Annotated in this window: 42 protein-coding genes; 31 read left to right on the forward strand and 11 right to left on the reverse strand. The window is 49.0% G+C overall.

Annotated elements, in window-relative coordinates; translation table 11 throughout:
- The first annotated feature begins 304 nt into the window (after window positions 1-304).
- The 8 genes from T499_RS0100290 (at window position 305) to T499_RS0100325 (ending at window position 6748) form a co-directional block, all read left to right on the forward strand.
- Window positions 305-988, forward strand: a complete 684-nt coding sequence (locus T499_RS0100290) for a putative polyvalent protein kinase domain-containing protein (protein WP_052173229.1) — start codon at window positions 305-307, stop codon at window positions 986-988.
- Window positions 989-1258: 270 nt separating this feature from the next.
- A complete protein-coding gene (locus T499_RS0100295) occupies window positions 1259-2164 on the forward strand; it encodes a hypothetical protein (RefSeq protein ID WP_157054450.1) in 906 nt (301 codons plus the stop codon).
- A 9-nt stretch (window positions 2165-2173) separates the two neighbouring features.
- Complete coding sequence (locus tag T499_RS0100300) at window positions 2174-2686, forward strand: hypothetical protein (protein WP_033149306.1); 513 nt, start codon at window positions 2174-2176, stop codon at window positions 2684-2686.
- A 182-nt stretch (window positions 2687-2868) separates the two neighbouring features.
- Window positions 2869-3153 (forward strand): hypothetical protein, encoded by a 285-nt coding sequence (locus tag T499_RS0100305; RefSeq protein ID WP_033149307.1) that lies wholly within the window; start codon window positions 2869-2871, stop codon window positions 3151-3153.
- A gap of 87 nt (window positions 3154-3240) precedes the next feature.
- Entirely contained in the window at window positions 3241-3630 is a 390-nt protein-coding gene (locus tag T499_RS0100310; protein ID WP_157054451.1) for a hypothetical protein, read from the forward strand.
- Window positions 3627-5882 (forward strand): DUF3987 domain-containing protein, encoded by a 2256-nt coding sequence (locus T499_RS0100315; protein WP_033149309.1) that lies wholly within the window; start codon window positions 3627-3629, stop codon window positions 5880-5882. The genes T499_RS0100310 and T499_RS0100315 overlap by 4 nt, the downstream gene beginning before the upstream one ends.
- A gap of 34 nt (window positions 5883-5916) precedes the next feature.
- On the forward strand, window positions 5917-6324 hold the full coding sequence (locus T499_RS0100320; RefSeq protein WP_033149310.1) for a hypothetical protein: 408 nt from the start codon (window positions 5917-5919) through the stop codon (window positions 6322-6324).
- Window positions 6296-6748, forward strand: coding sequence for a YcbK family protein (locus T499_RS0100325; protein ID WP_052173232.1), 453 nt, complete (start codon window positions 6296-6298; stop codon window positions 6746-6748). The genes T499_RS0100320 and T499_RS0100325 overlap by 29 nt, the downstream gene beginning before the upstream one ends.
- Window positions 6749-6750: 2 nt before the next feature.
- Here the strand turns inward: T499_RS0100325 and T499_RS0100330 are convergent, their stop codons facing one another.
- From T499_RS0100330 to T499_RS0100355, 6 genes are read right to left on the reverse strand one after another with little or no spacing between them, the layout of a single operon-like run.
- Window positions 6751-7563: a hypothetical protein gene (locus tag T499_RS0100330; RefSeq protein ID WP_033149311.1), complete on the reverse strand. Its 813-nt coding sequence runs from the start codon at window positions 7561-7563 to the stop codon at window positions 6751-6753.
- Entirely contained in the window at window positions 7487-9517 is a 2031-nt protein-coding gene (locus T499_RS0100335) for a YgiQ family radical SAM protein (RefSeq protein ID WP_033149312.1), read from the reverse strand. Before T499_RS0100335 ends, T499_RS0100330 begins: the two co-directional genes overlap by 77 nt.
- A gap of 26 nt (window positions 9518-9543) precedes the next feature.
- The gene (locus T499_RS0100340; RefSeq protein ID WP_013064219.1) at window positions 9544-9888 is read right to left on the reverse strand and encodes a hypothetical protein; all 345 of its coding nucleotides are present in this window, start codon (window positions 9886-9888) and stop codon (window positions 9544-9546) included.
- Window positions 9889-9904: 16 nt separating this feature from the next.
- Window positions 9905-12853, reverse strand: a complete 2949-nt coding sequence (locus tag T499_RS0100345; RefSeq protein WP_033149313.1) for a golvesin C-terminal-like domain-containing protein — start codon at window positions 12851-12853, stop codon at window positions 9905-9907.
- Window positions 12850-13422 carry a 1-acyl-sn-glycerol-3-phosphate acyltransferase gene (locus tag T499_RS0100350; RefSeq protein ID WP_033149314.1) on the reverse strand — a complete coding sequence of 191 codons (573 nt, stop codon included), beginning with the start codon at window positions 13420-13422 and terminating at the stop codon, window positions 12850-12852. Before T499_RS0100350 ends, T499_RS0100345 begins: the two co-directional genes overlap by 4 nt.
- Before the next feature lie 12 nt (window positions 13423-13434).
- Window positions 13435-13701, reverse strand: coding sequence for a hypothetical protein (locus tag T499_RS0100355; protein WP_013064756.1), 267 nt, complete (start codon window positions 13699-13701; stop codon window positions 13435-13437).
- A 208-nt stretch (window positions 13702-13909) separates the two neighbouring features.
- On the opposite strand from T499_RS0100355, the gene T499_RS0100360 reads away from it, so the two are divergent.
- On the forward strand, window positions 13910-15547 hold the full coding sequence (locus tag T499_RS0100360; protein ID WP_033149315.1) for a diphosphate--fructose-6-phosphate 1-phosphotransferase: 1638 nt from the start codon (window positions 13910-13912) through the stop codon (window positions 15545-15547).
- Window positions 15548-15639: 92 nt separating this feature from the next.
- On the forward strand, window positions 15640-16536 hold the full coding sequence (locus T499_RS0100365; RefSeq protein ID WP_033149316.1) for a glycoside hydrolase family 25 protein: 897 nt from the start codon (window positions 15640-15642) through the stop codon (window positions 16534-16536).
- A gap of 12 nt (window positions 16537-16548) precedes the next feature.
- Here the strand turns inward: T499_RS0100365 and T499_RS0100370 are convergent, their stop codons facing one another.
- Window positions 16549-17289 carry an RNA methyltransferase gene (locus tag T499_RS0100370; RefSeq protein ID WP_033149317.1) on the reverse strand — a complete coding sequence of 247 codons (741 nt, stop codon included), beginning with the start codon at window positions 17287-17289 and terminating at the stop codon, window positions 16549-16551.
- A gap of 132 nt (window positions 17290-17421) precedes the next feature.
- On the opposite strand from T499_RS0100370, the gene T499_RS0100375 reads away from it, so the two are divergent.
- The 7 genes from T499_RS0100375 to T499_RS0100405 all read left to right on the forward strand — a co-directional run bounded on the left by T499_RS0100375 (window position 17422) and on the right by T499_RS0100405 (window position 26373).
- A complete protein-coding gene (locus tag T499_RS0100375; RefSeq protein ID WP_052173234.1) occupies window positions 17422-19611 on the forward strand; it encodes a translocation and assembly module lipoprotein TamL in 2190 nt (729 codons plus the stop codon).
- A gap of 96 nt (window positions 19612-19707) precedes the next feature.
- Complete coding sequence (locus tag T499_RS0100380; protein WP_033149318.1) at window positions 19708-20514, forward strand: MBL fold metallo-hydrolase; 807 nt, start codon at window positions 19708-19710, stop codon at window positions 20512-20514.
- A gap of 12 nt (window positions 20515-20526) precedes the next feature.
- Window positions 20527-21030 carry a DMP19 family protein gene (locus T499_RS0100385; protein WP_033149319.1) on the forward strand — a complete coding sequence of 168 codons (504 nt, stop codon included), beginning with the start codon at window positions 20527-20529 and terminating at the stop codon, window positions 21028-21030.
- A gap of 9 nt (window positions 21031-21039) precedes the next feature.
- Entirely contained in the window at window positions 21040-21522 is a 483-nt protein-coding gene (gene smpB, locus T499_RS0100390) for an SsrA-binding protein SmpB (protein WP_013063647.1), read from the forward strand.
- An 81-nt stretch (window positions 21523-21603) separates the two neighbouring features.
- Window positions 21604-24258, forward strand: a complete 2655-nt coding sequence (metH, locus tag T499_RS0100395) for a methionine synthase (RefSeq protein ID WP_369793339.1) — start codon at window positions 21604-21606, stop codon at window positions 24256-24258.
- On the forward strand, window positions 24248-25732 hold the full coding sequence (locus tag T499_RS0100400; RefSeq protein WP_033149320.1) for a glycoside hydrolase family 10-like protein: 1485 nt from the start codon (window positions 24248-24250) through the stop codon (window positions 25730-25732). Before metH ends, T499_RS0100400 begins: the two co-directional genes overlap by 11 nt.
- A 5-nt stretch (window positions 25733-25737) precedes the next feature.
- The gene (locus tag T499_RS0100405) at window positions 25738-26373 is read left to right on the forward strand and encodes a hypothetical protein (RefSeq protein WP_139208846.1); all 636 of its coding nucleotides are present in this window, start codon (window positions 25738-25740) and stop codon (window positions 26371-26373) included.
- Here T499_RS0100405 and T499_RS0100410 read toward each other — a convergent pair.
- Window positions 26370-26810 (reverse strand): hypothetical protein, encoded by a 441-nt coding sequence (locus T499_RS0100410; RefSeq protein ID WP_033149322.1) that lies wholly within the window; start codon window positions 26808-26810, stop codon window positions 26370-26372. The two genes, T499_RS0100405 and T499_RS0100410, sit on opposite strands and share 4 nt — an antisense overlap.
- A 154-nt stretch (window positions 26811-26964) precedes the next feature.
- On the opposite strand from T499_RS0100410, the gene T499_RS0100415 reads away from it, so the two are divergent.
- From T499_RS0100415 to T499_RS0100455, 9 genes are all read left to right on the forward strand, one after another.
- Window positions 26965-27378, forward strand: a complete 414-nt coding sequence (locus tag T499_RS0100415) for a SoxR reducing system RseC family protein (RefSeq protein WP_033149323.1) — start codon at window positions 26965-26967, stop codon at window positions 27376-27378.
- Window positions 27379-27403: 25 nt separating this feature from the next.
- Window positions 27404-28285, forward strand: a complete 882-nt coding sequence (locus T499_RS0100420; RefSeq protein ID WP_013063846.1) for a Fe-S cluster domain-containing protein — start codon at window positions 27404-27406, stop codon at window positions 28283-28285.
- On the forward strand, window positions 28282-29652 hold the full coding sequence (rsxC, locus tag T499_RS0100425; protein WP_033149324.1) for an electron transport complex subunit RsxC: 1371 nt from the start codon (window positions 28282-28284) through the stop codon (window positions 29650-29652). The genes T499_RS0100420 and rsxC overlap by 4 nt, the downstream gene beginning before the upstream one ends.
- A gap of 29 nt (window positions 29653-29681) precedes the next feature.
- Window positions 29682-30674, forward strand: coding sequence for an RnfABCDGE type electron transport complex subunit D (locus T499_RS0100430; RefSeq protein ID WP_033149325.1), 993 nt, complete (start codon window positions 29682-29684; stop codon window positions 30672-30674).
- Window positions 30675-30700: 26 nt separating this feature from the next.
- The gene (locus T499_RS0100435; RefSeq protein ID WP_033149326.1) at window positions 30701-31321 is read left to right on the forward strand and encodes an RnfABCDGE type electron transport complex subunit G; all 621 of its coding nucleotides are present in this window, start codon (window positions 30701-30703) and stop codon (window positions 31319-31321) included.
- A 3-nt stretch (window positions 31322-31324) separates the two neighbouring features.
- On the forward strand, window positions 31325-31906 hold the full coding sequence (gene rsxE, locus T499_RS0100440) for an electron transport complex subunit RsxE (protein ID WP_033149327.1): 582 nt from the start codon (window positions 31325-31327) through the stop codon (window positions 31904-31906).
- Window positions 31907-31944: 38 nt separating this feature from the next.
- Window positions 31945-32547, forward strand: a complete 603-nt coding sequence (rsxA, locus tag T499_RS0100445; protein WP_033149328.1) for an electron transport complex subunit RsxA — start codon at window positions 31945-31947, stop codon at window positions 32545-32547.
- An 89-nt stretch (window positions 32548-32636) separates the two neighbouring features.
- Window positions 32637-33335: a DUF2027 domain-containing protein gene (locus T499_RS0100450; RefSeq protein ID WP_013065031.1), complete on the forward strand. Its 699-nt coding sequence runs from the start codon at window positions 32637-32639 to the stop codon at window positions 33333-33335.
- Window positions 33332-35263 (forward strand): NAD(+) synthase, encoded by a 1932-nt coding sequence (locus T499_RS0100455; RefSeq protein WP_033149329.1) that lies wholly within the window; start codon window positions 33332-33334, stop codon window positions 35261-35263. Before T499_RS0100450 ends, T499_RS0100455 begins: the two co-directional genes overlap by 4 nt.
- A gap of 12 nt (window positions 35264-35275) precedes the next feature.
- On the opposite strand, the gene T499_RS0100460 is transcribed toward T499_RS0100455, so the two are convergent.
- Entirely contained in the window at window positions 35276-37816 is a 2541-nt protein-coding gene (locus T499_RS0100460) for an ATP-dependent Clp protease ATP-binding subunit (RefSeq protein ID WP_033149330.1), read from the reverse strand.
- A 243-nt stretch (window positions 37817-38059) separates the two neighbouring features.
- Here T499_RS0100460 and gyrA point away from each other — a divergent pair, with 243 nt between their 5' ends.
- The 3 genes from gyrA (at window position 38060) to T499_RS13975 (ending at window position 42399) form a co-directional block, all read left to right on the forward strand.
- Window positions 38060-40600: a DNA gyrase subunit A gene (gene gyrA, locus T499_RS0100465; RefSeq protein ID WP_033149331.1), complete on the forward strand. Its 2541-nt coding sequence runs from the start codon at window positions 38060-38062 to the stop codon at window positions 40598-40600.
- 69 nt (window positions 40601-40669) lie between these two features.
- Complete coding sequence (locus tag T499_RS0100470) at window positions 40670-41884, forward strand: tetratricopeptide repeat protein (RefSeq protein WP_033149332.1); 1215 nt, start codon at window positions 40670-40672, stop codon at window positions 41882-41884.
- A gap of 65 nt (window positions 41885-41949) precedes the next feature.
- On the forward strand, window positions 41950-42399 hold the full coding sequence (locus T499_RS13975; RefSeq protein ID WP_052173238.1) for a hypothetical protein: 450 nt from the start codon (window positions 41950-41952) through the stop codon (window positions 42397-42399).
- A gap of 138 nt (window positions 42400-42537) precedes the next feature.
- Here the strand turns inward: T499_RS13975 and T499_RS14540 are convergent, their stop codons facing one another.
- Entirely contained in the window at window positions 42538-42639 is a 102-nt protein-coding gene (locus T499_RS14540; RefSeq protein WP_013065470.1) for a smalltalk protein, read from the reverse strand.
- A 77-nt stretch (window positions 42640-42716) separates the two neighbouring features.
- Window positions 42717-43283 (reverse strand): HU family DNA-binding protein, encoded by a 567-nt coding sequence (locus T499_RS13980; protein ID WP_052173240.1) that lies wholly within the window; start codon window positions 43281-43283, stop codon window positions 42717-42719.
- Between the two features lie 682 nt (window positions 43284-43965).
- Between T499_RS13980 and T499_RS15040 the strand changes: the two genes are divergently transcribed.
- Both T499_RS15040 and T499_RS0100495 read left to right on the forward strand, forming a co-directional pair.
- Complete coding sequence (locus tag T499_RS15040; RefSeq protein WP_033149334.1) at window positions 43966-44226, forward strand: HTH domain-containing protein; 261 nt, start codon at window positions 43966-43968, stop codon at window positions 44224-44226.
- Between the two features lie 733 nt (window positions 44227-44959).
- On the forward strand, window positions 44960-47334 hold a 2375-nt coding region (locus tag T499_RS0100495; protein ID WP_033149335.1), incomplete at its 3' end, for an SNF2-related protein.

Here is a 47334-nt window from a genome sequence, read left to right on the forward strand (position 1 = left end):
TCCCCAACTTTTTTTCATTTTTCTCGAAAAAAATTTTCTGTGCAGTCAATAGTCATTAATGTCAATAGTCAATAAGCCTCGAACAACCCTGTATTTTAAATAAAAGAATATATATAATATATTATATATATTCTTTTAATACTTACCCACATTTCCACTACTCTTAATGACTAATGACTAATGACTACTAATGACTGAAATATAGCTCGCAGGATATTGAGGTTTTTTCTAAAGAAAAACCCGAAAAAAATTGGATGCTATCCAAAAAAGATGTATATTTGCAGCGATAAATTTTAAATGATAAATGAATGGAGATTGTTCTGAACGATTATCACAAGAAAATGAACGCTATCAAGATAGCGAAGGTTGCATATTGGAAAGCGCATCCGCTTTCGCGTGCGGAGTCCTTAAAGAGATTGAGGAACTTGCGGGAACAACGTCTTGCAAATCTCTCCAACTGGTAAGGCTCAAGAAATGGGCCCAAGAGCAAGGCTGCTGGTATAATGATCGCAGCCTTTTTGGCGATTATTTTGATCGTGGCTCAGAGAACGAAACTTATTTGTCACCAGATCTTAATGATATTATAAAACTTAACGACTTCCGTTATTCTGACGATAATCTCACTTCTTTCTTTGAACGTATCAAGGCTCATAATACTTACTTCCCTGATTGTGCATATCGTATGATTGGCTTTGCAGAGAATATCCAAGGAAAGATTTGTGCGGTCCTTGTTCAACCATTTATCTCTGATGCACGATTAGCTACAAAAGAAGAAATTTACGATGAGTTTATTCGCCTTGGCTTTAGTCCGGAAGATAATGGTGAATACTTTACTAACGGTAGGCATGATATATTTGATGCCGTTGATGGTAATGTACTCGTTGACGATGAGGGACATCTGTATTTTATTGATACTATCATATACAAATCGGGTACAGGCGGTGTAGAGGCATACAACAGTCTTTCGCCCAGAGCAAAATCGAAATAACAATCAATATAGCTTTACCTAGCAGGTAATGATGGTTAATGAGTAGAAACATTAGCCATCATTTAAAAAACCTTAAACTCGCAAATTTTAAATAATCACCATACTTGAAACACACATTTTTTATTTATCTTTGCCATCGTTTTTGGGCTAACTTACCCTATACCAACTTCAACTATGAGTATTATACAACTAAATATAGTAGGTATTCCTTACCGTAAAGATCTTTATGGGCATGTCGGCGAGTTTCTTGCTGAGGCGCCTGGGCATGCTATGACTCTCAGACCTGAAAGCGCTAACGACAGCGACAAGGTTGCCGTTCGTGCTTACGACTGGCTGGGGCGACACGTAGGATATGTATCAAGTCCAGAGCTACCGAGAGCATGGGGAGCGCTACGATGCAGCGAACAAAACAAATTAAGAGGTATGATAGTTGGTTCTAATATCGAGCACCCGTGTGTAGCGTTCGAGTGTGTGGTGTTAGATTATAAAGGCCCTGTAACCGACTTGTATCCGCAAAAAATATTTCTGGATTGGAAATATACTGGTCCTGTACTCGATATTCCAGAAGAGTTTGATAACCTGGTTTATATGCGCGATGAAATAATAGACCGACTAACCGAACGTGATGAATGGGATGATGAAGCACAGGCGCACTTTATCTCGCTAGTAAAACGTTTTTCCGCTTATCTGAAATACGATATTTCGGGCGAAATGAGCGACTATCGAAAACACCTGATAGAGATGCTTACTGATATCGGTGACTGCGAGTTTCAGGAGGTCATCGACGAACTTACAATGTCAGCTGGACGTACAGGTCGCGAGACAACGTGTGGTAGTGTGCTGGAATTTTGGAAAGAGCAGATGCAGTCGGCCGATACACGAAAACATCTGATGGTGCACCAACGAAAGTATAATGCCAAGACGGTAGAAAAGGAACTGGAAGAGTTTCCCGAAAACTTGTACTTTGAATGGAAGGCTAACCCCGAACGCTTTGTTTCAAAACTATATTATCGGCATATTCCTCGCGAGGTTATATGGCGATTTGTTTCAGGCATAGCATTTGTAGAAATGACAAATGCTATCGCCAAGAAAGCCGAAGATGAAAAGGCTATACACGAAAAGCGTAATGTGATATTAACAGGCGATAATGCTAGTTATATAGAAAATAAAGAATAATAAGATACAATGGCAAGAAGAATAATAATGACGGGTGATGAGGCGCAGTATATAGAGCGTCGTGGTGCGAATGCACAGCCCGATGACGACCGCGAGATACGTATGGAGGGGCGGCACGCCCGCTACGAGGAGTGCTCGGTAGCGCAGGTAGCTCACTTCCCTGTTAATAACGATGAGGCTGTGGGTAAGCAATGGTTTGAGTTCCTGATTAGGAATGGTTTTATTGCACCTGATACAGAAATGAGTTGTTGGCAATATCTGATGGGCTTCTCAACCAATCAGCCAACTGACATTAAACCGATAGAGTGGATGAAAACAGTTGAGACGGCACGACTGATGCTGGTAAAGGTGAATAACGAGGTGCTTGCGAAGAAACAGATGACCATAGCACACATGAACGAACTGGCAGCACAATGCTTTACCAAACAGGGGCAATCGCTTAAATTGGCCAAACCACGAAAAGAGTTATCTGCCGATGCTGATGCAATAGAGAATTTTATTCCGACCATTTCCGACCTTTAACCGAAACACCTGTAAATACTAGGTTTTCGACATATTTCTCCCGACTGTTTCCGACTGCGAAATGGTCGGGAGATACCTTTATTTTTCTGCTTTTCAATGCCAAAAAGTGCTTAATTTTGCACTCGTAAACCTGAGGCTTCTCGGTGATTTACAAGTGTTAATTTGATTTATTGATACACATTATGGAAACAAAAATCTTAAAAGTGGTGCGCCAGGGCGAGGCCTTTGGTGTACAGTCGTCGAAAACAGAAAACGGTACCATCCAGAAGTGCAACATTGTGCTGCGCGAGATTGGTGGCGGGAAGTTCGAAAACGAGTATGTGTGCGCCATGCTTGGCAATCTGGCGGCGTGCAGGTTCTACGAAGGTGATGTGGTGGCAGCCACACTTCGTTTCTCTACACATGAGTATCAGGGGCAGGTGTTTCAAGAGATACTTGCGACCGATATCGTAGTTATTAAACATTAATTTTCTGAGTTGAGGGTGAGGAGGATATTCTCGAGTAAATGGCCAAGGAATCCGAAACTTCTTCTCGCTTAAACACTTAGAAAAAATATGAAAACAAGAAAAAGCAGAATTTTAGGAGAACAGGTAATGGTTGAAGGTCTGATGACCTTTGGCAAGTTGGAAACAGGACTGCGCACGCTTGATTTTGAGTGTTGCGAGGATGTGGCGGCCGAGGCTTTTAAGGGTAAGTTCGTGGTGCAGGGCATGCGTGATGGTAACGTGTATATGAGCGAGTTGCCTAAGCGACCAAAGAACAAGCCGCTGTTTCGTGAGGATAACTGCTCGTTGTCGCACGGTCGTAACGGTTGCTACTATTTTGTATTCTCGCTGGATGAGGATGAGGTAGGGCAGTTACCCCAGAAACTAACTGAACAGACAAACGCCATAGCCAGCAAGATGATTAGGAAGTTGCTTTTGGAAGGAGGTGAGCTGGGATGAGTTGCCACTTAGTATATTACAAGGATGGGGCGAAGATGATGCGCCCCGTCCTTTCGAGAGAGGAGTATCTGGCTTTGCGAAATGGTGGCGAGCAGCGGCAACTGGTGCAGCGTATCCGCAATGGCGAGGAGGCGCTGAAACACAAGTTGCAGCAGATGAACTACAGCTGTCTGCCTAACGATGATGGCAGCCTGAAAGGCAGCGCCCGCATGAGCACCACTGTAGGTATGGATATCGACCACCTATCGGCCGATGAGATGCCAGCTATCCGCGAGCGCATCCTGAGTAAGAAAGATGAGCTGGGCTTGTTGATGCTCGAAGAGAGTGCCCGTGGCGGTGGCTACCATCTGGTGTTTGCGCGAAAGCCCGAACTGAGCCAGGAAGAGAACCTGAAATGGGCGAGCAATCTGATATCTGTGGCCTACGATAGTGGTGCCAAGGATATCACTCGTGTTTTCTTTACCACCAGCGAGGAACAACTTATCTACCTGGATGATGCCATCTTCGAACTCGAAGAAGTTTTAGGCACGGATGACACGGCCTTTTTAAAAAAGGACGCGGCTGTTGCCTGCCAAAATAAATTCAAGGGCATAGCGTATAAGGATATTATTGCGGAGTTTTGGCGGCGAACGGGTGGGGTTCCTAACACAGGCGAACGCAACAAGCGACTGCACCAACTGGCTGCTAACCTGCGTTCTATTTGCGACGACAGCGAGGAGTGGCTACTGGCGCTGATGCCCAACTTGGGATTACCCGATCACGAAATGCGCTCTATCATCCACTCGGCTTGTAAGGAACCTACCAAGGGTTCGCGACTGATGGACCAGATAGTGGCAGCCCTCGCCACATCTACCTATGATACCATCGATACCGACGACCAGCAATTGTCAATTATCAATTCTCAATTGTCAATTAAGAAGTTGCCTCAGGGTGTTAAGGATTCGGTGGCGGCAGTAGGTCCCGAATTGGCCATGCCAATCATTACGGCGGTGTGTCCATGCATAGGTGCGCTGGCCACAGGGGTAAAGCTTGATGTACACGGGCGTGTGCGCGGACTTAATCTGATATCGTACATTGTTGGTGAGTTTGCCAGCCGCAAGGGCGATATCGACCCGGTGGTGGATGCCTGGATGAGCGAAGTTTCGGCTATGGACGAGATGTATCAGCAGCAGGAGGACGAGTATCGACGAAAGAAACGAGCCTCTAAAAACAAGAAGGAACAGCCCGAAGAGATAGGACTGCCCGTGCGATATATCGCCTTGAACAACACGGTGGCTAACCTGGCCGAGCGCTTGGCAAACGTTGAAGGTAAACATGCATTTTCGTTTACACCCGAGGCTGATACCGTGGCACAGAAATGGCGTTCGGCTATGAGCGATTTCTCGGTACTGCTGCGTCAGAGTTACGATGGCAGTAGGTACGATCGTGAGGCCAAGAGTGCCGAGGCGGTGAATGTGCATATTAAGCACCTGCTGTGGAATGTGGTGATGTGCGGCACACCTGATGCGCTGTACCGTGTAGTAACCAATTATACTGATGGATTCCAGAGTCGTATCGCCCTGTCGCAAACGCCCGATAATACCTATGCCAAGTTGGAGGATAAGCCCTATGTACTGACCGACCGACAGACCGAACGCATACAGCAGGTGGCACATCTGTTACCGCTGATGGCAGGCGAAGTGGTGCTGCAAAAACTGGAAGCAAGGGGTAGGGCATGGCTTGAAAAAATACGACTCGAAGCCATGATGAACGACGACCGTGTAAAGGCTCGTGAACGATTCCGTACCTGTGTTACTGCCCAGCGAATGGTGTGCTGCTTGATGCTGTGTAAGGTGTGCGAGCAGCTGATACAGAAACACGGACTGAATGGTGCCGAAACCCAGCTGAAGCAGAAACCCTACTTATGGAAGGAGATGCTGCAGAAAACACAGACGCCGGCTATGCTGGATATGTACGACGTGATAGCCGACCAGCTGTTGGATAGTGCGTTGTATTATTTTCGCGATCGCATAGAAAATGCCTATCGCAGCAGGGATTATGCTGCCGGTAACAGTAGGAGTCGTCGTTCTAAGAACGATACCATCTACGATCGCCTGGATGTGCAGTTCAGTTTCGATCAAGCCATGCAGTTCAGCGTAGCCATCAAGGGTGCCGATGTTACCCGCAACAGCGTGCAGCAGATGCTGAAAAACTGGCGCAAGCAGGGGTTGGTATCGCTGACCGATGATGGCGGGTATCGCAAGGTGAGTTAGTCATTATAGTCAATAGTCATTAGTCATTAAGAACATGGACATTCAGAATAATCAAGCATGCTTTGTGCAGCTCTGGCGTCAGCTGGAGCGCACAAGGCGCGTGCTTTCAAGCTGTTATAAGCGGTTCAGTGTGCGTAACGTACTTAAGTTGTGGTTTGGTGCTGAAGCTACCGACGACTTTATTTGGCAGGTATGCAAACAAACAGTGGTGAGCGACGAACAGGTGTGTGGCAACGATCTGTTGTCATCTCCGAGACACTATCCCCGCATACATCGAGAGTTGCTTAGGGCTATCGTAGCCACCAAATTAGGGTTAGGCCTACGTCACGTAAAACTACCCGATTTGGATGCCGCGTATAGCATCGCATTTCCAAATAGTACACCGATTAACGTAAACAAAAAGAAAAGAAAGTATGGAACCTATAGTACAGTTGAACAGTAAAGCAAATCTCTCCGAGCACTTCTTGCTCGGGGAGTTCACCAGGAGTAAATATCCTGAGGTGTATAACATTCCCAGTCATGAAGCGATTGCAAACCTAAAGCGATTGTGTGAGTGGTTGGAAGTATTGAGGGAGAAAGCCTCACAACCTATTATCATCAACTCGGGTTATCGATCACCGCAGTTAAATCGTAAGGTTGGTGGAGCCCCCACCAGTAATCACTTAACAGGGTGTGCGGTGGATATTCGCACTAATGGTATGGAGCAGGCCATCTGCTATGCGGCAACCCTTATCGATTATGCTAAAGAGACGCAGCAGGATTATGACGAACTGCTGATAGAAAAGAATCGCTACGGTGCCATCTGGTTACACTTCGCCGTGCGGCCTAAGGATAATCGCCATCGGGTGAACTTTATCAATGCGTAGCCTTACACTTCGAAGCGGATGTAGGTGCGGTCGTCGAAGGAGTTGTTGCCTTGTACGAAGGCCTTTGTGGCTTTGAATTGGCCGATGTTTAGGGGATCGGTTTCGCGCTGGTGGGCCAGGAGCGATTCTGATTCCTTAAGCGTTGGGGCCAGTTGGGGATAGCCGTCGCTGGCAAACACAATCTCCCATTTCTGGAAGTCGAGCGGGATGACTTTTACCTTTTGCTCGGGGATGGGGAAACCATCGATAACGGCGTAAGTAATGTTCTGATTTTTCATTACGTCGAGCATGGTAGGAATCATCACTTCGCGGGCTGGGTCGTGGGGCTGTAACAGGTCGGCCTGGGGCACGCCTGTGGCCAGCAACTCCTTAACTTTGGCAGCACGCATTTCGGCCAGGGGCTGCTCGTAGGGCTTAGGGTTATCGAAGAAATTACCACCTATCAGACACTGGCAATCGCCTACCATCCAAACCTCGCGGCGCAGGCGACTGTAGATGATGGCCGAGGCGCAGAGGCGCTCCTCGGGATGTTGCTGCATGCGCTCAACGGGGAAACGCAGCCGGTAATGACGGCGCAGCGCACGGGTAACACCAACACAGAACTGATGGCTGCTGGTGTTGGCCGGCATCTTGCGAATATAACGACTGATGAGCTGCATGGCATAGCGGCCATTGCTCATAAGGGGGCAATGGCGACGCTTGGTTTTGGACGTGCTACCGTCGATAACGGCAATAAAATCAGAAGTTACGACGATTCCGTCCTCGCTTTTCTTGCTGGGGCTTTTCGCTATGATGCTTTGCTCGAGAATTTTCATTTTTAAAATTTGGATTATAAGATTTAGGCTTGCCACCGCCAGATGGCTTGCCGTAACCTGATGGCTTGCCGCTACCTGCGGGCTTTGGGCCACCGCCATAAGCAGGGCGATAACCGCCTTGTGGGGGCATGCCGCTATACAACTTGGCAATCAAGTCGGGGCGACCGATGCGGCGTAACGACTGCTCGATGCCACGGCGCTCTTCGGGTTTGTACCAGAAGAAGAACTGGCGCTGGGCCAACTTCTCCTTTGGTGTTTTGGCGCTGAACACGGGTTGCAGGGTATAAGGGTCGTAGCCTGTGTACCAGGTTTCGGTGGCATTGGTGAGTGGCGTGGGGGTAAAATCCTGTACCTGCTCCAGATGGAAATCGAGGTTCTTGGTAATCACCGCCAGCTCGGCCATATCCTCTTCCTGACAGCCTGGGTGGCTGGAGATGAAGTAGGGGATAATTTGCTGGCGAAGTCCCTCCTCGCGATTAATGCGATCGAAGATGCGCTTGAACTCATAGAACTGCTGGAACGAGGGCTTGCGCATGAGGTAGAGTACACGATCACTGGTGTGCTCAGGGGCTACCTTGAGTCGACCCGAAACGTGGCGGGTAATGAGCTCGCGGGTGTACTCCATAGCGGCCTTATTACTGGCCTCGTCCTTGCTACGATGTAATAATAAATCATAACGCACACCACTGCCGATATAGCTATGTTTGATGCCTGGAAGGGCATCTACTGAGCGGTAGATATCGAGCAGTTTTGAGTGGTCGGTATTGAGGTTAGGACATATCTGCGGATGGATACATGATGGGCGACGGCACTTTTCGCAGGCGTTCTTGTTGCGTCCGCTCATGCCGTACATGTTGGCCGATGGGCCACCCAGGTCGCTGAGGTTACCCTTAAAGTCGGGCATCTCGATGACTTGTTTTACCTCGCGCAGGATACTCTCTTTTGAGCGGCAGGTAATGAATTTGCCCTGGTGGGCCGAAATAGTACAGAATGCACAGCCGCCAAAACAACCGCGATGGATGTTTACGGAGAACTTGATCATCTCGTAAGCGGGAATGCGCTTACCCTTGTACTTGGGATGTGGCTGACGTGTGTAAGGCAAATCGAACGATGCGTCGAGCTCCTCGGTTGTCATGGGTGGATAGGGTGGATTGATAACCACATAACGTCCATCCACACCCTGCAGCAGGCGCTGGGCGTGCATCATGTTCGACTGCTCCTCGACGTTCTTGAAGTTCTCGGCCTGGGCCTTTTTGTTTTTCATGCATTCCTCGTGTGAGTGCAGCACGATGTCGCGATCGGTAATGCCACCGATAATATCCTCCTTACGTGAGAGATAAACGGTTTGCGGCAGGTCGCGAATATCACGTATGCTCTCGCCGGCAGCCAGGCGGCGTGCCAGTTGGATAGTAACCTTTTCGCCCATGCCGTAGGTAATCATATCGGCAGGCGAGTAGCACAGCAGGCACTTCTTGAGGCTGTCGCTCCAGTAGTCGTAATGACTCACGCGGCGCAGCGAGGCCTCGATACCACCCAGCACTACGGGTACATCGGGATAAAGCTCCTTGAGGATTTTGGCATATACGATGGTGGGGTACTCGGGGCGCATATCGTGGCGACCGTCGGGGCTGTAGGCATCCTCTGAGCGCAGGCGGCGTGCGGCGGTGTACTTGTTTACCATCGAGTCCATACAACCTGGGGCGATACCGAAGAACAGGCGAGGGCGACCTAACTTCTTAAAGTCGCGATAGTCGCCATGCCAGTCGGGCTGTGGCACGATGGCCACACGGAACCCCGCGGCCTCGAGTGTGCGGCCAATCACGGCGGCACCAAACGATGGGTGATCAACATAAGCATCGGCCGAGAACAGGATTACATCAACGTAATCCCATCCCCGGAGTTCGAGCTCCTTTTTTGTTGTGGGTAAAAAATCAGTTAATCTGTACTCTTTCAAATCTTATTTTCCAAATTTTTCGGCCATCAATTAAACGGTGTGCCCTGCAAAACGCGTGTGGTCATGCCCAGACCATCGTTGTCTTGATGCTTCCAGTTAATGTATAATAGCACAAGCTGCTGCAGGCCGAATGCCTTCATGTTGGGATGATAGATGACATCGAGACAGAGGTCGAGCAGGGTTTTATCCTTGCCGGCATCGCCCTCGAGCAGTGCGCGAATGTTCAGTTTCAATTTGTCAAGTACCTGTTCGTCGACGTAGCCATTAGAGTCGATCAGATCGCGGAAGAGCTGATACTTCTCGATGGTCTGCAGGTGTTCGTCACTTACTTCGATACTACGGGTTCCAGATGAATTAGATTGAATTTTCATACTTTTAGATAATTTTTTATGGGTTATTTGATTGTAATAGGAATTGCAAAATGCCCCGCATAATGCTGTTGCGCTTGGGCTCGTCCTTGATGCACTCGAAGGGGAATCCCATGGCGAACGACTTGTAATCGGTGCCGTTATAGGCTACCGAAGCGCTGTAATCGTCGGCATACTTCATGGCCGAGAATGCGGGATAAACAGGCTCGATGATTTCGGGATGCTGATCGGCATAGTGCTGCTCGTTCAGCTGGCGATGGAAGGTGAACTGCAGACCGAGACCGTTGATAGAGTCGCGCTGCAGCGAGTCGGCATTCTGGCCCTGATAGGTTAGCTTGAGTATGTCGGCCAGATATGTGCGATCCACGGGATCCTGCATGTCGCTGCCCAGGTAGGCGCCGCTAACCAGTAGCGAACCGCCGCGCTTGGCAAACAGGCGGATATGTTCGCGCAGCATGGGCGACATGAGCTGATAAGGTACCAGCGAGTAGCCATCCTTGCGTTGCAAACCAAGGATCACATCCATCATTTCATAATTCTGAGGGTGTACCTCGTTATTGTCGAGTGCAGCCACCGAGCAGCTGGCCACGCGGTATTTGCGGGCGGTGGCGATGGCTGCAGCATGGGTGCGGATATAATCAAAATCGTTGCCGGCGATAAACTGGCCTTGCAGCGAGTCGTTGGTGTAGCCAAGGCCATCGCGGCGCTCGCTACCTATCTTGCTCTTGTCCCAACCTATCTGATAGCCCAGCCAACCTGCTGTGCGACCATAGGTAACGCCGGCATCGGTGTCAAGGTCGAAGCCTTGCGAGGCGGTGTTATCTACCACCTGTGGGGCAGCCAAACGGGTAAAGCCGTTGACGATGAGTACCGACTTCTGGGCCTCGGGCACATCGAATACCGATACCACCTCGCTGGGGAAACTCTCGCCGCCATCGTTAACGGCTGTGACGCGGAACGAGTACAACTTTTCGGGATCTACGGGGATGGTAACAGATGTTTCGGTGCCACCTTTGATATAGGTACCGTTATCGAATCCGCTGCGACCTGTGGCTGTGTAAACCACATAGCCGGTGGGCTTGGCGGTGGGTTCGTATTCGTCGTAAACGGGGTGCCAGCTGATTTTGGCCTCGCCACGACCGGTAAGTTCGGCCGAGAGACGGTTAGGTGCCAAGGGCTGAACCACGTATTTCTTGTGGTGCATGGCGCTGATGTAGCGCAGCAGGGTTTTATAGATGCTGCGTGCCAGGTCGAAACGGAAGTTAGGATCCTGACCCATGCGCATGTCGGCAAAGTTCTGGTGCGACATGGTTTCGAGAATGGCGCTGGGCACCATGGGGCAACGGGTTTCGCTGTAGTTGCGATCGTAGAGTTCGCGTGTGGGCCAGTTGCCGTATTTCTTTTTGATATCTGCGGGGATTGAGTAGAGCAACTCGTCGGCCAAGTCGCGTGATACCAGGCGGGTAAGACCTGAGTTGAGAATGCTGTCGTTAAGATAGGTGGTGCACACGCTCAGGGTGCCTGTGTGGCTCTTGCCATCGCGGGTGTAACCGGCATCGCTGTGAATGGCCAGCGAGAGTTCGATGGGCACATTCAAACCGGTGGTGTCGGGTACAAACACAGAACCGCCAGCCAGGTGGTTGGTCATATAGCTGCGCACGTTGATGTCGTCGCCGTAATCGTCCTCGCCATCCTTGGTGCTATACACCTCGTAAGGCATGCCTGCCCACTGGGCGTAGTAGCGTGCGGCTTCGAGGCAGCGGGGCAGTCCGCTCACACCGCGACCACGATCGATGTTACCCATACCGCCGCCAAAACGTACGGCATCGGCTGTTACCACACCGTGGTGGTGGCGACTCTGGTTGCTGAGCGTTACGCAGTTGCGTGTGCTCTGTCCTTGGTCGAAATAAAAAGTGCCCAGGTAAACCCATGTTTTCTCGCCCATCGTCTGATTCACACGGAACTCGGTGGGGATGCCTTGGTGCCATACGGTATAGTGGGCATCGTCGATGCTCTTATCGGTGGTGTGATAGCTCACATATACGGCGTAATTACCGCTCTCGGTAATGGCGGGTTTCCAGATAATTTCGCTCTGGCGCTTGACGTTGTCGGTAGTGGCCGACTGGCGACAAGTACCAGCGGTGAACGGATTTTCGAAGTCTTCATAACTGCCTGAATGCCAGGCGAAACCATTAGTATTGCTCTTGCTCCACTGATGGACGCCGTTGTGCTCGGTGTAGCCTGTTTCGGGGGTGTCGTTATCCACTATAAACTCATTGCGCTGCCAGTCGCGTTCGCGTGGTGAGAACACAATGGCGCCTGCATTCTGCAGCATGGGTATGAGGTAGGGGGTAACGATGGTTTGTGTAAACAGGTCCTCGCGAGTACCAAACAGTGCGGGGCGCTGCCATTTCCATGTGCTATCCTTGACGTTGAAATAGCGACCATGACTGGCCCAGAGCGAGATATGACGGTTTTGCAAACCCTCGGTGATGGTGTAGGGGAGTGAGGCGTTGCGAACCCATGGACGACCGTGATAATCGATGTCGCCCCAGGTGCGGCTTTTGTCCTTGTGCTGGCGCAAACGGTTTGGCACCAGCTGGCGCAGATCCCAGCCACCGGTAGTGATAGTGAGATTGTAATCCTGAACCGAATCGGGCAGCAGCTGCTGCACTTCCTGATAGATGGTTTCGGCCAGGTCGTCGGTAAACAGCTGTTCACCAAGATTATTGTTGGCGCTGATATCGACAGTGCGCAACGAGTCGTTAACCACCAGAGTCTTCAGGTGGAAAGTAGAGCGTATGCGTTGCTCATCGCTCTTAAAGTTCACAAAGTATCGGTCTATTTTATCCTTAAGCGATTTATAGGGGTCGGGCGGTGTTTTAACCTTAGCTTTCCGAGCCGCATCGGCGGGCATGGCAGTAAGCAAGGCAAACACAGCCGCGAGTATGATACTTGTACGTTTCATTGTTTGGTAATATCTCCTATCTCTCCTATCGAGAAGTTCTCGGGCTTCTTGCCCTTGAAATCCTTAAAATATAATTTTATTTCCCGCATGTCGGTCTCCAGGTCGCCTGTGGGAATGATGGTTTTTGTACACTGAATCAGTTTGCGTTCATAATCCACCCCATATAATAAAATAGGTATGCCGGCCTTAAGTGCGATGAAGTAGAACCCTTTTTTCCACTCGTCAACGCGGCTGCGGGTGCCCTCGGGGGTGATACAAAGTTTGAACTGAGAAACCGACTTGGCTGTATCGGCCATCGCGTCGGTCATGCTCATCTTTTTCTGTCGGAATACGGGTATGCCGCCCATACTACGGAAGATAGGGCCAAGCGGCCAGAAGAACCATTCCTTCTTCATCAGGAAGTTAATCTTCATACCCTCGGCTCTACTGTAAAGCTGCCCAAGCAAAAAGTCCCAGTTACTGGTGTGGGGCGCTAAACAGATAATGAACTTTTCGGGGTGGTTTTCGGAAATCTCCTTCTGCCACCCCATGCGTTTGTACAGAATCCATCTGCAAAGTGATTTTAGCATTGCAGCAAGGGATTACGCGTTAAGCTGATCAACAATCTGCTGTGCTTCAGCGGTAAACTTATCGCGCAGGTCCTTATAATATGCCTGTACATCCATTCCTGGCTCTGGGTGTGATATACGACTGATGTAGTTAGCACGGAGCATGATTACAGAACGAATCAAGGCATCGTCGTTTTCCATGTTTCTATCGTTATCATACAATGAGAGCGCTACAGCCTCAGCAAAAATCTCGTCACAGATTGCATTAATGCTTTTCTTAAGTGTTCTTTTGTTCATCATAATTATTTCGTTTAAATCCCCTCCTTTTGGGGTGTTTTGTTATATTCATAAAGCAAAGTTAGAAAAAAAATCTGAGATTACAAGTGTTTTACACCAAAAAAATATTAAAATGCCAAAAATACATCGATTTCTTTCGTATTTCTTACAAAAATTCACTAATTTTGCGGCTCAGAAAACAATTACTCATTAATTTATAAGGAATAATAATATGGAAAAAAGTGCATTGCAGATGGCGAGAGCCGCTTATCAGCCTAAGTTGCCTAAGGCACTTCAGGGTGCAGTAAAAGTTAAGGAGGGTGCCGCTACACAGAGTGTAGGCGACCAGGAGGAGATTAAGAAGCTCTTCCCTAACACTTACGGTATGCCTATCGTAGAGTTTGAGCCCGCTACCGAGGCTAACAACACTAAGATGAACGTAGGTATCATCCTTTCAGGCGGTCAGGCTCCTGGCGGTCACAATGTGATTACTGGTCTCTTCGATCAGATTAAGAAGCTGAACCCTGAGAACCGTCTGTTCGGTTTCATCCTGGGTCCTGGCGGTCTGGTAGATCACAACTACATGGAGCTCACAGCTGATATCATCGATGAGTATCGTAACACTGGTGGTTTCGATATGATCGGTTCTGGTCGTACAAAGCTTGAGAAGGTTGACCAGTTCGAGAAGGGTCTCGAGATTATCCGCGAGCTGAACATCAAGGCTATCGTTATCATCGGTGGTGACGACTCTAACACTAACGCTTGTGTACTGGCTGAGTACTATGCTGCCAAGAACTACGGCGTACAGGTAATCGGTTGTCCTAAGACTATCGACGGTGACCTGAAGAACGATCAGATTGAGACTTCGTTCGGTTTCGATACAGCTTGTAAGACATACTCTGAGCTGATTGGTAACATCGAGCGCGACTGTAACTCAGCACGTAAGTACTGGCACTTCATTAAGGTAATGGGTCGCTCAGCATCTCACATCGCCCTGGAGTGCGCTCTGCAGACTCAGCCAAACATCTGCCTCGTATCTGAGGAGATCGAGCAGAAGGGTATGAGCCTCGACGATATCGTTACATACATCGCTAACGCTGTTTGCCAGCGTGCTGCTGATGGTAACAACTTCGGTACTGTTATCATCCCTGAGGGTGTTATCGAGTTCATTCCTGCTATCAAGAAGCTGATTGCTCAGCTGAACGACGTTCTGGCTATGCCAGAGGCTAAGGAGCTGGATCGTCACGAGTCGATCGACTTCGTTAAGGCTCACCTGACCGACGAGAACCTCGCTGTATTCAACAGCCTGCCTACAGGTGTTGCTCGTCAGCTGGCTCTCGACCGCGACCCACACGGAAACGTACAGGTATCACTGATCGAGACCGAGAAGCTGCTCTCTACTATGGTAGCTCAGAAGCTCGAGAAGATGAAGAAGGAAGGCAAGTACGCTGGTAAGTTCTCAGCTCAGCACCACTTCTTCGGTTACGAGGGACGTTGCGCTGCTCCTTCTAACTTTGATGCTGACTACTGCTACGCTCTTGGTACATCAGCTGCCCAGTTGATTGCTAACGGCAAGACCGGTTACATGGCTATCGTTAAGAACACAACAGCTCCTGCTGAGCAGTGGATTGCTGGTGGTGTGCCCATCACAATGATGATGAACATGGAGAAGCGTGCTGGTGAGATGAAGCCAGTTATCCGTAAGGCTCTCGTTGAGCTCGACGGTGCTCCTTTCAAGACCTTCGCTGCACAGCGTGATCGTTGGGCTCGCGAAACCGCTTATGTATATCCTGGTCCAATCCAGTACTGGGGTCCAACAGAGGTTTGCGATCAGCCAACCCGTACACTTGCTCTTGAGCAGGGTAAGTAATTAATTTATTAGGCGCGAATTACGCGAATTATCACGAATTATTTTATTTATTCGCGTAAATTCGTGTAATTCGTGCCTTTTCTTTTTCGTTGATGCCAAAGCGCCGAGTTGTTCGTAGAAAAGGGGTAGGTACTACCCGCACTTACCATGGTCCACGTGGCCATCGTAAGCCCGGATTCTTTGTCCGTATTCTACAACATATGCCCGGGTGGGCGTATTGGGTAGGCGGCGGTGCTGTTGTGGCGGTATACGTTTACTTTTTCTATTATTTCTTTGTAGGTCCGTTCGGATTCCGCTGGCGTGCCCTTTATGGCGACGTGAGCTATCCCGAGGGCTACGAGATTCATGGTATCGACATCAGTCATCATCAGGGACGCATCAACTGGGATGAGCTGAAGGATAACGGACAGATAGACCACTGTCCTATCCGCTTTGTGATGATTAAAGCTACTGAAGGGGCTACACGTACTGACGAAAACTTCCGTGAGAATTTCTATCAGGCACGTGAGAATGGTTTTACCCGCGGGGCTTATCACTTCTATAGTGTGCATACGCCCGCTGAAGAGCAGGCTTATCATTTTATCAATACCGTTAAGCTGGAGAATGGCGACTTGCCTCCTGTGCTTGACGTGGAGCATAAACCTAAGAACCAGAGTGATGAAGACTTCAAATACTCTGTGCTACGCTGGTTGCACTTGGTGGAGAATCACTACCAGGTGAAACCTATTATCTATACCTATTTTAAATTCAAGACACGCTATCTCTCTGATCCTGTGTTCGATCAGTATCCTTATTGGATAGCGCATTATTATGTTGACTCGCTGGAATACCAAGGACCTTGGAAATTCTGGCAGCATACCGATGTGGGTCGATTGCCGGGTATTAAAGGTAATGTTGACTTTAATATCTACAATGGCTCGTATTACGACCTGCGCCAAATGACTCTTGGTTCGCAAGAGACGATTGGCGAAAAAGCATACCGCGAATAAGTTTTTGGGTTGTTATCCCCTGCGGCGGAATTCAGAGCAGGTGATAGCGGTGGCGATGGCTACATTCAGGCTATCGGCAGTTGGCCCCTTGTGGAAATCAGGAATCAGCAGCTTGTGGGTAACACGTGCGCGCACGGCATCGCTGATACCATTACCCTCGTTGCCCATTACAATCAGGCCCTGTTGCGATAGCTCCTGTGTGTAGATATTCTCACCGTCAAGGAAGGTGCCGTAAACGGGGAAATCTTTGGGCAGTGAATCAAGCAGTTGCATGGTGTCTATATATATAAGGTGTACGCGGGCAATCGAACCCATCGTAGCCTGAACCACTTTGGGGTTCCAGGCATCTACTGTACCCTCGCTGCAATAGATGGTATCGATGCCAAACCAGTCGGCAATGCGGATGATGGTTCCCAGGTTGCCGGGATCCTGGACGTTGTCGAGCAGAATGGATAGGTGTGGGGTGTTAGGTGCTTGGTGTTGGTGGGTAGGTATGGGGAAGAGGGCGAGCACCTGCTGGGGGTGTTGCTGCAGAGAGAGTTTGGTAAGCTCGTCGTTGGTAACCTCGATGGCACCGGCAACAGGGTTGTCAGCTATCCATTCGGCAGTAGCAAACAGCTGCTTGGGGGTATAGCCGGCTTTCAGTAAATCGCCCACAACCTTATGACCTTCGGCAATGAAAAGGCCCTCTTGTTTGCGAAACTTCTTCAACTCAAATTGGTGTACGTATTTGATCTGATTCTTGCTTATCATACTCTGTCTGTCTGATTTTTGTGCAAAGTTACAGGTTTTTAGGCATGAATTACGCGAATTAGCCGAATTTTTTTAATATTTCGTGTTAATTCGTGCCATTCGTGCCGTTTTTTTTATTAATTTTGCGCCAAAATGGATCTGAAGGCAACTCATAATAGGTTTTTACCCCCCATATGTCTGGCTGCAGCACTCGTTCTGAGTAGCTGTTCGGTGAGTCGTGATATTCCGGAAGACAGCTACCTGCTGAACAAAGTAAAGGTGGTTGCCGATGGTAAGTATCACGATATTAATCCGGGTAGTTTGAAGGGCTATGTGCGACAGAAACCTAACTCGCGCTGGTTCTCGGCTGTAAAATTGCCTTTGGGTGTTTATGCGATGGCGGGCAAGGACAGCTCGTGGGTGAACCGTATGCTGCGACAGATGGGTGAGGCGCCTGTTATCTACGATACGCTTCAGGCACAGCTTACTTGTAAGGATCTGCAGCAGGCCCTGCAGAACAAAGGTTATCTGGATGCTCAGGTTGAACTGTTTATCGATAAGAACAAGCATAAACTTGATGCCGTGTATGTGCTGCATCCAGGCAAGCCTTATTTTGTACGCGAACTGGATTTTGTGATCGAGGATACCACGGTGGCGCGCTTGCTGCGTGGACGTTCGTCGTTGTTGCATCAGGGTATGCAGTTCAGCGTTGAGACATTGTCGGCCGAGCGTAATGCCATCACCCAGTATCTGCAGAATCGCGGTTACTTCCGTTTCCATAAGGAGTATATTACCTATGGTGCCCGTAAAGACGAGGAGCAGCTGGGTGTTAACCTGAGGTTGTTGTTGCAACAGCAGCACAAGGCCTATACCATCGATAGTATCAAGTACGAGGGTGGTGCCGACGATCATCTGCATCTGCGCCCCAAAGTGCTGAGCGAGAATACGTTCCTGGAATCAGGAAAGCCTTATTCGGCAGAAAAGCTGCAGAATACCTATAACCACTTCGGACGATTGGGTGCTGTAAAATATACCAATATTGCTTTTGAGCAGCAGCCCGATACCACGTTGCTGGATGCTACGATTCAGGTGCAGACCAACAAGCCATCTACCATCAGTTTCCAGCCCGAAGGTACTAATACCGCTGGCGACTTTGGTGCGGCTGCCTCGCTCACTTATCAGAACCGTAACCTGTTCCGTGGGTCGGAAACATTCAGTTTGCAGTTGCGTGGCGCCTACGAGGCCATCAAAGGTTTGGAGGGTTACAGCAATCAGGACTTTACCGAGTATAGTGCCGAAACCAAACTCTCGTTCCCACGATTCATCATGCCGTTCCTGAGTAGCAGTTTCCGTCGCCGTACGATTGCCACCAGCGAATTGTCGCTGTTGTACGATGTGCAGGACCGTCCTGAGTTCCATCGTCGAGTCTTGTCAGCTGGTTGGTCGTATCTCTGGAAACCCCAGAATCATCATGATAGTTATCGTTTCGACCTGGTGAATCTGAACTATGTGTTCATGCCTTGGATTAGTGAAACTTTTAAGACAGAATATCTTGATAATACCTCGAACCAGAATGTGATTCTGCGCTACAATTACGAAGACCTGTTTATTATGAAAATGGGTTTTGGTTACGTATATAACAACGGTGTGGTAGCGCTGAAAACCAATGTTGAAACAGCTGGTAATCTGTTAGGTGCCTGCTCTAAGATTTTTGGTGGCGACAGGGATGATTTAGGACAGTACAAACTCTTTAATATCGCCTATGCACAGTACGTAAAGGGCGATTTTGACTATACCCAGCAAATCTTCAAGGGTACTAACGATCAGTTGGTGTTCCACATCGGTCTGGGAGTAGCTTATCCGTATGGTAACTCTAAGGTGTTGCCATTCGAGAAACGTTACTTCTCGGGTGGTGCCAATAGCGTTCGCGGATGGTCGGTTCGTAGTCTCGGTCCCGGTCGATATAAGGATAAGGACGGACGTATAAACTTTATTACAATGACGGGTGACCTGAAGCTGGATTTGAACGTGGAATATCGCATGAAGTTGTTCTGGAAATTCAACGGCGCTATTTTTGCCGATGCCGGTAACATCTGGACGCTGCGCGATTATCCCGATCAGCCTGGCGGACAGTTTAAGTTTAATACCTTCCTGAGCGACTTGGCTGTGAGCTATGGTGCCGGTTTGCGACTGAACTTCGACTATTTTATTCTGCGCTTCGATTTGGGTATGAAAGCCATCAATCCTGCTTTCGAGATTGAGTCGGAAGCTCACTACCCACTTCTTCATCCAAAGTTGAGTCGCGACCTTGCCTTCCACTTTGCAGTAGGTATGCCATTCTAATTACTGTTAAAAAAGTAAAATAGTACGGCATCTCTAAATTTTAAATTCTCATTTCTCGATTATTTGTGCTACCTTTGCACGAAAATTATATTTGAGATGTTGAAGTTTATATCCTTTGGAAGCGGTAGCAGCGGTAATTGCTATTATCTGGGCACAGCGACCGACGGGCTGATTATAGATATTGGAATAGGAATACGCACACTGAAGAAGTATTGTAGAGAGTATGGTATTCAGCTTAATTCCGTGAAGCGTATCTTGATAACGCACGATCATGCCGACCACATTAAAAGTGTGGGTGCCCTGAGTCACGACTGCAACCTGCCTGTTTATGCCACACATAAAGTACACCAGGGCATAGACCAGAATTATTGTGTAACGAAGAAAGTATCGCAAGATCATAAACACGAGTTGGTAATTGGCGAGCAAGTACAGCTTGGCGACTTTAAGGTACGCCCTTTTGCTGTGCCTCACGATGCCAGCGAGAATGTGGGCTACGAACTGGAGGTTGAAGGTATTGTGTTTGTGGTGCTTACCGATGTGGGGAGCATTACCGACGATATCAAGCAGGCCATTAATCGTGCCAACTACCTGGTGATCGAGGCCAACCACGATGTGGAGATGCTGAAGAATGGTCCTTATCCCGCTTATCTGCAGCAGCGCATTCTGAGTGGTAGCGGACACCTGTCGAACGTATCGTGTGGTGAGGCGCTGGTTGAGAATATGAGCGAGGGCCTGAAGCACGTTTGGCTGTGCCACCTGAGCGAGGAGAACAATCATCCTGAGTTGGCACGTAAGACGGTAGAGACCATCCTGCGCAGTCATGGTGTGATTCCTGGCAAGGATGTGGAGCTGGAAGTGCTGAAGCGCAAGACACCAACAGGAGTCTACGAGATTAAAGATTAAACATTAACGTTTATGGTGGAGGTAATTGTAAAAGACGAGGATTTGCAGCAGGCTGCACTCGAGGGAATGGATGAGTTCCTGGATGTGTTTGTAAAGGCTATCTACGATGCTATCGGTGGCGAACTGACTACCGAGAGCATGGCCAAGTTGAATGCCGACCAGCTGACATTGCTGGCCTGGAACATTCTGCACGAAGAGGTGATGGATGGCGGATTTGTACAGCTGATTTACAACGGCTACGGTCCCTTCATCTTTAAGAACCCCCTGGCCAAAGCACTGCGCCAGTGGGATATGCGTGCCCCCTCAAAGTTGATTTACGATGCCCACACCCTGTGGCTGAAATATCGCGAAGAGATTGAAACCGAGAAGAGCGACGAGGATTTCATGGCTATGTTCGAGCAGTATCCTGAGTTCGAGAATCTGGATGATATCTTTATAGAGAACGAGGAAGAGTGGACCGAGGATATCGCCCATTATGTGGACGATCACCTGGACAACTTCGCGAAGATCATTTAATAGTAAGAGATGAACAAGACAGAAGAACAGTTACGCAAAAAGAGTCCTGTACAGATTCGCAACAAGAAGGCCTCGTTCGAGTACTTCTTTGTTGAAACCTATACTGCAGGCATCGTGCTTACCGGTACGGAGATTAAGAGCATCCGACTGGGTAAGGCGAGCTTGGTGGATACCTATTGCGTGGTGCTTAACGGCGAGTTGTGGGTGAAGGGCATGAACGTTAGTCCTTACTTCTACGGTTCGTACAACAACCACGAAGCCAAACGCGACAGAAAGCTGTTGCTAACCAAGAAAGAAATACGCGCCCTTGAGAGTGCCACCAAACAAACGGGTTTTACCATCGTGCCCACCTTGGTGTTTATCGATGACAAAGGCCGGGCCAAGGTAGATGTGGCGCTGTGTAAGGGTAAGAAGGAATTCGACAAGCGCCAGACGCTGAAGGAAAAGGAGGATCGCCGTGAAATGGACCGTGCGATGAAAGTCTGGAAATAATTGAAGATTAAACATTAAACATTAAGGGTGAAGAAACTAAACGAGATCATAAAACAGCGTATTCTCATACTCGATGGCGGTATGGGAACCATGATAGGTGCCGTGATGGGCAAGGTGGGTAACAGCGACGAGCTGAACCTGACACACCCCGAGATAGTTTCGGATATTTATCGCAAATACCTCGAAGCCGGTGCCGATATCATCACCACCAACACGTTCAGCAGTCAGCGCATTTCGCAGGCTGAATATCATCTTGAAGACCGTGCGCATGAGATGGCCAGCGAGTCGGCACGCTTAGCCCGACAGTTGGCCAATGAGTATAGTACCGACGACAAACCCCGCTTTGTGGCAGGCTCGATCGGTCCTACCAACAAAACCCTTTCGATGTCGCCCGATGTAAGCAATCCAGCTTTCCGCGATGTGACTTACGACGAGATGCTGGAGGCTTATCAGGAACAGGCCGACGGACTGATTGAGGGTGGGGTAGATACGCTGCTGATAGAGACCATTTTCGACTCGCTGAATGCCAAATGTGCCATCGATGCCTGTATGCGCGCGATGGAAGCACGCGGGGTAGAATTGCCCATTATGGTGTCGGTAACGGTGAGCGATCTGGCTGGTCGTACGTTATCGGGTCAGACGCTTGAGGCGTTCCTGGCCAGCGTCAGCACTTATCCTATTTTCTCTATCGGACTGAACTGCTCGTTTGGTGCCACGCAGATGAAACCTTTTATCCGCGAGTTGGCCCAGAAAGCACCTTATTATATCAGCTGTCACCCCAATGCCGGATTGCCCAACGCCCTTGGTCTTTACGATGAGACCGCAGAGAGTATGGCTCCCAAGATGGGCGAGCTGGTGGATGAGGGCATCGTAAATATCATCGGTGGCTGCTGCGGTACTACCGATGAGTTTATCCGTTTATACGGTCCGCTGGTGGTTGGCAAGAAACCCCATGTGCCCGCTCCTAAGCCACACTCAATGTGGCTTTCTGGACTAGAGCTACTAGAAGTTCTAGAAAATCTAGAAGCTAGATTTACCAATGTGGGTGAGCGATGCAATGTGGCGGGTTCGCGAAAGTTCCTGCGACTGATTAAGGAAAAGAAATACAACGAGGCTATCTCTATCGCCCGCAAACAGGTGGCCGATGGAGCCTTGGTAATTGATATCAATATGGACGATGGCTTGCTGGATGCCAAGCAGGAGATGACAACCTTCCTGAATATGATTGCAGCCGAGCCTGATATCGCTAAAGTGCCCGTGATGATCGACTCGTCGAACTGGGAGGTGATCAAAGCCGGACTGAAGTGCGTGCAGGGTAAGAGCATCGTCAACTCAATCTCGCTCAAAGAGGGCGAGCAGAAGTTTATCGAGCACGCTCAGGATGTGATGCGTTATGGTGCTGCTGTGGTGGTGATGTGTTTCGACGAAGAGGGACAGGCCACTACCTACGAGCGTCGTATCGAGATAGCCTCACGTGCCTATAAGATTCTTACCGAGCAGGTGGGTATGAACCCGCTCGACATCATCTTCGACCCCAATATCCTCGCCATTGCTACGGGTATGGAGGAGCATGATGCCTATGCTATCGACTTTATCCGCGCTACCGAATGGATTAAGCAGAATCTGCCCGGTGCACACGTCAGCGGTGGTGTGAGTAACCTGAGTTTCTCGTTCCGCGGTAACAACTATATCCGCGAGGCCATGCATGCCGTATTCCTGTATCACGCCATTCAAGTAGGAATGGATTTCGGTATCGTAAATCCTTCAACCAAAGTTACTTATGCTGATATTCCTCAGGATCAGCTTGAAGTAATCGAGGATGTGGTGCTGAACCGCAAGAAGGGTGCATCGGAGGTTCTGATTGAGTTGGCCGGTAAGATACTCGAGGAAGAATTAGCCAAGAAAGAAGCGGGTGGCGCCACGAGCGAAAATACCCCTTTTCAGGACCGCGCCCAGACGCCAGTTGAAGAGCGATTAGCCCAGGCGTTGATTAAGGGCGACGGCACATTCTTGGAGGAAGATTTGAAAGAGGCCCTGCCTAAGTTTACCCATGCGGTACAGATTATCGAGGGTCCGCTGATGGCAGGTATGAATACCGTAGGTACGCTGTTTGGTGAAGGAAAAATGTTCCTGCCGCAGGTGGTGAAAACTGCCCGCACCATGAAGCAGGCCGTTGATATCCTGCAGCCCTACATCGAAGCTGAGAAAACCGAGAGCACCACTTCGGCAGGTAAAGTGCTGTTGGCTACCGTTAAGGGCGACGTGCACGATATCGGTAAGAACATTGTGAATGTGGTGATGGCCTGCAACGGCTACGAGGTATTGGATATGGGTGTGATGGTGCCTGCCGAGCAGATTGTGAAAAAGGCTCAGGAGGAGCACGTGGATATGATTGGTTTGAGCGGCTTGATAACCCCCAGCTTAGAGGAGATGGTGAACGTGGCCGAAGAGCTGAAGAAAGCCGGTTTGGATATCCCCATCATGATTGGTGGCGCTACCACCAGCGAGCTGCATGTAGCTTTAAAAATTGCCCCCGTTTATGGCGGTCCGGTAGTATGGATGAAGGATGCCTCGCAGAATGCACTGGTTGCCCAGAAGCTGTTGACCGACAAGCAGGCGGTGGAGCATGAACTCGACCAGAAGTACGAAACCCTGCGCGAGGAATATCACCAGGAGCAGGCTCAGATTGTGTCACTCGAAGAAGCAAGAAAGAACAAATACAAATATGAAGAATAAATACCTATTGATGGCTCTCGCCCTGATGCTGGCGATGACAACTTGGGCTCAGAAGCGAGAAATGCGCGGAGCCTGGATACAGTGTGTAAACGGACAGTTCCAGAATCTTGGTACCAAGAAGATGCAGCAAACGCTTACCTATCAGCTGGACGAGTTGAAGAAGGATGGCGTAAACGTGATTATCTTCCAGGTGCGCCCAGAGTGCGATGCGCTCTACGAGAGTAAGATTGAGCCTTGGAGCCGATTCCTGACCGGCACACAGGGTAAGGCCCCCAATCCTTATTGGGACCCCCTGCAGTGGATGATCGACGAGTGCCACAAACGCGGTATGGAGTTGCACGCATGGATTAACCCCTTCCGTGCAAAGACCAAGACCACCCATCAGTTGGCCAATAACCATATTGCCGTTCGCAAGCCCTATAGCTGTTTTGCTTACGACGATTTGTTTATCCTGAATCCTGGTATGCAGGAAAACCGCGATTATATCTGTATGGTTGCCAAGGATATCGTAGCCCGTTACGATGTGGATGGTATCCATATGGACGATTATTTCTATCCTTACCCCGTGAAGGGACTGAGCATTCCCGACGATGAGCTGTTCCACGATCACTCTAATGGTATCAAGGATCAGAACGACTGGCGCCGTTATAACGTAAACCTGTTTATCGAGCAGTTCTATCAGGCCATCCACGAGGTTAAGCCATGGGTAAAGGTGGGCATCTCGCCATTCGGTATCTATCGTAACAAAAAGAGCTCGCCTGTGGGCAGTAACACCAACGGCACCCAGAATTACGATGATTTGTATGCCGACATTCTGTTGTGGGTAAACAATGGTTGGTTGGATTATTGCGTGCCCCAGTTGTACTGGGAGATTGGCAATAAGGCTGCCGATTATGCAACCCTGATTAAGTGGTGGAATCAGCATGCCGCCAACCGTCCGCTGGTGATTGGTGAGGATGTTGAGCGCACCGTGAAATATCCCGATTTGCAGAACCCCAACAAGCACCAGATGGATGCCAAGATGAATCTGCACCGTGCTAACCCAGCTGTGAAGGGTACCGTACTGTGGTATGCCAAGGCTGCTGTTGATAATGTGGGCAATTACGGCACCTTGCTGCGCACCAAGTACTGGCAGAATCCTGCCTTGCAGCCCGAGATGCCATTCCTTAGCGATAAGGCTCCTAAGAAGGTAAAGAAGCTGGCACCCGTTTGGACCGAGGATGGTTACATCCTGTTCTGGACGCCCACCCACAGCAAGCACTGGGATCAGCACCCCAACAAGTTTGTGGTGTATCGTTTTGCCAAGGGCGAGAAGGTGAATGTAAATGATGCCTCGAAGATTGTGGCCATCACCGATAAGCCCTTCTACAAGCTGCCTTACGATGAGGGTAAGGAGAAGTTTACTTACGTGGTAACTGCTCTGAACCGTATTCAGAACGAGAGCAAACCTGCTTCGAAGAAGATAAAATTATAAGAACAATGAAAGGGTTGATAGGAGGAATTTTTGCTGTGATGCTGCTGGCTGCCTGTGGCGGCAGGAGCATGAGTGCTGAGGAGATGCAGCACAAGTTAGACAGTATTCAGAAGATAGAAGCTGCCGAGCGATTGGCGGCTCAGGGTATCAACTTGGCTGATGCCGATAACCCGCTGAAGCAGTTCTACGACAGCTTGAACCTCCTGCCATTACCCATTACCTATAGCGATGAGCTGGTGCGTTACCTGCCCGATTTCAAACCCGTGCCTCAGGATATTGCCAAGGCATTGGAGCTGGAGGGTAACAACAAGCAGAAAGCCATCTCGCTATCCGAGTCATTAGGTGCACGCCTGATGATTCTGGCTGCCGATGAGGAAGACGACAGATACTCTTTGTGGCTGTATTCTTTAGACAACGATTATCTGCCTGTAGATAAACTCTGTTTGTACGCGATTGATGAGGAGGCCGATCTCGACGATTTCGGTGCCGAAGACATCCTGCAGTACTTCACCATCACGAGTGATTACGAAATTCATTTGATGGACTACTCGAAGGAAGCCCACAAAACACGCACAGAGGAAGTGTTTACGCTAGATGCCCAGCGTAATTTCCAGTTGCAAAAAAGTGAGGAGTTAGATTAGTCGGCCAGCAGCTGCTTCAGGAACGCATCCAGATCTTCGTCCAAACCCTTCATCAGTTCGGGATCGAAAATCACGGTCTCGTCGTCAACCAGATACAACTCGGCTACCGGCTCCTTGTCTTCATTCTCCAGTACAAACGAGAATGGTTTCAGAATCGACATATTCTCGATGGTATCCTTCATCTTATCCAGACACTTGCGGAACACGGCAGGTATCTCTTCGAAGAAATTGTCGGATGTATCGCCAATCCAGTCTTCGATGATGCAACGGTTAATCTCTTCGTCGTTATCGTCGAACGCCATCAGCTCGCCGGTATCCTGCGTTACGCGGAAGTGGATATCGGTCATTACATTAGCCTCCTGTGTAGGAGGAAACTTGTCGGCTATCTTACGGATAGCACGCTCAATCTGCTGCTGAGCTAGTTCGGTTGCTTTCATCTTTCTTTTTGTATTAATTCTGCGACAAAAGTATAAAAAATCTTTTGTAATTGCAAACGATTACGATTATTTTTGCTAAAAAACCGCATTTTCGCTTGTTTTATTCAGCAGATTGTCGTACCTTTGCAAAATGTAATGTCTACTTAGCAAATTAATGAGTAATAAGATAACACATTCGGGAACCGTTAAAAGTATTATGGATGGATGCATCAAGGTGCAGATTGTCCAGACCTCTGCGTGTGCTGCCTGTAAGGTGGCTTCGCACTGTAACGCTGCCGAATCGAAAATAAAGATTGTGGATGTGTTTACCACCGATACCGCAAGCTACCAAGTAGGGCAGGAGGTTACCGTGTGGGCATCGATGGATGTGGCCAACCGCGCCCTGCTGTTGGGCTTTGGCGCACCTTTCTTATTATTAATATGTGTACTGATGATAGCCCTGAAGCTTACAAGCGATGAGGGGCTTGCTGCGTTGGTGGCTTTAGCGTCGTTGGTACCTTACTATCTGGCGCTGTGGGCGATGAAGAACCGCATCCAGCAGCAGATAGCCTTCAATATCGAGAAATAATTATAGTAACTAAAACAAATAGATTATGAATTTCATCTTGATTGCAGTAATTGTACTTGGAGCTATCGCCTTGATAGCTGCTATTGTGCTTTTTGCAGCCTCCAAGAAGTTCGCTGTCTATGAGGATCCCCGTATTGCGCAGGTGGGCGAGTTGTTGCCCGGAGCCAATTGCGGTGGATGCGGATTCCCTGGTTGTAGCGGTATGGCCGATGCCCTTGTGAAGGGTGCCGATGCCGGAAGCCTCGACGGACTGATGTGTCCTGTTGGTGGCGCTGAGACCATGGGAAAGGTAGCCGACTTGTTGGGGATGGCCATCGCCAATTCCGAGCCGATGGTTGCCGTAGTGCGTTGTAACGGTACTTGCGAGCATCGTGCCAAGATTGCCGAGTATTCGGGTTTGCGTACCTGTGCCGCTATGCATGCTTGTGGTGCTGGCGAAACAGCTTGCGGTTTTGGCTGTCTGGGTTGTGGCGATTGTGTGGCTGCCTGCCAGTTTGGCGCTATCAGTCTGAATCCTGAGACAGGAATCCCCGAGGTCGACGACGAGAAGTGTACCTCGTGTGGTGCTTGTGTAAAGGCTTGTCCGCGTAACATCATCGAGCTGCGCAAAAAAGGTCCAAAGAACCGTCGCGTGTTCGTTTCGTGTGTTAACAAGGACAAGGGCCCTGTTGCCATGAAGGCTTGTGCCGTTAGCTGTATTGGTTGCGGCAAGTGCGAAAAGGAGTGTAACTTTGGTGCGATTACCGTTGAGAACAACCTGGCTTACATCGACCACACCAAGTGCCGTTTGTGCCGCAAGTGTGTCACCGTTTGTCCTAAGCATGCTATCGTGGATGTTAACTTCCCAACGCCTGCACCTGCACCAAAGCCCAAAGAACCTAAAAAAGAAGAGGAGGCAAAAGCATGAAGATAAAAACATTTAGTATGGGTGGTATCCACCCTGCAGAGAATAAGCTTACCCACGAGGTGGCCACCAAGGTAGCAGCGCTGCCTAAGCAGGCCATTTTCCCATTGGGTCAGCATATCGGTGCGCCTGCCAAACCCGTGGTCCAGAAGGGCGACAAGGTAAAGGTAGGAACCATGATTGCCGAAGCTGGCGGTTTTGTGTCGGCACCTATTTTCTCGTCGGTCAGCGGTACCGTATTCAAGATTGATACGGCTATCGATGCTACCGGTTATCGCAAGCCCGTGATTATCATCAATGTCGAGGGCGATGAGTGGGAAGAGAGTATCGACCGTTCAGATAAACTTGAACTGGTGGCAGCTCATCCCGAGCTCACTCCCGAGGATATTGTAAAGCGTGTACAGAACGCCGGTGTAGTAGGTATGGGTGGTGCTTGTTTCCCCACCTTTATCAAGTTGACACCTCCACCAACAGCTAAGGCCGAGTGCGTGATTATCAACGCTGTAGAGTGCGAGCCTTACATCACAGCCGACTATCGCCTGATGATGGAGCATGCCGATGAGATCTTGGTTGGACTTGAGCTTCTGATGATGGGCGCCAAGGTAACCAAGGGTTATATCGGTATCGAGACCAACAAGCCTGCTGCTATCGAACTGCTCACTGCAAAGTGCAATGAAAAGTTCAATGGCACCCAGTATCAGGTTGAGGTTGTGCCTTTGAAGCAGCGCTACCCACAGGGTGGTGAGAAGCAGTTGGTTGATGCCGTGATTAATCGTCAGGTACCCGCACCTCCTGCCATCCCTGTAAATGTGGGCGCTATCGTACAGAATGTGGGTACAGCCTTTGCCGTTTACGAGGCTGTGATGAAGAATAAACCCCTGTTTGAGCGTTACACCACCGTTACCGGTAAGAAACTGCAGAACCCAGGCAACTTCCTGGTGCGTATGGGTACACCGATGAAGGATTTGATCGACGCTTGTGGCGGTATGCCCGAGGGCGATAACAAACTGCTGGCTGGCGGACCTATGATGGGTAAGGCCCTTACTTCGGTAGAGGTGCCCATCTGCAAGGGAACCAACTCGGTAACCATTATCTCTGATGATGAGGCTCGCCGTAAGGATGCCCAGCCTTGTATCCGTTGCGCCAAGTGCGTAGGTGTTTGTCCGATGGGCTTGGAGCCTTACCTGCTGGCAAAACTCTCAGAGGTAAAGAACTGGGAGCGTGCCGAGAGCGAGGATATCACCAGTTGTATCGAGTGCGGCTCGTGTCAGTACACTTGTCCGGCTTATCGTCCGCTGTTGGATAACATCCGCTTGGGTAAGAGCACGGTGATGGGTATCATCCGCGCCCGCGCCGCCGCAAAAAAATAAAATGTTTAATCTTTAATGTTTAACGTTTAATGTCTAAGTTAATAGTTTCATTATCGCCACACGCTCACAGCCGCGATTCGATCGAGCGCAACATGTACGGTGTTATCATCGCCATGATGCCTGCGCTGCTCGCTTCGTTCTATTTCTTTGGCTTGGGTGCGGTTATCGTTTCCGCTACCAGTGTGGCTGCCTGCTGCTTCTTTGAGTGGGCTATCTGCAAATATATTCTGAAGAGACAACAGAACACCTTGGTCGACGGATCGGCTGTGATTACCGGTCTGCTGCTGGCGTTCAACGTGCCTTCGAACCTGCCCATCTGGATTATCCTGATTGGTGCGCTGTTTGCCATCGGCGTAGCTAAGTTTACGTTCGGTGGTTTGGGTAACAATATCTTTAACCCTGCGTTGGTGGGTCGTGCTGCCTTGCTGGTAGCTTTCCCTGCCCAGATGACCACTTGGCCTAAGATTGGACAGTGGGATACCTATCTCGATGCCGAGACAGGTGCCACACCGCTTTCGATTATCAATTCGGCCATCCGTATGGGCGATGCCTCGTTGCTCGAGCAGTTACCCTCATCATTCGACCTGTTCTTAGGTTCAAGTTCGGGCGGTGCTGGTGCCATGGGCGAGATTTGTGCGTTGGCCCTGCTGTTGGGTCTGGCCTTTATGCTCTATAACCGCATTATCACTTGGCACATTCCTGTATCCATCCTTGGTACTGCGTTTGTGTTCTCAGGTTTGTTGCATCTGGCTAATCCTGTTTATCCTGATCCATTTACCGTGCTGCTTACCGGTGGTATGATGCTGGGTGCCATCTTTATGGCAACCGATTATGTTACCAGTCCTATGACACCAAAGGGTCAGTTGATTTATGGTGTTGCCATCGGATTCCTTACTGTGGTTATCCGTAACTGGGGTGCTTATCCCGAGGGTATGTCGTTCGCCATTCTCATTATGAATGCGTTCACACCGCTCATCAACAATTATGTTAAACCAAAACGTTTCGGGGAAGTTTCGAAATAATGTAAAAATTTAAAAATGAAAAGATTATGAAGAAACTCGAATCGTCATTATTAAATATGGTGCTGGTGCTCACCGGAGTAGCAGTTATCATGGGTGGTATCCTGGCTTTTGTGAACCACCTTACCGAGGGTCCTATTGCCGATCAGAAAGCCAAGGCGCTGGCCGATGGTATCAAGTCGGTGATGTGTGTCGACGACCTGCAGGTAGCTAACACCGATACCGTAAAGCAGACCGATGCCAAGGGCAAGGAGCTGGTTTATGTGATTTATGAAACTAAGGATGCCCAGGGCAAAGATTTGGGTGCTGCTGTTGAATCTACCACTGGTGGATTTGGTGGCAACCTGAAGGTGCTGGTAGGTTTTAATACCGAGGGCCAGATTCTGGGTTACACGCTGTTGGAACATGCCGAAACACCAGGTCTTGGTGCTAAGGCAGATAAGTGGTTCCAGAAAGGCGAGAAGGGCGATATTATCGGTCTTACGCCTGCTCAGCCTCTCACCGTATCGAAGGATGGTGGTAAGGTAGATGCCATTACAGCATCAACTATTACTAGTCGTGCTTTCCTGTTGGCTGTAAACAATGCTTATAACGCTTACAAGGCTGCCCCCATGGATGCAGCTACAGGCGCAACTAAAAAAAGTGAATAGTTTATGAATGCAATACAGATTATAAAAAACGGCATTGTTAAGGAGAACCCTACGTTCGTCCTCATGCTGGGTATGTGTCCTACACTGGCCACTACCACCTCTGCTGCCAACGGTATGTCGATGGGCCTCGCCACAATGGCGGTACTCATCTGTACCAATGTGGTTATCTCGTGCTTAAAATCGGTTACTCCCGATAAGGTACGTATTCCTGTGTTCATTGTAGTGATTGCTGCGTTTGTTACGCTGCTGCAGATGGTTATCAAGGCTTATCTGCCCGATGTCGATGCCTCGTTAGGTTTGTTTATCCCGCTGATTGTGGTTAACTGTATCATCCTGGGTCGTGCTGAGGCTTTTGCCGCAAAGAACTCACCCGTAGCTTCGCTGTTCGATGGTATCGGTATTGGTCTTGGTTTTACACTCGGTCTTACCCTGCTGGGTATGTGTCGCGAGCTGTTAGGCTCAGGTTCAATCTTCGGATTCACCCTGATTCCCGAGACTTATAACATCCTGCTCTTTGTGTTGCCTCCAGGTGCATTTATCACCCTCGGCTTCCTCATCGCCATCGTGAACAAAATTAGGAATTAATGTTCAATGGTCAATGTTCAATGGTCAATAAATAGATTATGGAATATATACTGATTTTCATTAGCGCCATCTTTGTCAACAACATCGTGTTGTCGCAGTTCCTGGGCATCTGTCCGTTCCTTGGCGTTTCAAAAAAGATTGATACCTCGCTGGGTATGTCGGCAGCTGTAGCCTTTGTGCTTACGCTGGCCACCATCGTTACCTGGTTGGTTCAGAAATATGTGCTCGATGCCTTTGGCCTGCAGTATCTGCAGACGATTGCCTTTATCCTGGTGATTGCCTCGCTGGTGCAGATGGTAGAGATTGTGCTCAAAAAGGTGTCGCCAGCCCTCTATCAGGCATTAGGTATTTTCTTGCCCCTGATTACCACCAACTGTGCCGTGCTGGGTGTGGCCATTCTGGTTATCCAGAAGGATTACAACCTGCTGCAGTCGGTAGTCTACGCCTTCTCAACAGCCATCGGCTTTGGTGTAGCTCTTACCGTGTTTGCTGGTATGCGCGAGCAGCTTGAGTTGGTAAAGATTCCTAAGGGCATGCAGGGTATGGCCATCGTCATGCTCTCGGCAGGTTTGCTTAGCCTGGCCTTTATGGGCTTCTCGGGTGTGGATGGCGGACTGAAGATTCTCTTTGGTCTCGACTAAATAGCCGCCTATTGGTAAAAAGAGTCCGAACTATTTTGTAGTTCGGGCTTTTTTTTTTAACTTTGCCCCAAATTTACAGTATTTTAAAGATGAAGATTGGAGATAAAGTAAGATTCCTGAGCGAAGTTGGCGGCGGAAAGGTGGCTGGCTTCCAGGGTAAGAATATAGTGCTTGTTGAGGATGAGGACGGCTTCCAGATGCCGATGCTCATCAACGAGGTGGTAGTGGTAGGCGAGGAGAGCTACGAAACTACCCGTATGGTTGAACAGAAGGCCAAGGCCCGTATGGCTGCCGACGATGACGAGGAGCCCGAGATTGAGCCTGCCGACCGTCCCATTACCTTTAAGCCAAAACCCGAGGAGCGCAAGGGTGGCGACAAGCTGAGTGCATTCCTGGCCTTTGTGCCTATGGATGTAAAGGAACTCTCGCAAACCCGTTTTGAGAGCTATTTGGTTAACGACTCGAACTATTATCTGCGCTATGTGCTGATGACTGCCGAGGGTACAGCCTGGAAGCTGAGAGCCGAGGGCGAGATTGAGCCTAACTGCAAGGAGTTTATCGAGGAGTTCGGTCGTGAGGACCTGAACGATCTTGAGCATCTGTGTGTACAGCTGGTGGCTTACAAGCGCGAAAAACATTTCCTGCTTAAGTCGCCCGTTAATGCCCAGGTGCGTGTAGATACCGTTAAGTTCTACAAGCTGCATGCCTTCCGCGAGAACGACTTCTTCGAGCAGCCCGCACTTATTTACACACTCATTGAGAACGACGTACAAAAAGTAAAACTATGAAATACGGATTTGTAAACGTAGCAGCTGCTGTGCCCACCGTAAAAGTGGCCGATGTAGAGTATAACGTGCAGCAGATTGAGAGCCTGATAGCTCAGGCCGAGGATCGTGGTGTCGAGGTGATGGTGTTTCCCGAGCTTTGCATCACGGGCTATTCGTGTCAGGATCTGTTTAAAGAGCAACTCCTGTTGGATCATGCCGAGGATGGTGTGGTAAAACTGCTTGATTTCACCCGCAAGCTCAACGTTATCGTGATTGTTGGTTTGCCAGTGGTAGTCAACGGTTTGCTGTACAACTGTGCAGCAGTGCTGCAGGGTGGACAGCTGTTGGGCATTGTGCCAAAGGTTTACCTGCCCAACTACGGCGAGTTTTACGAGAAGCGCTGGTTTGCATCGGCTCAGGACCTGAATCCTACCGAGATTTATTTTGCAGGCAGTCCTGTTCATGTTTCAGCCGAGCCGCAGGTGTTTGTTACTGCCGATGGCGTGAAGTTCGGTGTCGAGATCTGCGAGGATGTATGGGCACCCACACCACCAAGCAACAACTTGGCTTTGGCTGGTGCCGATGTGATCTTCAACCTCTCGGCCAGCGACGAACTGATTGGTAAGCATGCTTATCTTAAGTCGCTGCTTGCCCAGCAGAGTGCCCGTATGATTAGCGGTTACGTTTATGCCAGCTGCGGTTTTGGCGAGTCTACCCAGGATGTGGTTTATGGCGGTAATGCTATTATTTTTGAGAATGGCCGACTGCTCGAAGAGGGCGACCGATTCTCGTTGCAGCCACAAATCAAGATGTGTCAGATTGATGTGCAGGCGCTGCATGTTGAGCGTCGCACCAATACCACTTTCATCAATGCACAGCGTAATGCCCACGCTCGCGAAATCGCTTGCAAGGCTACCTGCCAGCGTCCGTTCGAGCTCTTCCGCAATATCGATCCGTATCCCTTCATCCCCAAGAGTGAGGATATGCAGGCATCGTGCGAGGAGATTCTCAATATCCAGGTGATGGGTTTGGTAAAGCGTCTGCACCATATCAATGGTAAAAAGGCTGTTATCGGTATCAGCGGTGGTCTGGATTCTACCTTGGCACTGCTCGTAACCGTTAAGGCTTTCGATAAGTTAGGTCTCGACCGTCAGGGCATCGTGGGTATCACCATGCCTGGTTTCGGTACCACCGACCGTACCTATAACAATGCTCTGAAGCTGATGGAAACCTTGGGTGTTACCATTCGCGAAATCAGTATTGCCGCAGCTGTAACCCAACACTTCAGTGATATCAATCACGATGCCTCGGTTCACGATATCACCTACGAGAACTCGCAGGCCCGCGAGCGCACACAGATTCTGATGGATGTGGCCAACAAGGAGAACGCCATCGTGGTAGGTACAGGCGACCTGTCGGAGTTGGCACTTGGTTGGGCTACCTATAATGGCGACCACATGTCGATGTATGGTGTGAATGCCGGTGTGCCCAAGACTTTGATTCGTTACTTGGTAGGCTACGTAGCAGGAGAAATGGCTACGGATACATTAATGGATATCATCGATACCCCCATTTCGCCCGAGCTGATTCCAGCCGACGAAAACGGCAATATCAAGCAGAAGACCGAGGATCTGGTTGGTCCTTACGAGCTGCACGATTTCTTTATCTATTACTTCCTGCGTTACGGCTTCAGTCCTAAGAAGATTTTCCTGTTGGCCAAGCGTGCCTTCTGCACCGCTACCAGCGAGAAACCAGCCCTTTACGACGAGGAGACCATCAAGAAATGGCTTACCACCTTCTGCCGCCGATTCTTTAATCAGCAGTTCAAGCGTTCGTGCTTGCCCGATGGTCCAAAGGTGGGTAGTGTCAGCTTGTCGCCTCGAGGCGATTGGCGTATGCCAAGCGATGCATCATCCGCCCTTTGGTTGAAAGAATGCGAGTCGTTATAAAAGAAAAATGAGTTAGCTAAACGCTAACTCATTTTCTTTAAGTGTGATATGGATGGTGGCTCCCGGTTCAAGGTCGCCATTCACTATCAGGTCGCTAATGCCATCCTCCAGATAGTTCTGTATAGCGCGCTTTAGCGGACGGGCACCAAACTGCACATCGTAACCCTTGGTGGCCACAAACTCCTTGGCCTCGTCGCTCAGGTCGATGTGATAGCCTATCTGCTCAATACGGTTGTACAGGCTCTTCAGCTCTACATCGATAATACGCTTGATGGCATCCAGATCCAGCTGGTCGAAGGTGATAATCTCATCCAGTCGGTTCAGGAACTCAGGCGAGAACTGCTTCGACAGTGCCTTCTGTACAATGTCGCGTGCATACTGCTTGTCCTTGTCGCTCTTCATCAGTCCCGTCTGTGCCGATGCACCGAAACCTACGCCACGGCCAAAGTCCTTCAGCTGGCGAGTACCTGCATTCGATGTCATGATAATCACCGTGTTGCGGAAATCCACCAGTCGTCCGTTACCATCTGTCATGCGTCCCTCGTCAAGCACCTGCAGCAACAGGTTGAACACGTTGCTGTGAGCTTTCTCAATCTCGTCCAACAGAACAATCGAGTAGGGGTGGCGGCGCACGCGCTCTGTCAGCTGTCCGCCCTCGCCGTAACCTACGTATCCCGGAGGTGCACCAATCAGTCGCGAGGTGTTAAAGCTCTCGGTATATTCGCTCATGTCGATACGAATCAGCGCCTCGCTGCTGCCAAACATAAACTCGGCCAGCTTCTTGGCCAGGTAGGTTTTTCCCACACCTGTAGGACCTAAGAACATAAACACGCCGATAGGGTGGTTGGGCTCCTTCAGTCCTACACGGTTGCGCTGGATGGCCTTTACCATCTTGTCGATAGCGGCATCCTGGGCTATCACGGCGTTCTTCAGCTCTACGGCCATACCCTTCAGGCGTACCCCCTCCTGTTCGGCCATGCGCTGTACGGGCACACCCGTCATCATCGAAACCACCTCGGCCACCTGGTCGGCATCTACCACCAGTCGCTCTTCGCCCTCGCCGTTGCTCCAGCGGTCGTTCAGCTCCTTCAACTCCTTGGTAAGGGTTGTCTCGCGGTCGCGATAACCGGCTGCCAGCTCGTAGTTCTGGTTCTTCACCGCTTTCTGCTTCTTTTCGCGGGCATCGGCCAGCTCCTTCTCCTTCTCAATAATCTCGGGTGGAATCTGTGCGTTGCCTAAGTGTACCTTCGAACCAGTCTCGTCCAGCGCGTCGATGGCCTTATCTGGCATAAAGCGGTCGGTAATGTATCGGTCTGTCAATTTGACACAGGCCTCGAGTGCCGCGTCAGTATATGTCACGTGGTGGTGCTGCTCGTAGCGGTCCTTGATGTTACGCAGAATCTGCAGCGTCTCCTCGTTGGTGGTAGCCTCTACCTGTACCTTCTGGAATCGGCGCTCCAAGGCACCGTCCTTCTCAATGCTCTCGCGATACTCATCCAGCGTGGTAGCACCAATGCACTGTATGGTGCCGCGTGCCAAGGCAGGTTTCATAATGTTGGCAGCATCCATACTGCCAGGGGTAGAACCTGCACCGATGATGGTGTGTATCTCGTCGATGAATACAATCACGTCGGGGTTAGCCTCCAGCTCCTTCATCAGGGCTTTCAGGCGCTCCTCAAACTGTCCGCGATACTTGGTGCCTGCCACAACGCCTGTCATATCCAGCGTAAAAATGCGCTTTCCAAACAGCATTGGACTGCAGTGGTGGGCCTCAATCATCTGTGCCAGTCCCTCTACAATGGCGCTCTTACCTACACCAGGCTCGCCAATCAGTATGGGGTTGTTCTTCTTGCGGCGACCCAGAATCTCTACAATACGCTGTATCTCGCGCTCGCGACCCACACAGGGATCCAACTTACCATCAGCAGCGGCCTTTGTCAGGTCGGTACCAAAGCTGTCGAGTACAGGTGTCTTCGAGGCGGGCTTCTTCTGGGCGGTGGTGCTCTGACTGTTGGCATTGCTGTTAGCGCTCTTACCGCCGGTCATCTCAAACTCCTCTTCCTCCTCGTCGGGCAGTCCTATGCCGTTGCTCACGTTATTACTTACGTTTGTGTTCTTCGGCGCAAACAGTATGGCTGCAGCGTCGTCGTATGTCACATCGTTCATTTCTAAAACTTGTTTTGCCCCGTTGTTAGCCAAGTCGTGCAGTATGGCCAGCAGCAGGTGTTGTTCGTCTATCTTATTGGCTCTCTGTATGCGTGCCTCCAGTACAGCCAGTCGCAGTACGTTGCTGGCCTTCTCGTTCAGCACCAGGTCGGTAGTGTGTATGGGCTGACCGATTTCGTCCTCCCTTACGCGCATTTCCAGTTCAGTCTTTACCGCCTGCATATTCAGGTTCAGCCTGTTAAACAGGTCGATAACCGGACCCTCATTACTGCGCAGAATGCCAAGCAGCAGGTGTTCGGGACCCACCGATCGGCTAGCCAGTCGAGCTGCCTCTTCACGCGAGAAAGCCAGTATTTCTGATAGTTTTGGCGAAAATTGTGTCGTCATCTATGTCTGTTTCTAATTGTTATTAATATACCTTATATTATATATCTTTTGCAAAGATACAACAAATCTTGCAAACATCGTGCCATAAAAAGCTAATTTTTTACCATAAAATAGCTTAAAAGGTTTGGTGGGTCGCAAAAAAATAATTACCTTTGCACGGTTAAAAACGCGTCAGAGGGCTTAAAAATGCCCTTAAACGCAAAAATGGTAAAATTGTACATAGTCAAATAGTAAAATAAAAAGATGGATCAAACATTCGACAACGACAGAATTATTAAGATCAACATCGAAGAAGAGATGAAATCGAGCTATATCGATTACTCTATGTCAGTAATCGTGGCCCGTGCCCTTCCCGATGTTCGTGATGGCTTCAAGCCTGTTCATCGTCGTATCCTTTACGGTATGATGAACATTAATAACGTTTCTACCCAGCCTTATAAGAAGTGTGCCCGCGTAGTAGGTGAGGTGCTTGGTAAGTACCACCCACACGGCGACTCTTCAGTATATGGTGCCCTGGTACGTATGGCCCAGGATTGGAACATGCGTTACACCTTGGTTGACGGTCAGGGTAACTTCGGTTCGGTGGATGGCGACTCACCTGCTGCCATGCGTTACACCGAGTGCCGCCTCTCAAAGATGGGTGAGCACATTATGGACGACCTGGATAAGGAAACCGTAGATATGGCGCCTAACTTCGACGACTCGCTCGAGGAGCCAACTGTTATGCCTACCAAGATTCCTAATCTGCTGGTTAACGGTGGTAACGGTATTGCCGTAGGTATGGCTACCAATATGCCTACCCACAACCTGGGCGAGGTAATCGATGGTTGCTGCGCTTATATCGACAATCCTGATATCGATACCGAAGGCCTGATGCAGTATATCCCAGGTCCCGACTTCCCAACAGGTGCTTATATCTATGGCCTGCAGGGCGTGAAGGATGCCTATGAAACAGGTCGCGGACGTATCGTAATGCGTGCCAAGGCCGAGATTGAGAGCGGCGACACACACGATAAGATTGTGGTAACCGAGATTCCTTACGGTGTAAACAAGGCCGACCTGGTAGCTTACATTGCCGACTTGGCTAATCAGCACAAGATCGAGGGTGTGGCAAATGTTAACGATGAGTCGGGCCGTCAGGGTATGCGTATCGTTGTGGATTGCAAGCGCGATGCCAACGCCAACGTACTGCTCAACAAGCTGTTTAAGATGACAGCCCTTCAGAGCTCATTCTCAGTTAATAACATCGCTCTGGTAAAGGGTCGCCCACGCCTGCTTTCGCTCAAGGAGTGTGTCAAGTACTTCGTTGAGCACCGTCACGACGTAACCATCCGCCGTACCAAGTACGATCTGCGCAAGGCTCAGGAGCGTGCCCACATCTTGGAGGGCTTGATCATCGCCGTTAACAATATCGACGAGGTTGTACATATTATTCGTAACAGTAAGACTCCTACCGACGCTCAGCGTAACTTGGAGGCCCGTTTCGAACTCGACGAGCTGCAGAGTAAGGCTATCGTCGACATGCGTCTGGCTCAGCTCACTGGTCTGCGTGTTGATCAGCTCCACCAGGAGTTCGACGACTTGCAGAAGCTTATTGCCGAGTTGCAGGAGATTCTGGATAACCCCGAGCGTTGTAAGGAGGTGATGAAGGCCGACCTGCAGGAGGTGAAGGAGAAGTATGGCGACGAGCGTCGTACCGAGATTATTCCTTTCGACCACGAGTTCAATGCCGAGGACTTCTATCCCGACGATCCAGTGGTTATCACCATCTCGCACATGGGTTACATCAAGCGCACCCCACTGTCAGAGTTCCACGAGCAGGGTCGTGGCGGTATGGGATCAAAGGCAGCCCGTCATCGCGACAACGACTTCACCGAGTATATCTATCCTGCCACCATGCACAACACGCTGCTGTTCTTCACACAGAAGGGTCGTTGCTACTGGCAGAAGTGTTACGAGATTCCTGAGGGCGATAAGAACTCAAAGGGTCGCGCTATCCAGAATATGCTGAATATCGAGCCCGATGATGCCATCAACGCCGTTCTGCGTATCAAGAACTTCAACGATACCGAGTTCCTTAACTCGCACTACGTGGTATTCGCTACCAAGCAGGGTATCATCAAGAAGACCTGTCTCGAGGCTTACTCACGTCCACGTGCCAACGGTGTGATTGCTATCAACATCAACGAGGGCGACCAGGTAGTAGGCGTTCGCCTCACCAACGGTCACAACGAGCTGTTGCTGGCTAACCGTAACGGTCGTGCCGTACGTTTCGACGAGAACGATGTGCGCGTCATGGGTCGTGTATCTACCGGTGTAATCGGTATGCGTCTCGACGGTGGCGACGACGAGGTTGTAGGTATGGTTTGCGTCAACGATCCTAACACCGAGACTATCATGGTAGTTTCTGAGAACGGTTATGGTAAGCGTTCTGAGGTTGAGGATTACCGTAAGACCTCACGTGGTGCCAAGGGTGTTAAGACCCTCTCAATCACCGAGAAGACCGGTCGCCTGGTAGCCATCAAGGTGGTAACCGACGAGAACGACCTGATGATTATTAATAAGAGTGGTGTACTGATTCGCCTGAAGGTGGCCGATGTTCGTGTCATGGGCCGTGCCACACAGGGTGTTCGTCTCATCAACCTCACCAAGAAGAACGATAGCATCGCTTCGGTATGTAAGGTAATGCACTCGCAGGCCGAGGACGAAGATATCGAGGAGGCAGAGATCGACGCTGAGGCAGCTCAGGCTGCTGAGGCCCCCGAGACCGAGAATAAGGATTAAACTATCCGCTCAAGTAAACGTCAAAAAATAAATTTTAGTAACAATAAGTTCAACCAATTTTAAAAGCTTATGAAAAAATTAATCATGATGGCATGTGTGCTGGTAGCTAGCTCTACCGCATTTGCCGGCGACAGTGACGCTTTGAAGGCTATCCTCAAGGCAAAGACTTATGCAGAAGCTGAGACACTCGTAAAGAGCAGCCTTGGTTCTCTGGCTAACGATGCCGAGAAGGCAAAGGCCTACAACAAGCTTGTTGACCTTGCCCTGAACGACTTTAATGCTCAGAGCGCTATCCAGACCGAGAATCAGGTAAACAAGCAGATGGGTAAGGAAGAGAAGCCCGTTGATATGAAACTGATGAACGAGATGGCCTATGCCGCTCTCGTAGCAGGTATCGAGTGCGACAAGTTCGACCAGATGCCTAACGAGAAGGGTAAGGTAGCTCCTAAGTTTGCTGCTAAGAATGCTCAGCGCCTGTGGACTGCTCCACGTAACACTCTGGTTAACGCTGGTCAGGACGCTCTTACCGCTAAGGATAACGCCTCAGCTCGTAAGTACTGGCAGCTGTTCACCGAGAGCGACGCCGCTCCTATGTTCAAGGATTGCGACCGCGAGCAGCAGAAGCCTTTCTTCGGTCAGGTAGCTCGTTTCGCTTCAATCTTCGCTTATCAGGACAAGGATATGGCTAAGGCTCTTGAGTTGGCTGATGTAGCTATGAAGGATCCCGAGGAGTACGAGAATGCTCTCAACCTCAAGCTCGAGATTCTGGGCGACGGTCTGAAGACTAAGGACGACTCTGTTAAGTATGCTGCCAACCTGAAGGGCATCTATGCCGAGCACAAGGTCGACGGTGTAATGGAGAAGCTGTACAACACCCTGCTGGGTCTCGGTCAGACCGACGAGGCTAACAAGATCCTCGACGACGCTCTTGCCGCTAATCCTAACAACTTTGTAGCCCTCGCCGATAAGGGTCTGGCACTGCTCCAGGCTAACAAGGCCGAGGAGGCTGTTCCTTACCTCCAGAAGGCATTCGAGGTTAAGCCCGACAACGCTATCATCGCTACCTACGCAGGTACAGGTTACAGCGTACAGGCTCAGAACATCGAGGATCCTGCTAAGAAGAAGGAGCTGTACAAGAAGGCTATCGAGCTGTTCGACAAGGCTAAGGAGCTCGACCCCGACATGCTGCAGGCTAAGTGGGGTTACAACCGCTACAATGCATACTACAACTACTATGGTGCTGACGCTCCTGAGACCAAGAAGGCCGAGGAAGAGTCACGCTAATCTGCAATCAAGTATATAAACCCAATCAGCCGAGGAAAAACTCCTCGGCTGATTTCTTTTTATATATGCAATCGTTTTTAGAGACGCTCACAAATATTGGGTGTCAGTATGAGCTTGCAGACGAAGAGGGCGATGATCGCATCTTCTTTGCCTATCAGGGCGAGCATTTCTTTGTGGAAGCCCGAAACAATTTGCGTTTTATCCAGATATACGATACGCATTGGGGACATGTAGAACTATACGATGTTGAAGAGTTTGCACGATTAAAGAAAGCTATCAATGGTGCAAATCTTAACAATACCGTTACAACGGTTTATACCATCGACGAGGAGGCCAAGACCGTGGATGTGCATAGCAAATCTATCATTCTCTTCATTCCCCAGATTCCCGATATCGGCGACTATTTGCGCTTGGAGTTAAACGAGTTTTTTGGCGCCCATCGCTTTGTGGGTAACGAGATGGCTAAGCTGAGAGAACAAGAAGGTACCGAAAAAATCCCTCAGGCTTCGTGTTGAAACCTGAGGGTGATAGGATAGAGCCTACTGCAGTATGCGTGGCGGGCCGCGCAAGTGCAGGTCCTTGGCTATCTACATGGCGCCCATGCCGCTCGGCTATGCCGCTTGGCTTGTCCAAGAACTTGTGGCGCTTCGGGGCTAAGCCCCGATGCACGATGTCGCGCCCAGGGCCGTTACAATCGCTGTAGCGATACTGGCAATCATCTGTACGATAAACTTTAATGTTTCTTTCTTAGTCATAACTTCTTAGTTTTTTCATTCTTACATTTTTTCATTTTTACATTGGTAGAGTAGGGTGGGGCTTGCGCCCCCAACCCTTAGTCTCCGATAGGCTCGTGGCTTCCACCACCGCTATTGCCACCGCCGCTATTTCCGCCGCCTCCGGTGTTTCCACCGGTATTACCGCCCTGGCTACCACCACCGCCACTGTTGCTTGGTTTATCCTCTTCCTCGGTCAGCTGTCCTGCAAATGTCTCTGCATTCACAAACTCTGCCTTCTTGATAAACTCTCTACTCGAGATGTTGGTCTCAGCCTCCTGGTCGGGTAGGAATCTAATGTGCAGGGCCTTCAGGTTCTTGGCTGGCGAGAAATCCTCCTTCTTCAGGGCTCCACCTTTCTCGTTCTCGATGGTGGTGAAGAAGATGCCCAGACCGTCGATCTTTACTCGTTTCGAGTTCAGGAGCATTTCCAGCAGACAGCTTCTGAATTTCTCCAGCACTCCGAATACCACGTCTGGGGTGTAGATGCTTCCGTGTTCCGAGATGTGGTTGGCCATCTTGCGGGTGTTCAGTGTTTCGATGGTTTTTCCGTGGGCAAACCACTTACCGTAAATCTTCGAGTTCTTGATGTTGTTCTGCTTCAACAGATAAAAAATCTTTGCCATAATGTTGTGTGTTTTAATTTTAAAATGGTTAATAACTAAGTGTTGTTTGTGTCTCTCAAAAGTTGTGCGCGCTTTGTTTTTGATTAACGATGCAAAGGTACAAAAAATATTTCAAACTACCAAATATTTTAACCACTTTTTTAATCAAAAAGCAAAAATATTTTGGTTATCTATTCCGTACGCCAAGAACCGTAATTTTATCGCCTCAAAAATTACGGATTTTGCTCAAATAAGTACAACCTCGTCTCCTATGCTTACCTCCACACCGCACGCCGCACGCCGCAACTTTTCCGTACTTCACACTCGCAGCATCTTATCTTTAGAATATTATATATTATTATATATATTATAATATATATAATAATATATAATATTTATAATACTAATTAATTTACCTCCATCACCGCACCCCTCCACACCGCAAAACCAAAAAGTTGCGGCGTGCGGCGTGCGGTGTGATGCTATCACCACTACATGCATTTTAGCGGAGTTTAGAGGTCCGTTTTTTGCATTTTAGCGGAGTTTACAAGCCTAAGCCAATAACAAATGTTAGGTTTATTCGTAAAAATGAGAGAAAGTTGGCGTAAAAGATGTCACCAATGATGTCACCAAAGATGTCACCAATGATGTCGGAAAAGATGTCGGAAAAGAACTATCTGAGCGTCAGATAGTTATACTGAAAATGGTATCTTTTAATTCCAGAATTTCAGCAAAGGCCATTTCGGAAAAGATTTCGGAAAAGATTTCGGAAAAGATTTCGGAAAAGATTTCGGAAAAGATTTCGGAAAAGATTTCGGAAAAGACCTCTATAACAGATAGAACAATCGAAAATGATTTGGCAAAGCTGAAAAAGTTGGGTATCCTTACTCGAAAAGGTGGTCGCAAGGATGGCGAATGGGTACTAACAGATTTAGGTAAATCGGTATTTGATAAGCTTACATAATAAGACACCATAAAGGTGTCTTTTTTGTTGCAAATTGCATTTTTTATCCCCATTCTTGTATTTTAGCGGAGTTTTATTATTCATACAGCAATCATAGGGACTCGACAGTACCTTTTAACCCCATCTTTTCCCATTCATCAGCCATACGTCGTTCAACGTTCCGCCTGATTTCAAGCGAACGCTTAATGCGCGCTAATGCTTCCTCGTACGTAACCTTCTTTATTCCCATTTTTCTCTAAATACTTATTCTTTGTAGCAAATATAGGATTGTTTTTATTTTATTCCAAATATTTTGGGACTTTTTTGATGTATACTGCATTTTTTTAGCCCCATTCTTGTGTTTTCCCAAAACTTTTTGTACCTTTGCCATCAAGTACTGGCTAATCGTCGTAACCCGACGCTGCTACGGCAGAGGTGTCTTGGAACGTAAATTCCTCAGTCACAGAGCCTCAGAGGAGGTGCCGGTATGATTTTTGAGGGTAAAATAACATAGCGTTTGTGCTATATTCGGTGATGTCCAAGAACCTAGGAAATTCAATAGACGTCCATAATACGAATAAGTACCAGCGTCTACGCTTTTGGCGTGGACTGGACTTATCATTGTGGATGGGTTTTCCTAGGACCTTTGGACATCGATAGGCGCCAATCCGCGCTTTTTCGTGTCCTTAGGTCCTAGTGCATAGAACCCATTATCATCCGAACAGAGTCCATTCGCTCTAAAGCCAACATTCTGATGGAGTTGATAAACAATGTCAAAAAAACGCTGCGTGATGATTTTATGCAGCAAATAAAGGCAGGAAGCCGTTTGTCTATAGCGGCCTCTTGTTTCTCCATCTATGCCTTTCAGGAACTGAAAGAGGCACTCAAAGATATTAAAGAACTGCGTTTTATCTTTACTTCGCCGACATTTACGGCTGAGAAAACACCTAAGCAACAGCGTGAATTCTATATCCCACGATTAGACCGAGAGCGAACACTCTATGGTTCAGAGTTTGAAGTGAAGCTTCGCAATGAGCTCACTCAGAAAGCTATAGCCCGTGAATGTGCAGAGTGGATTCGACAGAAGGTGTGTTTCAAGTCTAACCGCAACAATGATGACATGAATGGTTTTATCCACCTAGATGATGTCAGCTATTATCCTGTTAAAGGTTTTACTACTGTTGAACTTGGTTGTGAAAAAGGTAATAATGCCTTTACAATGATTCAGAAAAACTATGCTCCTGAGTCAACGGCTTTCTTAGATATATTCAACCAACTATGGAATGACAGCAGTCGCCTTCAGGTTGTAACCGAAGAGGTGATTGACAGTATTAGCAATGCCTATAAGGAGAATGCACCTGAGTTCCTATATTTCGTGGCGCTCTATAATATTTTCAACGAGTTCTTAGAAGATATCAGCGAGGACGAACTGCCCAAAGAAGCTACAGGTTTTAAGAATTCTGCAATCTGGAACAAACTCTACAATTTCCAGCGTGATGCCGCTTTGGCAATTATCAATAAGTTGGAGAAGTATAATGGTTGCATTCTAGCCGATAGCGTAGGTCTTGGAAAGACGTTTACAGCTCTGAGTGTTATCAAGTATTTCGAGAGTCGCAATCGCACCGTTTTGGTGCTCTGTCCCAAGAAACTTTTTGAGAACTGGAACACTTATCGCCAGAACTATGTCAACAATCCGCTGGCTAAGGATCGTTTGAATTATGATGTACTTTATCATACTGACCTCAGTCGTGAAAGTGGCTATAGCAACGACCTTGATTTGGAGCGTGTTAATTGGGGAAACTATGATTTGGTGGTGATTGACGAAAGCCACAACTTCCGTAATGGTGGAAAGGTTTCTACCGATGAAAATGGTGAGAATCCTCGCGAAAATCGCTATCTGCGCCTGATGAACAAGGTGATTCGTGCAGGCGTGAAGACCAAGGTACTGATGCTTTCTGCAACACCAGTCAACAATCGCTTCAACGATTTGAAAAATCAGTTGCAGTTGGCCTATGAGGGAAAGGCTGATGACTTCAACGAATTATTACCCACCGAGCGTGGTATTGATGATGTTTTCCGTCAGGCACAAGCAGCCTATAATCTATGGTCAAACTTCTCACCCGAGGAGCGCACTACTGAGCGCCTGCTGGGAATGCTCAGCTTCGATTTCTTTAAACTTCTGGATGCTGTCACCATTGCCCGCAGTCGTAAGCATATCCAGCAGTATTATGATACGACAGATATTGGCACCTTCCCTGAGCGTTTGAAACCTATCTCTCGTCAGCCCCATCTGACTGACCTTGATACGGCTATCAACTACAACGAGATTTTCGAGCAGTTACAATCGCTCCGATTGGCCATCTACGCACCCTCTGCTTTTATCCTAGATAGTCAGCTCTATAAATATAAAGAGGAGGAAAGTACTACAGGTCACCGACTGAGTATCGAGGAGCGCGAGCAGGGTATTCAACGCCTGATGAACATCCAGTTGCTGAAGCGCCTGGAGTCGAGTGTTAACTCGTTTCGCCTTACTTTGGAACGTATACGTGATTACATGAAGGAAACACTCGATGCCATCGCACGCTACCAAAGTGGTGACAAACGCATTTCTGTTGACGACTACGAAGATGTGGATGGCGACGAGGATGAGCAGGACTTCATGATTGGTAAGAAGAAAAACCGTATTCTCTTAGAGGATATGGACTACATATCATGGCAACGTGAAATCAAGGAAGACCTTGATGTCATTAGTCTGTTGCTGACGATGCTGGAGAGTATCACACCCGAGCACGACTCAAAACTGCAACAGCTCATTGCAGATTTGCAGCATAAGTTTGCCCATCCTATCAACGGCGACAATAAGAAGGTGATTATCTTCACAGCTTTCTCAGATACAGCTCTCTATCTTTACGATTGCTTGGCAGACAAGATCAAATCTAAATATGGTTTGAATGTGGCTCTGGTTACAGGTGATGTAGAAGCAAGGAGTACGCTTAAGTTGAAGGAAAAACTCGATTTCAATAAGGTGCTAACACTCTTCTCGCCTATATCCAAAGAGCGTGCAGCCATCTATCCCCATTTACATGAGGATATCGATGTGCTGATAGCTACCGACTGTATCAGTGAGGG

Origin of the sequence: Prevotella sp. RM4, from assembly GCF_000701965.1 — a bacterium.
Classification (GTDB): domain Bacteria; phylum Bacteroidota; class Bacteroidia; order Bacteroidales; family Bacteroidaceae; genus Prevotella; species Prevotella ruminicola.

Bases quoted from the DNA above. Each gene is read 5' to 3' on its own strand.
- T499_RS0100290 (WP_052173229.1), top strand. From the start codon at position 305: ATGAATGGAGATTGTTCTGAACGATTATCACAAGAAAATGAACGCTAT.
- T499_RS0100295 (WP_157054450.1), top strand. From the start codon at position 1,259: ATGACTCTCAGACCTGAAAGCGCTAACGACAGCGACAAGGTTGCCGTT.
- T499_RS0100300 (WP_033149306.1), top strand. From the start codon at position 2,174: ATGGCAAGAAGAATAATAATGACGGGTGATGAGGCGCAGTATATAGAG.
- T499_RS0100305 (WP_033149307.1), top strand. From the start codon at position 2,869: ATGGAAACAAAAATCTTAAAAGTGGTGCGCCAGGGCGAGGCCTTTGGT.
- T499_RS0100310 (WP_157054451.1), top strand. From the start codon at position 3,241: ATGAAAACAAGAAAAAGCAGAATTTTAGGAGAACAGGTAATGGTTGAA.
- T499_RS0100315 (WP_033149309.1), top strand. From the start codon at position 3,627: ATGAGTTGCCACTTAGTATATTACAAGGATGGGGCGAAGATGATGCGC.
- T499_RS0100320 (WP_033149310.1), top strand. From the start codon at position 5,917: ATGGACATTCAGAATAATCAAGCATGCTTTGTGCAGCTCTGGCGTCAG.
- T499_RS0100325 (WP_052173232.1), top strand. From the start codon at position 6,296: ATGGAACCTATAGTACAGTTGAACAGTAAAGCAAATCTCTCCGAGCAC.
- T499_RS0100330 (WP_033149311.1), bottom strand. From the start codon at position 7,563: ATGAAAATTCTCGAGCAAAGCATCATAGCGAAAAGCCCCAGCAAGAAA.
- T499_RS0100340 (WP_013064219.1), bottom strand. From the start codon at position 9,888: ATGAAAATTCAATCTAATTCATCTGGAACCCGTAGTATCGAAGTAAGT.
- T499_RS0100345 (WP_033149313.1), bottom strand. From the start codon at position 12,853: ATGAAACGTACAAGTATCATACTCGCGGCTGTGTTTGCCTTGCTTACT.
- T499_RS0100350 (WP_033149314.1), bottom strand. From the start codon at position 13,422: ATGCTAAAATCACTTTGCAGATGGATTCTGTACAAACGCATGGGGTGG.
- T499_RS0100355 (WP_013064756.1), bottom strand. From the start codon at position 13,701: ATGATGAACAAAAGAACACTTAAGAAAAGCATTAATGCAATCTGTGAC.
- T499_RS0100360 (WP_033149315.1), top strand. From the start codon at position 13,910: ATGGAAAAAAGTGCATTGCAGATGGCGAGAGCCGCTTATCAGCCTAAG.
- T499_RS0100365 (WP_033149316.1), top strand. From the start codon at position 15,640: ATGCCAAAGCGCCGAGTTGTTCGTAGAAAAGGGGTAGGTACTACCCGC.
- T499_RS0100370 (WP_033149317.1), bottom strand. From the start codon at position 17,289: ATGATAAGCAAGAATCAGATCAAATACGTACACCAATTTGAGTTGAAG.
- T499_RS0100375 (WP_052173234.1), top strand. From the start codon at position 17,422: ATGGATCTGAAGGCAACTCATAATAGGTTTTTACCCCCCATATGTCTG.
- T499_RS0100380 (WP_033149318.1), top strand. From the start codon at position 19,708: ATGTTGAAGTTTATATCCTTTGGAAGCGGTAGCAGCGGTAATTGCTAT.
- T499_RS0100385 (WP_033149319.1), top strand. From the start codon at position 20,527: ATGGTGGAGGTAATTGTAAAAGACGAGGATTTGCAGCAGGCTGCACTC.
- smpB (WP_013063647.1), top strand. From the start codon at position 21,040: ATGAACAAGACAGAAGAACAGTTACGCAAAAAGAGTCCTGTACAGATT.
- metH (WP_369793339.1), top strand. From the start codon at position 21,604: ATGGGAACCATGATAGGTGCCGTGATGGGCAAGGTGGGTAACAGCGAC.
- T499_RS0100400 (WP_033149320.1), top strand. From the start codon at position 24,248: ATGAAGAATAAATACCTATTGATGGCTCTCGCCCTGATGCTGGCGATG.
- T499_RS0100405 (WP_139208846.1), top strand. From the start codon at position 25,738: ATGAAAGGGTTGATAGGAGGAATTTTTGCTGTGATGCTGCTGGCTGCC.
- T499_RS0100410 (WP_033149322.1), bottom strand. From the start codon at position 26,810: ATGAAAGCAACCGAACTAGCTCAGCAGCAGATTGAGCGTGCTATCCGT.
- T499_RS0100415 (WP_033149323.1), top strand. From the start codon at position 26,965: ATGAGTAATAAGATAACACATTCGGGAACCGTTAAAAGTATTATGGAT.
- T499_RS0100420 (WP_013063846.1), top strand. From the start codon at position 27,404: ATGAATTTCATCTTGATTGCAGTAATTGTACTTGGAGCTATCGCCTTG.
- rsxC (WP_033149324.1), top strand. From the start codon at position 28,282: ATGAAGATAAAAACATTTAGTATGGGTGGTATCCACCCTGCAGAGAAT.
- T499_RS0100430 (WP_033149325.1), top strand. From the start codon at position 29,682: ATGTCTAAGTTAATAGTTTCATTATCGCCACACGCTCACAGCCGCGAT.
- T499_RS0100435 (WP_033149326.1), top strand. From the start codon at position 30,701: ATGAAGAAACTCGAATCGTCATTATTAAATATGGTGCTGGTGCTCACC.
- rsxE (WP_033149327.1), top strand. From the start codon at position 31,325: ATGAATGCAATACAGATTATAAAAAACGGCATTGTTAAGGAGAACCCT.
- rsxA (WP_033149328.1), top strand. From the start codon at position 31,945: ATGGAATATATACTGATTTTCATTAGCGCCATCTTTGTCAACAACATC.
- T499_RS0100450 (WP_013065031.1), top strand. From the start codon at position 32,637: ATGAAGATTGGAGATAAAGTAAGATTCCTGAGCGAAGTTGGCGGCGGA.
- T499_RS0100455 (WP_033149329.1), top strand. From the start codon at position 33,332: ATGAAATACGGATTTGTAAACGTAGCAGCTGCTGTGCCCACCGTAAAA.
- T499_RS0100460 (WP_033149330.1), bottom strand. From the start codon at position 37,816: ATGACGACACAATTTTCGCCAAAACTATCAGAAATACTGGCTTTCTCG.
- gyrA (WP_033149331.1), top strand. From the start codon at position 38,060: ATGGATCAAACATTCGACAACGACAGAATTATTAAGATCAACATCGAA.
- T499_RS0100470 (WP_033149332.1), top strand. From the start codon at position 40,670: ATGAAAAAATTAATCATGATGGCATGTGTGCTGGTAGCTAGCTCTACC.
- T499_RS13975 (WP_052173238.1), top strand. From the start codon at position 41,950: ATGCAATCGTTTTTAGAGACGCTCACAAATATTGGGTGTCAGTATGAG.
- T499_RS14540 (WP_013065470.1), bottom strand. From the start codon at position 42,639: ATGACTAAGAAAGAAACATTAAAGTTTATCGTACAGATGATTGCCAGT.
- T499_RS13980 (WP_052173240.1), bottom strand. From the start codon at position 43,283: ATGGCAAAGATTTTTTATCTGTTGAAGCAGAACAACATCAAGAACTCG.
- T499_RS15040 (WP_033149334.1), top strand. From the start codon at position 43,966: ATGGTATCTTTTAATTCCAGAATTTCAGCAAAGGCCATTTCGGAAAAG.